The 57,671-nt window shown below is 44.5% G+C and carries 50 protein-coding genes and 1 rRNA gene (1 of these 51 running past the window's edge); 15 read left to right on the plus strand and 36 right to left on the minus strand.

Annotated elements, in window-relative coordinates; all coding sequences use genetic code 11:
* The 5 genes from BLV66_RS12275 to BLV66_RS12295 form a co-directional block, all read right to left on the minus strand.
* Nucleotides 1-96: ribosomal RNA gene (locus BLV66_RS12275) — 16S ribosomal RNA — on the minus strand; the annotation flags it as partial.
* A gap of 677 nt (nt 97-773) precedes the next feature.
* A complete protein-coding gene (locus BLV66_RS12280) occupies nt 774-2,120 on the minus strand; it encodes a glucose-6-phosphate isomerase (RefSeq protein ID WP_086986470.1) in 1,347 nt (448 codons plus the stop codon).
* A 56-nt stretch (nt 2,121-2,176) separates the two neighbouring features.
* Nucleotides 2,177-2,560, minus strand: coding sequence for a hypothetical protein (locus BLV66_RS12285; RefSeq protein ID WP_086986469.1), 384 nt, complete (start codon nt 2,558-2,560; stop codon nt 2,177-2,179).
* Nucleotides 2,557-2,991 carry a CvfD/Ygs/GSP13 family RNA-binding post-transcriptional regulator gene (locus BLV66_RS12290; RefSeq protein WP_245826696.1) on the minus strand — a complete coding sequence of 145 codons (435 nt, stop codon included), beginning with the start codon at nt 2,989-2,991 and terminating at the stop codon, nt 2,557-2,559. Before BLV66_RS12290 ends, BLV66_RS12285 begins: the two co-directional genes overlap by 4 nt.
* 211 nt (nt 2,992-3,202) lie before the next feature.
* Nucleotides 3,203-3,787, minus strand: a complete 585-nt coding sequence (locus tag BLV66_RS12295; protein WP_086986468.1) for a peptidylprolyl isomerase — start codon at nt 3,785-3,787, stop codon at nt 3,203-3,205.
* 166 nt (nt 3,788-3,953) lie between these two features.
* Between BLV66_RS12295 and BLV66_RS12300 the strand changes: the two genes are divergently transcribed.
* From BLV66_RS12300 to BLV66_RS12310, 3 genes are all read left to right on the plus strand, one after another.
* Nucleotides 3,954-4,463, plus strand: coding sequence for a divergent PAP2 family protein (locus BLV66_RS12300; RefSeq protein ID WP_086986467.1), 510 nt, complete (start codon nt 3,954-3,956; stop codon nt 4,461-4,463).
* A gap of 52 nt (nt 4,464-4,515) precedes the next feature.
* Nucleotides 4,516-5,505, plus strand: coding sequence for an NAD(P)/FAD-dependent oxidoreductase (locus BLV66_RS12305; protein ID WP_086986466.1), 990 nt, complete (start codon nt 4,516-4,518; stop codon nt 5,503-5,505).
* Nucleotides 5,506-5,609: 104 nt separating this feature from the next.
* The gene (locus tag BLV66_RS12310) at nt 5,610-6,116 is read left to right on the plus strand and encodes a phosphatidylglycerophosphatase A family protein (RefSeq protein ID WP_086986465.1); all 507 of its coding nucleotides are present in this window, start codon (nt 5,610-5,612) and stop codon (nt 6,114-6,116) included.
* A gap of 230 nt (nt 6,117-6,346) precedes the next feature.
* On the opposite strand, the gene BLV66_RS12315 is transcribed toward BLV66_RS12310, so the two are convergent.
* From BLV66_RS12315 to BLV66_RS12340, 6 genes are all read right to left on the minus strand, one after another.
* Nucleotides 6,347-6,979, minus strand: coding sequence for a TIGR01906 family membrane protein (locus BLV66_RS12315; RefSeq protein WP_086986464.1), 633 nt, complete (start codon nt 6,977-6,979; stop codon nt 6,347-6,349).
* Between the two features lie 2 nt (nt 6,980-6,981).
* Nucleotides 6,982-7,776, minus strand: a complete 795-nt coding sequence (locus BLV66_RS12320; RefSeq protein ID WP_245826695.1) for a TIGR01457 family HAD-type hydrolase — start codon at nt 7,774-7,776, stop codon at nt 6,982-6,984.
* Entirely contained in the window at nt 7,766-8,488 is a 723-nt protein-coding gene (locus BLV66_RS12325; RefSeq protein ID WP_245826694.1) for a YutD family protein, read from the minus strand. Before BLV66_RS12325 ends, BLV66_RS12320 begins: the two co-directional genes overlap by 11 nt.
* 9 nt (nt 8,489-8,497) lie before the next feature.
* Nucleotides 8,498-9,886, minus strand: a complete 1,389-nt coding sequence (locus BLV66_RS12330; protein WP_086986463.1) for a bifunctional metallophosphatase/5'-nucleotidase — start codon at nt 9,884-9,886, stop codon at nt 8,498-8,500.
* A 39-nt stretch (nt 9,887-9,925) separates the two neighbouring features.
* A complete protein-coding gene (ybaK, locus tag BLV66_RS12335) occupies nt 9,926-10,429 on the minus strand; it encodes a Cys-tRNA(Pro) deacylase (RefSeq protein WP_086986940.1) in 504 nt (167 codons plus the stop codon).
* A gap of 150 nt (nt 10,430-10,579) precedes the next feature.
* Nucleotides 10,580-11,023 (minus strand): MarR family winged helix-turn-helix transcriptional regulator, encoded by a 444-nt coding sequence (locus tag BLV66_RS12340; protein WP_086986462.1) that lies wholly within the window; start codon nt 11,021-11,023, stop codon nt 10,580-10,582.
* A 390-nt stretch (nt 11,024-11,413) separates the two neighbouring features.
* On the opposite strand from BLV66_RS12340, the gene BLV66_RS12345 reads away from it, so the two are divergent.
* Nucleotides 11,414-11,776 (plus strand): YbaN family protein, encoded by a 363-nt coding sequence (locus BLV66_RS12345; RefSeq protein ID WP_086986461.1) that lies wholly within the window; start codon nt 11,414-11,416, stop codon nt 11,774-11,776.
* A 29-nt stretch (nt 11,777-11,805) separates the two neighbouring features.
* Here the strand turns inward: BLV66_RS12345 and BLV66_RS12350 are convergent, their stop codons facing one another.
* Nucleotides 11,806-13,500 (minus strand): peptidase M20, encoded by a 1,695-nt coding sequence (locus tag BLV66_RS12350; protein ID WP_086986460.1) that lies wholly within the window; start codon nt 13,498-13,500, stop codon nt 11,806-11,808.
* Between the two features lie 11 nt (nt 13,501-13,511).
* Nucleotides 13,512-14,357: a dimethylarginine dimethylaminohydrolase family protein gene (locus tag BLV66_RS12355; protein ID WP_086986459.1), complete on the minus strand. Its 846-nt coding sequence runs from the start codon at nt 14,355-14,357 to the stop codon at nt 13,512-13,514.
* A gap of 278 nt (nt 14,358-14,635) precedes the next feature.
* Between BLV66_RS12355 and BLV66_RS12360 the strand changes: the two genes are divergently transcribed.
* Nucleotides 14,636-15,514, plus strand: coding sequence for a LysR family transcriptional regulator (locus tag BLV66_RS12360; protein WP_086986458.1), 879 nt, complete (start codon nt 14,636-14,638; stop codon nt 15,512-15,514).
* 69 nt (nt 15,515-15,583) lie between these two features.
* Here the strand turns inward: BLV66_RS12360 and BLV66_RS12365 are convergent, their stop codons facing one another.
* The 3 genes from BLV66_RS12365 to BLV66_RS12375 form a co-directional block, all read right to left on the minus strand.
* A complete protein-coding gene (locus tag BLV66_RS12365; RefSeq protein ID WP_086986457.1) occupies nt 15,584-16,012 on the minus strand; it encodes an HD domain-containing protein in 429 nt (142 codons plus the stop codon).
* Nucleotides 16,013-16,091: 79 nt separating this feature from the next.
* A complete protein-coding gene (locus BLV66_RS12370) occupies nt 16,092-16,331 on the minus strand; it encodes a SemiSWEET family sugar transporter (RefSeq protein WP_086986456.1) in 240 nt (79 codons plus the stop codon).
* Nucleotides 16,332-16,356: 25 nt separating this feature from the next.
* Nucleotides 16,357-16,569, minus strand: coding sequence for a hypothetical protein (locus BLV66_RS12375; protein ID WP_218131851.1), 213 nt, complete (start codon nt 16,567-16,569; stop codon nt 16,357-16,359).
* Nucleotides 16,570-16,697: 128 nt separating this feature from the next.
* On the opposite strand from BLV66_RS12375, the gene BLV66_RS12380 reads away from it, so the two are divergent.
* Complete coding sequence (locus tag BLV66_RS12380; protein ID WP_086986454.1) at nt 16,698-17,603, plus strand: LysR family transcriptional regulator; 906 nt, start codon at nt 16,698-16,700, stop codon at nt 17,601-17,603.
* Between the two features lie 67 nt (nt 17,604-17,670).
* Here the strand turns inward: BLV66_RS12380 and BLV66_RS12385 are convergent, their stop codons facing one another.
* The 4 genes from BLV66_RS12385 to BLV66_RS15465 form a co-directional block, all read right to left on the minus strand.
* Nucleotides 17,671-18,102 (minus strand): hypothetical protein, encoded by a 432-nt coding sequence (locus BLV66_RS12385; protein WP_086986453.1) that lies wholly within the window; start codon nt 18,100-18,102, stop codon nt 17,671-17,673.
* A gap of 45 nt (nt 18,103-18,147) precedes the next feature.
* Nucleotides 18,148-20,697: a magnesium-translocating P-type ATPase gene (gene mgtA / locus BLV66_RS12390; RefSeq protein ID WP_086986452.1), complete on the minus strand. Its 2,550-nt coding sequence runs from the start codon at nt 20,695-20,697 to the stop codon at nt 18,148-18,150.
* A 30-nt stretch (nt 20,698-20,727) separates the two neighbouring features.
* Nucleotides 20,728-29,484: a glycoside hydrolase family 94 protein gene (locus BLV66_RS12395; protein WP_086986451.1), complete on the minus strand. Its 8,757-nt coding sequence runs from the start codon at nt 29,482-29,484 to the stop codon at nt 20,728-20,730.
* A gap of 116 nt (nt 29,485-29,600) precedes the next feature.
* Nucleotides 29,601-29,747, minus strand: a complete 147-nt coding sequence (locus BLV66_RS15465) for a lmo0937 family membrane protein (RefSeq protein WP_143033135.1) — start codon at nt 29,745-29,747, stop codon at nt 29,601-29,603.
* A gap of 409 nt (nt 29,748-30,156) precedes the next feature.
* On the opposite strand from BLV66_RS15465, the gene BLV66_RS12400 reads away from it, so the two are divergent.
* Both BLV66_RS12400 and BLV66_RS12405 read left to right on the plus strand, forming a co-directional pair.
* On the plus strand, nt 30,157-31,116 hold the full coding sequence (locus BLV66_RS12400) for an FAD:protein FMN transferase (RefSeq protein ID WP_086986450.1): 960 nt from the start codon (nt 30,157-30,159) through the stop codon (nt 31,114-31,116).
* 4 nt (nt 31,117-31,120) lie between these two features.
* Nucleotides 31,121-32,761 (plus strand): FMN-binding protein, encoded by a 1,641-nt coding sequence (locus BLV66_RS12405; RefSeq protein ID WP_086986449.1) that lies wholly within the window; start codon nt 31,121-31,123, stop codon nt 32,759-32,761.
* Between the two features lie 90 nt (nt 32,762-32,851).
* Here the strand turns inward: BLV66_RS12405 and BLV66_RS12410 are convergent, their stop codons facing one another.
* Nucleotides 32,852-33,292, minus strand: a complete 441-nt coding sequence (locus BLV66_RS12410; RefSeq protein ID WP_086986448.1) for an OsmC family protein — start codon at nt 33,290-33,292, stop codon at nt 32,852-32,854.
* Between the two features lie 230 nt (nt 33,293-33,522).
* Here BLV66_RS12410 and BLV66_RS12415 point away from each other — a divergent pair, with 230 nt between their 5' ends.
* The gene (locus BLV66_RS12415; protein ID WP_086986447.1) at nt 33,523-34,143 is read left to right on the plus strand and encodes a metal-dependent hydrolase; all 621 of its coding nucleotides are present in this window, start codon (nt 33,523-33,525) and stop codon (nt 34,141-34,143) included.
* Between the two features lie 281 nt (nt 34,144-34,424).
* Here BLV66_RS12415 and folE read toward each other — a convergent pair whose 3' ends face one another.
* The 4 genes from folE to BLV66_RS12435 form a co-directional block, all read right to left on the minus strand.
* Nucleotides 34,425-35,036, minus strand: a complete 612-nt coding sequence (gene folE / locus BLV66_RS12420; RefSeq protein ID WP_086986446.1) for a GTP cyclohydrolase I FolE — start codon at nt 35,034-35,036, stop codon at nt 34,425-34,427.
* A gap of 2 nt (nt 35,037-35,038) precedes the next feature.
* Nucleotides 35,039-35,704 (minus strand): putative 7-carboxy-7-deazaguanine synthase QueE, encoded by a 666-nt coding sequence (gene queE / locus BLV66_RS12425; RefSeq protein WP_086986445.1) that lies wholly within the window; start codon nt 35,702-35,704, stop codon nt 35,039-35,041.
* Complete coding sequence (gene queD, locus BLV66_RS12430; protein ID WP_086986444.1) at nt 35,705-36,136, minus strand: 6-carboxytetrahydropterin synthase QueD; 432 nt, start codon at nt 36,134-36,136, stop codon at nt 35,705-35,707. It abuts the gene before it with no gap.
* Nucleotides 36,137-36,464: 328 nt separating this feature from the next.
* Nucleotides 36,465-36,794: a DUF2500 family protein gene (locus tag BLV66_RS12435; protein WP_176974262.1), complete on the minus strand. Its 330-nt coding sequence runs from the start codon at nt 36,792-36,794 to the stop codon at nt 36,465-36,467.
* Between the two features lie 633 nt (nt 36,795-37,427).
* Here BLV66_RS12435 and BLV66_RS12445 point away from each other — a divergent pair.
* Nucleotides 37,428-37,946, plus strand: coding sequence for a CarD family transcriptional regulator (locus tag BLV66_RS12445; RefSeq protein ID WP_086986441.1), 519 nt, complete (start codon nt 37,428-37,430; stop codon nt 37,944-37,946).
* A gap of 93 nt (nt 37,947-38,039) precedes the next feature.
* Here BLV66_RS12445 and BLV66_RS12450 read toward each other — a convergent pair whose 3' ends face one another.
* From BLV66_RS12450 to BLV66_RS12465, 4 genes are all read right to left on the minus strand, one after another.
* Nucleotides 38,040-38,891, minus strand: a complete 852-nt coding sequence (locus tag BLV66_RS12450; RefSeq protein WP_086986440.1) for an aldo/keto reductase — start codon at nt 38,889-38,891, stop codon at nt 38,040-38,042.
* Nucleotides 38,892-38,945: 54 nt separating this feature from the next.
* On the minus strand, nt 38,946-39,392 hold the full coding sequence (locus BLV66_RS12455) for a MerR family transcriptional regulator (RefSeq protein ID WP_086986439.1): 447 nt from the start codon (nt 39,390-39,392) through the stop codon (nt 38,946-38,948).
* A gap of 239 nt (nt 39,393-39,631) precedes the next feature.
* Nucleotides 39,632-41,017: a PTS transporter subunit EIIC gene (locus tag BLV66_RS12460; protein WP_086986438.1), complete on the minus strand. Its 1,386-nt coding sequence runs from the start codon at nt 41,015-41,017 to the stop codon at nt 39,632-39,634.
* The gene (locus BLV66_RS12465; protein ID WP_256327910.1) at nt 41,014-42,381 is read right to left on the minus strand and encodes a glycoside hydrolase family 32 protein; all 1,368 of its coding nucleotides are present in this window, start codon (nt 42,379-42,381) and stop codon (nt 41,014-41,016) included. The genes BLV66_RS12460 and BLV66_RS12465 overlap by 4 nt, the downstream gene beginning before the upstream one ends.
* Before the next feature lie 149 nt (nt 42,382-42,530).
* Between BLV66_RS12465 and BLV66_RS12470 the strand changes: the two genes are divergently transcribed.
* From BLV66_RS12470 to BLV66_RS12480, 3 genes are all read left to right on the plus strand, one after another.
* On the plus strand, nt 42,531-43,391 hold the full coding sequence (locus BLV66_RS12470) for an AraC family transcriptional regulator (RefSeq protein WP_086986437.1): 861 nt from the start codon (nt 42,531-42,533) through the stop codon (nt 43,389-43,391).
* Entirely contained in the window at nt 43,388-45,580 is a 2,193-nt protein-coding gene (locus tag BLV66_RS12475; RefSeq protein ID WP_093114569.1) for an alpha-galactosidase, read from the plus strand. Before BLV66_RS12470 ends, BLV66_RS12475 begins: the two co-directional genes overlap by 4 nt.
* Nucleotides 45,581-45,702: 122 nt before the next feature.
* Nucleotides 45,703-46,305: a class I SAM-dependent methyltransferase gene (locus BLV66_RS12480; protein ID WP_086986435.1), complete on the plus strand. Its 603-nt coding sequence runs from the start codon at nt 45,703-45,705 to the stop codon at nt 46,303-46,305.
* A gap of 197 nt (nt 46,306-46,502) precedes the next feature.
* Here BLV66_RS12480 and BLV66_RS12485 read toward each other — a convergent pair whose 3' ends face one another.
* The 4 genes from BLV66_RS12485 to BLV66_RS12500 form a co-directional block, all read right to left on the minus strand.
* Nucleotides 46,503-47,423: an ROK family protein gene (locus tag BLV66_RS12485; RefSeq protein ID WP_086986434.1), complete on the minus strand. Its 921-nt coding sequence runs from the start codon at nt 47,421-47,423 to the stop codon at nt 46,503-46,505.
* 93 nt (nt 47,424-47,516) lie between these two features.
* Nucleotides 47,517-48,920 (minus strand): MFS transporter, encoded by a 1,404-nt coding sequence (locus BLV66_RS12490; RefSeq protein WP_086986433.1) that lies wholly within the window; start codon nt 48,918-48,920, stop codon nt 47,517-47,519.
* 27 nt (nt 48,921-48,947) lie between these two features.
* A complete protein-coding gene (locus BLV66_RS12495) occupies nt 48,948-50,969 on the minus strand; it encodes a beta-galactosidase (protein WP_086986432.1) in 2,022 nt (673 codons plus the stop codon).
* 26 nt (nt 50,970-50,995) lie between these two features.
* Nucleotides 50,996-52,441: a family 43 glycosylhydrolase gene (locus tag BLV66_RS12500; RefSeq protein WP_086986431.1), complete on the minus strand. Its 1,446-nt coding sequence runs from the start codon at nt 52,439-52,441 to the stop codon at nt 50,996-50,998.
* 117 nt (nt 52,442-52,558) lie between these two features.
* Between BLV66_RS12500 and BLV66_RS12505 the strand changes: the two genes are divergently transcribed.
* Nucleotides 52,559-53,749 carry a helix-turn-helix domain-containing protein gene (locus BLV66_RS12505; RefSeq protein ID WP_086986430.1) on the plus strand — a complete coding sequence of 397 codons (1,191 nt, stop codon included), beginning with the start codon at nt 52,559-52,561 and terminating at the stop codon, nt 53,747-53,749.
* A gap of 229 nt (nt 53,750-53,978) precedes the next feature.
* On the opposite strand, the gene BLV66_RS12510 is transcribed toward BLV66_RS12505, so the two are convergent.
* Nucleotides 53,979-54,614 carry a Vat family streptogramin A O-acetyltransferase gene (locus tag BLV66_RS12510; RefSeq protein WP_086986429.1) on the minus strand — a complete coding sequence of 212 codons (636 nt, stop codon included), beginning with the start codon at nt 54,612-54,614 and terminating at the stop codon, nt 53,979-53,981.
* 99 nt (nt 54,615-54,713) lie between these two features.
* Nucleotides 54,714-55,421 (minus strand): helix-turn-helix domain-containing protein, encoded by a 708-nt coding sequence (locus BLV66_RS12515; protein ID WP_086986428.1) that lies wholly within the window; start codon nt 55,419-55,421, stop codon nt 54,714-54,716.
* Nucleotides 55,422-55,689: 268 nt separating this feature from the next.
* Between BLV66_RS12515 and BLV66_RS12520 the strand changes: the two genes are divergently transcribed.
* On the plus strand, nt 55,690-56,886 hold the full coding sequence (locus BLV66_RS12520; protein WP_086986427.1) for a MalY/PatB family protein: 1,197 nt from the start codon (nt 55,690-55,692) through the stop codon (nt 56,884-56,886).
* A gap of 144 nt (nt 56,887-57,030) precedes the next feature.
* On the opposite strand, the gene BLV66_RS12525 is transcribed toward BLV66_RS12520, so the two are convergent.
* On the minus strand, nt 57,031-57,671 hold the 3' portion of the coding sequence (locus BLV66_RS12525) for a 3-deoxy-7-phosphoheptulonate synthase (RefSeq protein WP_086986426.1). 388 nt of this gene lie beyond the right edge of the window; 641 of the gene's 1,029 nt are visible here — the last part of the coding sequence; the start codon falls outside the window, past its right edge; it ends in the stop codon at nt 57,031-57,033.

Here is a 57,671-nt window from a genome sequence, read left to right on the forward strand (position 1 = left end):
AGTGGAAGCAAGCTTCCATAGAAAAGACCGTTCGACTTGCATGTATTAGGCACGCCGCCAGCGTTCGTCCTGAGCCAGGATCAAACTCTCATGTAAATGTGGACTCTTGTACAGAAATCCTACACGTTAAGCTGATTGCTCTTAATTTTTTGCTGACTTTATGTTTGCGATACAAAGTATCGTCTTCGTTTGCTTCGACCGAAGTCTAAGCTCCTTGCACATTTGGTTCGTTCATTCTTTATTCAGTTTTCAAAGGTCAATCGTGTATCACGTGTTACGTGATTGCTTATTTATATTATCACGGTCGCCTCACCTTGTCAACAGTTTTTAAAATTAATTTTCAAACTGTCTGTCGGGATGAATCAGCAACTTTCATATGATAACATCGTTTTATTTTGCTGTCAACAATGAATCTTATCTTGCCGTTGCCTTACAAAAGACAACTTCATAATACTATCATCATTTCAAACCTGTGTCAAACAGATTTCAGAATAAAACACATCGGATTACCGAGGAACTAAACTTTACCACAAAAATGTAAGCCTTGTCAACAGCATTGCATCAGCATTATTATGTATGCATCATTTTTATCCGATGCGCTATTTAAAAAAATAAATGCTAGGGATTGCTCAGCTCCTGCAAAGTCATTCCCGTCGGAAATCCCAGTTCAATACACCGTCCTTCCTCTGGAATGCCGCTACGCTTAATGCACTTTATATATTTTGGCACAAAAAAAGCGGACAACGAATCGTCCGCTTCAAGCAATTTGTAGCTTATAGTCTATCGTTTAATTCCTTAGCCAATTCTTCGAATCCAGGTTTGCCAAGAAGCGCAAACATGTTTTTCTTGTAGGCTTCTACACCTGGTTGGTCGAATGGATTCACGCCATTCAGGTAACCAGAGATACCTACTGCGATTTCGAAGAAGTATACAAGATAGCCTAATGAATAAGCATCCATTGCAGGCATAGTAACCAACAAGTTTGGTACGCCGCCGTCTGTATGAGCCAATAATGTTCCTTGGTAAGCTTTTGTATTTACGAAATCAACATCTTTGCCTTCTAAGTAGCCTAAACCGTCCAAGTCTTCTGCGCTTAAAGGAATTTGGATCGTTTTGCGTGGATTCGAAACTTTAACGACTGTCTCAAAGATATTTCTTTGTCCATCTTGGATGGATTGGCCGATTGAGTGCAAATCAGTCGAGAAGTTCGCGCTTGTTGGATAAATACCTTTTTGGTCTTTACCTTCGGATTCGCCGAACAGTTGTTTCCACCATTCTGACAGATATTGCATTCCGGGTTCATAGTTAGCTAGGATTTCAGTCACTTTGCCTTTACGGTAAAGGATGTTGCGGATAGCTGCGTATTGGTAAGCTACGTTAGTTGTCAAATCAGGATTCATGTATGTTTCACGGGCATCAGCAGCACCTTGCATCAACGCATCGATATCAGCTCCGCTGACAGCGATCGGAAGAAGGCCAACTGGTGTCAATACAGTGAAACGTCCACCAACATCATCAGGAATTACGAAAGTTTCGTATCCTTCCATGTCAGCTTCATGCTTCGCTGCGCCTCTTGCTTTGTCTGTGGTAGAGTAAATGCGTTTTACAGCTTCTTCTTTACCATATTTTTTGATCAACAATTCTTTGAAGACGCGGAAAGCAATCGCCGGTTCAGTTGTTGTACCTGATTTTGAAATCATGTTCACTGAGAAATCACGATCCCCGATCACTTCGATCAAGTCAGCTAAATAAGTTGAGCTGATGCTGTTTCCTGCAAAGAAAATTTGTGGCGTTTTGCGGTCTGCAGTTGTCTGAACGTTGTAGAAAGTGTTGTTCAGGAAATCAATTGCAGCACGAGCTCCTAAATAAGAACCTCCGATACCGATAACAACCAAAACTTCTGAATCGGATTGGATTTTTTTCGCTGCCGCTTTGATGCGCGCGAATTCTTCTTTGTCATAATCTTTAGGAAGATCGATCCAGCCAGTGAAGTCGCTCCCTGGGCCTGTACCTTCACGAAGCGCTTTGTCAGCCGCTGTTACTTGGTACTGGATGTAGTCCAATTCGTGTTGCGCAAAAAATTCCAAAGCTTTAGAGTAATCAAATTGAATGTGTGACATTTAATATCCTCCTAATTTGTTTTTATAAAATGATTACTGATATGAAATACGGCACCTTAATGGTAAATAGGTACGCTGTCCAATTCCAAGTCAGTAAGTATTTCCGAGATTTCCGAAGATTTTTTCCATGCGAACTTGCCTGGTTCGTTCAGTAAGCTGTCCAAATCGGAAGGTTTTTCTAATGAATCGAAAACAAATAAAGGCATATTTTTGCCATTTACTCTCATGTTCGTCAAGTCAAGCAATCGCAAAGACTCAGATTCAATGCCAACATGCGCCAGCAAGACTTCCATTATAGATCCTAAAGGGGATTTTCCACCCTCGGATAAGTTAACACTAGGTAGGCTGTAAGATTCGTTTTCTGTATTGACCAGAAAGTAAGTTTCCTCCGCCTCATTAGTAACCATAATAGTACCTGCCACTATGTTCTCTTTTATCATAATGAATGTCCCCTTTCACTGGAAGTCGTAAAGACAGGATTATTCCCTGTCGATTTTCTGACTTTCTCGTCCTCTTTGGCCTCTTCGATCCAGGTAGGCATCATTTCTTTCAAGGTCTCAAAACCAATCTGCGGTAAGTATCTTCTTTTTCTTTTCTTTCTTTTTGCCGGGTAACAAGGTGTCGCCAACTTTTCCATAGCTCTTAGAGACAGGCTGATTTTCCCTGTGTACTCATCGATATCTATGATTTTGGCTTCCACTTCATCGTCGATTTGAATGAATTCGTCAAGATTCGTCACATACCCATGCCTGCATTCGGATATATGGATCAGGCCTTGCGTATTCTTGTCTAATGAAATGAAAACGCCATATGATTGGATACCCGTCACATTTCCTTCAATTATGTCTCCGATTTTGTATTCCATTTTCATTCATAATTCCCCTCACAGTACCATATAATTATACCACGTGCCCAGATGAAAGGATAGAATTTCTGATGCAACTTTGATCAGAAGCAACTCTTAGGCGGCGTCATAGCGATTACTACCTTGAAAACACTCCAGTAGTGTTAGGAGTGGCAGAAACAAGATAATCTTATCCATGAAGAAAAAGGGGCATTTTTTGTGCCCCCCTTCTATACTATTATAAAATCGTGATGCTCTCGATGACAACGTCTTCAACAGGTTTGTCTTGAGCGCCTTTTTTCACGCCTTCGATAGCATAGACTGTGTCCATCCCAGCTTCCACTTGCCCGAATACGGTATGTTTTTGATCCAACCACGGTGTTCCGCCGTTTGCAGCATAAGCATCGATGATTTCTTTAGGCCATCCGCCAGCTTCCAATTGAGCTAGCATTGTCATAGGCACTTCTTTAGCGGTAACGATGAAAAATTGGCTTCCGTTTGTGTTCGGGCCAGCATTCGCCATCGACAACGCACCATTCAAGTTGAAAAGACTCGTCGAGAATTCATCTTCAAAAGAATCCCCCCAAACACTTGATCCGCCCATACCAGTTCCTGTAGGATCGCCGCCTTGGATCATGAAGTCATTAATGACTCGGTGGAAAATGATGCCGTCATAATAGCCACTTTCAGCCAAACCCAAAAAGTTTTCAACTGTTTTTGGCGCCAAATCAGGGAACAAACGGATAGTGATATCCCCTTTATTTGTTTTCATAATGACTTTCTTATCGTTATCTGTTGGTTGTAATTGTGGAAATAAACTCATTATTCATCCTCCTTTTTTTTACATTTTACCACAATATGCAAAAGATTAATCCACCGATTATCCAAAAATGAAAATTCAGGCCATTTTTTCTTTTTCATTAGGATGTAAGTATCGATTCATGTTATCATAATTGAAAAGTAGCTATTTAAGTGAAGGATGAAAAATAATGATGATTTTCGAGAATTTCCCTTTAATTTGTTCCCTGGCAGCTATCATGTTCACCCAAGCTTTAAAATATCCGATTGCAATTTTTTCAAAAGACAAGAAAACTTCCTTGTCGATTGTTACGACTACAGGTGGGATGCCCAGTTCCCACTCGGCTGCCGTCAGTTCGTTGATAACGGCACTCATTCTGCAATACGGCATCGGATCCGGTTATGTAGCTATCGCTACGACTTTCGGTGTCATCGTCATGTTCGACTCGATGGGCGTACGTCGTCAGAGCGGTGAGCAAGGCATCGTCCTCATCGACGCCATCAAAGAACTGACCCGCTTGTCGCTTAAGTTCCCTAAGAACGAACAGGAACTGGTTGCCGAAGAAAAGGATGAGAAGATTTATCCTGAAGAAATGGCCGTCAAAAAATACCTTGGGCACAAGCCTTCGGAAGTATTTGTCGGGCTTTTGACCGGAATTTTTGTGACATTCATCGTCAGAATGTTCTATGAGCAGATCTGATACCTCTCCGGGTGATGCATTCGCCCGGAACAGAAACAACGGAGGAAGAAAATTGACAGATAAAGATTTATACGATATCACCATCATTGGCGGAGGACCTGTCGGTATGTTCACGGCGTTCTACGCTGGACTGAGGCAAGCCAAAGTCAAAATCATAGAAGCGCTACCCCAGCTAGGCGGCCAACCCGGCATGCTTTATGCTGAAAAAAATATATATGACATTGCAGGCTATCCTGCAATTTCCGGTGGCGACCTCGTCACAAACCTGAAAGAGCAGATGGACCGCTTCGACACGAAGTTGGTATTCGGCGAAGAAGCTTTTGAACTCGAAAAAAATGCTGATGGCATCTTCGAAATCCAAACGACCAAAAACCGCCACTATTCGAAAGCAGTGATCATTTCTGCGGGCAATGGCGCATTCCGGCCGAGAAAATTAGAAATAGAACACGCAGATAAGTACGAGAACACCAATCTTCACTATTTCGTGAATAACATCGAGAGTTTCCGCGATAAGACCGTCGCCATCTGCGGTGGTGGCGATTCGGCAGTTGATTGGGCCCTAACGTTGGAACCGATCGCTAAAAAGGTCTACCTGATCCATCGGCGCCCACAATTTCGCGCCCAAGAGCACAGCGTCCACTTATTGCAAGAGTCGTCCGTCGAAATCATGACGCCTTTCGTTCCTGTCAGTGTCAATGGAAACGAGAAGTTCTTGACGAGCGTAACCCTTCAGGAAGCCCGCAAGGAAAGCACTTTTGATTTGGAAGTGGATGACTTTTTGATTAATTACGGCTTTTCATCATCCATTGGTGGCATGAAAAAATGGGGATTCGAAGTCCAAGGAAATGCCATCGTCGTAAACTCGAAAATGGAGACCACCATCCCAGGAGTGTATGCCATTGGAGACATCGGTACCTATTCCGGAAAAGTAAAACTGATTGCCACGGGATTCGGTGAAGCTCCTGTAGCCGTCAACAACGCGATGGTGTACATCAATCCCAACACACGTGCGCAACCTATGCACAGCACGAGCTTGTTTTAGATTTTATGAACGGTCGTCTCAAACCCGAGGCGGCCTCTTCTTTTGTTTTTAATGGCTATTCCTCTATAATAAAAGTATCAAATAAGAATCCAGGAGGACTTAATATGGTCAAATCAGACAGCGAGTTGCATGCAAGGGCTGTGGCTTTAATAAAGGAACGCGGTGTGAGCGTCGAGGATATCGCCGACCTCGTTTTGCATCTCCAAAAATCCTACGTAGAAAATCTGAGTATGGAGGAATGCATTGAGAACGTTAAGGCCGTGTTCCTGAAACGGGAAGTTCAGAACGCAATCATTACTGGTATTGAAATTGATAAGCTCGCCGAATCTGGGCAGCTCTCCCAGCCGTTGGCAGATATCATCCTGAATGACGAAGGGCTCTACGGTATCGATGAGATCCTTGCCCTCTCCATCGTCAACGTATATGGCTCCATCGGCTTCACAAACTACGGATACATCGATAAAGTAAAACCCGGCATTCTGCAGAAACTAAACAACAAATCCGACTCAGAGTGCCACACCTTCCTCGATGATATCGTAGGCGCCATCGCCGCAGCCGCCGCCAGTCGCATCGCCCACGACAACCCAAACAAAAGCGACATAATGAAGTAGAGTGTGATGAATCCCACTCTAGAAATCGAGCACTAAGAGGACTAACACAAAGCGGACGCTTTTTGTCCGCGTGTGGTAGTCAGCTTAGGCAGAGATTTCTGGGATTCAGAACACGTTTGGGAAGAGTGTGATGATTCGCGTTTAGACACCCGTACGTTGGAGCACCCAGTCAAAACAAAAACCAGTTTGAATTGCCGTCAAACAAGATGGCAGCTCAAGCTGGTTTATTTTTATGTTATTTTGACTTTCCTTCGCACCCAGAAATACAGAAGCACAAGCACTAATTCAAGCAGCACAAAAACCAGCACAAAACAGTGCATGAAAAAGTCCTGTGGCAAGGCAAGGATGATCGGATCTGTCCGTGAATCAAAAATCCAGGCATCATTATTGAAGAAGACGCCGTGGAACGCGACAAACAAACGGTTGAAATTCATAAATATCACTGTCAAAACTACTAATGGTGCAGCGATCATCAAGCGCAAAGGATTCAGCATGCGCCAATATCCTTGCTCCTTTTTCACCATCCGTAAAAAAAATATGCTTGCAACGGCTGAAACTCCTAATATGGCATAATCCAGAAAAAACAGCCTTTTCACCTCATGGAAATGGAAAAGCCCGCTCTCGGAAGCCGGAAAATCAGGCATCTTCAATTCAGCGATCCACGGCAAATTCAGATACTGCATCAGGATGCGGTAATTATCCAAAATGACATCTTTCGAAAACCCGGTCATCTGTTCGATATTCAAGTAATCGATATCAAAGCTGTAGAGCGGCGTAAAGTTGATAGTGAAGGCGATGTTCGCACTCAGCACGAGCAATAAAATGACCACATACCCGAGTAAATATTTCAGCTTCTGTATCATCGCTACACTTCCCACTCAGACAGATCATTAAGGATGTAGGTTGGTTGCTCATCCTTGCCTTCAATGTCCACCAGTTGGGAGAATCCCGTCAGGACCATCAACGTGTCCACACCATAATGGACGCCAGCCAGGATATCCGTATTATAATTATCCCCGACCATGATGACATCTTCCTTATCCAGTTGCATCCGTTTAATGGCGCCGGCCATGATAGTTGGATATGGTTTACCGATGATCAGCGGTTCTTTCTGGGTACAAGCCTTCAAAAAGGCAGTCAAAGCACCAGCTCCCGGAATAAAACCTTTTTCTGTCGGCAAATTAGTGTCTGGATTCGTCGCAACAAATGTGGCGCCTTTTTGGATTGCCAAACAAGCAGCCTCCAATTGTTGATACGTAACACCGCGGTCCAACGCCTGCAGGACAAAGTCAGGATCTTTATCGACCATTTCGAAGCCAGCAGATTGCACTTCCTGTTTCAAAGAGGCTTCACCCACGACCAAAACCTTTTTGCCAATGTTCAATTCTTTCAAGTGATCCAATGCTGCCATGGCGCTGGTGTAGATATGGTCTTCAGTCACATCAATCTGAAAGTTGTGCAGCAGATTCTCTTTGACTTCTGTAGCGGTCTTGGTTGCATTGTTCGTGACAAACAGGAACGGAATGTTTTTATCCTGAAGTTCTTTGACAAAAATTTCCGCCGTCGGGATGCGCTCGGCGCCTTTGTATACGGTCCCGTCCAAATCGATTAAATAACCTTTATACTTTTTGATGATGTTCTCCTCCTGATCACTGCTCAATCTTTTTGATTTGGAAACTTTTTTTCTCGCCTTTAGCAGATCTGGTTGTTGTCGTTTTTGGTTTATCGATTGGCTGGGAGTCCTTTTCGTTCACATCTTTGATCACGAATCCTTTTTTCTTCCCTTGGCTTCTCGGTCTTTCGACAATTTTCGTTACTTTATTTTTGTTTGTTTGAGCCGGTGCGGGAGTTGGAGTCTGGGCAGCTGTTTGGACAGTTGCATCAGCAGGCAATTCCTCTCTGTTCGCTTCGCGGTTTTTGCGTTTGCGGTTGCGCTTTGTTTTTGTGATTTTTTCTTTCTCGGCGCGCGTTTTTTCGATTACGAAATAGGCACAGCCAAAATTGCAGTATTCATAGAGATAATCCTCCAGAAAACTGATTTTTTTGTCTTGGGAGACTTTGCTGTTGTTGTTCCTGTAAAAGCCTTTCAGGCGCAGTTGATCATAACCCCAATCCCCGACGATATAATCATACTTGCTCAAAATGGACGTATACCTTCCGGCTAACGCTTCAGGATCAAAACCTTCACGGTGATTGATGCTCAATTCGTATTCTTGGGTACCTACCAAAAGACGCTTATCGTCCAATAACTTTACAATTTCTTCCTCTTCATTACGGTCGCTTGTTTCCGTCTCACTATCATCCGCAATAGTTTCCAGCAACGAGTCCACTTGTGTTTTCAACGATTCATCCAATAGTTCCTTTTTATCCACGATAGCACCTCACTTTTCTCTTATAATGGGAAATTTATCTTCTAAATGCAGACCGAACACGTCCCGCAGAAAATACGGGAACAATAGACGGCTGCGGCCTTCGTTTTCGATTGTCGGGAAATAGGTGATGTAACGGAAATGGTCCACCGTCACAAAGGTGATGTCCTCCTCATCGGATAGCTCCCTGCCTTCCACCGTCACTCTGTTCGTGACAGGATCGACCTCGAAACCGCGGTAGCAGAGCTCCCCGAAAATCCTTCCCCGGAAACCCATGCCGGTGATTTCTTTAGTCATCAGTTCTTCGCGCTGCGCTTCCATTTCATCGATCATGGCTTTGAAATCCCGCCCAGTCAGCGTGCATTCCAGCAAGCGCATCGGATGCGGTAGGATTTGATGCAGATGATTTTTGGTGATGATTCCTTTCGGCAAATCTTCCAGGAACAGTCCGGAGTTCAGAATGCCGAATGGCGTACCGGCATATTCGGTCACAGCGTCCAATCCCAACAACAGCAAATCATTGATGTGGCCTTCATCCGCTTTGAGCCGAGACGGGCTGTCAGCAATAGGAATGGAAGACAACAGTTCCTCCCCACGTTGCTGCAGTTCCTCGACTTCCGCTGAATCGCCATTTTTTTCCGGAAGATCTCCTGCTTCGATCAATTCTGCTTTACGATCCCAAATCCTGTCGGAATCATAGCTGACCGTCACATGACCAATATACTTCCCGAACTTGCCCGCTCCCAACAACAGGGACTCGTCCACATGTTTGCCTTCAGGCAGCACATGATGGGTATGCGCTCCGATGATGATCGGAATGGAACGGTACATTTCGCCGATATGGATATCCTCGATGATGCCGACGTGCGACAAAAGGATGATCAAATCGACAGACGGCGCTACTTTCAACAAAATTTTCGGTAGGACTTCATCGGATTCCTTAGGGTCCCAGCCGTTCGGGACATAGCTGAGATAGAGCGGTGCCGTCAAGCCGATGATCCCAACCTTCAGGCCGCTGGACAAAGTCTTGATCAGATACGGCTGCGCCCAAGTCGGCAAGGCATCCGTTTCCGGATCGTAGAGATTAGCCAGCACAACCGGGAATTCGGCATCATCATAGAGTTCGTCCAATTGCCGCTTGTCATTGCCGATTCCTTCATTGTTGCCGATCGTCACAGCATCGAAAGGAACTTGGTTCAACAATTCGATGTTCGCTTTGCCGTTGGTGGCTTCCGTCAAAGGGTGCACCCTGTCGCAGGCATCGCCGATGTCGAAGAGCAGAACCTCTTCCCCGTTCTTTTCATGAAAGGCTTTCTTCTCCAACAAGAACCGCCGGATCTTCGGCCAATTGTCAAAATGCGAATGCAGATCGTTGATATGGTAGATGTGCAATTTCTTCATGATACGTTCTCCTTTTTCGTTGACAAAGAGGAACGTGCTTCATTCATCTTTCTCTTGAGTAATCTCTTCAATTTTAGCGTGTGTTGCAGCCATCAAATCGGCAGGACTGAGCTCGATCTGCGTTCCGCGTTTACCACCGGACACTAGCACACTCTTTTCATCAAGGATATGATGGGACAAATAGGTAGGGAATGCTTTTTTCATCCCGATCGGCGAACAGCCGCCCCTGATATACCCGGTGGTAGCTTCCAGATCCTTCAAAGGCAGCATTTCAATCCGTTTATTGCCGCTGACTTTCGCAAAAGCTTTCAGGTCCAGTTCATTCTGCGCTGGGATGACCCCAACGACAACGCCGGTCTTATCGCCGACTGCTACAATGGTTTTGTAGACCGCACCGGCATCCTGACTCATTTTTTCTAGGACGGTCAGCGCATCGAGGTGGTCCTCCGACCAAGCGTATTCGTGGACTGCGTAAGCGCACTTCTGTTTATCCAACATGCGCATCGCGTTTGTTTTGGTTATTTTCTTATTTTTCACTGTCATCTTTCCTTTTTGTCTGATACTGCCTATTTTACCATATGTATAGGGATTGCATCCGGAAAAAGTGACGGTTCTTGCATAAAAAAGCGCAAAAAAAGAGACTTCCCAGCTCAATGCTGCGGCAGTCCCTGATGTTTTGACGTTGGATTCTGATCAATGCTCCAAGTTTTCGGCATGGAGCCCTACTCGTTTGGCCAAGTCGATGAACGTTTCTACTTCTTTATCTGAAAGGACAGAAAATATTTCTTCGATATACGCCGCATGCAATGGGAAAATGCGGTCCATCAATTTGCGTCCTTCTTCGGTAATGGCTGTAAAAATAACGCGGCGATCAGTTGCACATGGGATGCGTTGCACTAGCCCTTTGCTCTCTAATTTATCGACAACGTACGTCAAACTGCTACTGGCAAGCAAGACTTTCTTTCCGATGTTTTGGATCGGTTGCTCCCCTTTATGATACAACAATTCCATCACGGCGAATTCGGAGAAATTCAAACCCTGCTTCATCATATCTTTCTTCAGTTTGTCCTGTACATGTTGAGATGACTTAAATAACACAGTAAGGGCCTTCAAAGTATCGCGATCTGTTGTAGACATCGTAACACCTCCCTTTTTTATTTCGATTTCGAAGTAATAATAGCACGAAAGAAAAAGTTTGTCAAAATATACAAACGCTTGCATGATGGTAATAATAGCAATCAGCTCAAAATTAAAAAACCGTACGGAAGGAGATCGAATAGTCGTCCCATACGGTTTTGAAGACTGATTCCAAAAACGACAAACAGCAAACCCAAAATTACAAGAGATGTATTTTTCATAATAGCTCCTTCTCGATGATAACTCAGGACTTCCCTAATACACACGCTCCGGCAAATGTAATATACTATCTGAATAGTAGATCACAAACAATTTTCATTACGAAGATATTGTTAACTATAAGCAACAAAAATTATCTGGTTTTTTCCAGATTTGAAGGAGACTATCCATTTGAAAAAATACCTATACATTGGCATGGGTTTCTTGACGTTCGGTCTCGGGACTTTCGGCATGTTCCTCCCGTTCCTGCCTACAACTGTCTTCTATCTTCTGACTGGCTTTTTCTGGGTCCGCAGTTCGGACCGTTTGCATCAGCAATTCATCGAATCGGAAAAATACAAGCAATATATCGAAGATCCGTTAGTAAAGAAAAACATCACGAACCCAGGAATGATCCGGATGTTCGTGATGATGCTCTTTGTCTTTGCAATCCCTTTTTTGCTGACCGACAGTGCATTATTGCGCATCGTACTGATAATTATATACTTGGCCCACCTGATCGGATTGATCTGGCATTTGCGGTTCAGAAAATAACGGCAAGCACACCAATCTCCAAAGTCAGATCACGGCCTCCCAACAGTTTCGGATAATCGCTTATCACTATCGGAACGGTCTTTCTCCTCATGTGATAGATTCGAAATGACTTCACGGATCAGTTTGGGCAGGACTTCATAGGAATAGGGCTTGTGGATCCTTTCCTTCCAAGTGTGTGCCCCTTTTCCGAACACACCCAGATTAACGGCCGGAATTGAAAGCTCCTGGGTATCTTCAGTAGGGAAGGGATAAATGCTTTCCATGCCTGGAAAATTTTGGATCAATGTCAGGAGTTCCTCTTTTGTTTCGCTCATGGACAGGTAGCTGCTGTCGGAAAGGAACGGAAAGAAGCGTCGTTTTTTGAATGTTTGGCCGTGCTCTTCACCGATTTTTTCCATCGCAGCTGAAATGGCATGGTCAACTGAAGAGTCCGGTTCGATACCATTATGCGGACAAAACGGCGGTGCCAAGAACAGGATCACTTTGGCGTTGTCATCCCCTGTCGCATGCTCCAAAGCGTCGATCAGCCGAAATCCGAAAGCGCGTTTGTCCTCGCTGCCGTATTTGTTTAACGTGTCTGCGATTATCGCAGTCGTATCGACGCCCTTTTGCGAACATTCCCGCAAGTAATCCTCGAAAAACAGGACTTTCACCTTATGCTCAATTGTACCGATCGGGACACCGACTCTGGCGCGGTATTCGGCAAGGCGGGCGTCCAGTTTTTCCGACACTTCCCGGACGGCTTCCTCGGCTGCACCGCGCAATACCGTCAGCACTTCCGTAACGGAGCGTTCGTAGAGAAAAGTATTGAAATACAGATGCGCCACTTTCGCTGTTTGGACATTGTAGAAGTCTTTGCAATCCCGTTGCTGGAGAGCGGATGATGGCAGGACTTCTTCGTCATCGATCAGCTCGCACAAGTCGGGGTTCGTGTTGATCGCCAAGTTGATGGCACTGGACAACAGCGTCGGGTCGATTCCCTGCAACGTGTTGCCCACATGCGTTTCCCGGCCTTTGATATAAAAACAAGGGAGGATTTTCCCAGCAGCACCTGTATACAGATAGCGCGTGCTGTCCCCCTCGTACAGGGGCGAAACAAAATCGGTGTTGACCGCAATGACGAATTCGTAACCCTTCCGCTTGAACGCCAGCAGTTCCGGTAAAGAAGCAATGACGCCGGTATGATCGTTCTCCTCCACGGGATTCCCCATCAACAACAAGTTAAATGGGAGCTGTTCCGGATGTATTGAATAATACAGCAGGTTCGCCAAATGCACAGCCATCCCGCTCTTCATGTCCAGCATACCGCGCCCGAATGCCCACTCTCCGGATGATGCATCCCTTTGAAGCTCGGCATCAGCTTCGTAATTCTCAAAAAAACGCAACAAACAATCTGGCGAAAAAGCATCTGCTTTCTGCTTTCCGAAGTCCTCGACGCCGACCGTATCGATATGGGCGTGAAGCAGGACGATCTTCTTCGAATCAGCTTTGGGGAAATAAGCGAACACATTGCTCCGTTGCAATGAATCATTGAGCAGCGGTGCCTCCCAGACCAGGTTGGGGTGCTCCTGATAATAAGGGAAACTCGACAGGATTTCAAACACCCTTTTGCTGATGTCCGCTTCGCCATGCGCCGAACTGTTCACGCTCGGGATTTGAACGAGCTCTTTTGCCAATGCTTCTATTTGTTGCGGTTGCGGCAGATTTTTGATTTTTTCATACATATCGATTCCCCCTATGCGTTTAATCTTCTCAACGGAAAGGTCATGCAATGGATGCCTCCCCCTAATTTCAGCAGCTCCGTCAACTCGACTTCATGTACGGTAAGCCCTTTCTTGCGCATTTTTTCATTGATGCCCCGATTCTGGGCCAGGGAAATCACTTCGTCACGTCCAATTGCCTGGACATTGTAGCCATGCTGGAAAATTGCAGGTTCGTCATCGGTGATCAATTCGATTTCCATTTTCTTCAACAACGCGACGAAAGATTCAGGCAAATCTGCATAGCCGATCGCCACCTTGGGAGCAACCAGGTTAAAGCACATATCCAAATGGAGGAAGCGCGGATCCATCTCAACGGAATGCACTTCATAACCCAACGGCTTCAGGATATCCGCAATCTGGACGAATCCCTCCGCATTCGTCCGATCCAGCATTCCGATGGCAACCGTCCGTTCATCCAGGAAGGCAAAGTCCCCGCCCTCAAAGACGCCCACCCCTAACACTTCCCCCAATAATGGAACGCCCAACTCGGCCATCTTCTCTTCGTAGGCGGCTGTTTCCGGCAAGCGAATGTCATTTTTGAATTTCCCGAGGATGTAGCCTTCGTTCACGCAGCCTCCAAAGTCCCGGGCAAATACGGCATGCGGAAGTATTTCATCCTTTTCCATCAACTCGACGGAGATGCCCAAGCTTTCATATAACGCATGAAGAGCTTGGAACTCCTTTTGAATGCGCCCTTCATCTATCTTCTGCAGGTTCCAATTCCTCGAAATTTCATTGATTTGTTCTGCCTGATGGACATGATTGGGTTTTGAAAGCAAAACCTTCTCAAGCCTGCCTGTTCCGTTTGCGACGTACATAAGCTCCCTCCGTTCACTTGATGCATTTGCCACCCTTGCTTTGCTCTTATCTGATTCAAAGTATAAGAAACATTTTCAGTGTCGACCACTTGATGTAAAGTGCTGAAAACGATATCTTCCTATTCCCATAAGCATCGGAAATGACATTTGAATAGTTGCAGCTTTTCCTAAAGGTGTGATGTTTCCTGACAGGATTCACGACCTTCTTACATACCTAACCTTTTTTCATAACTTCAGGTTATACTGGATGGTAAACAACCTGACACGGAGGGATTGCGATGGGGTTATCACATCTACGAACGTTTCATTATTGTGCGACATACTTGAGTTTTTCCAAAACCGCCCAGCATTTCGAACTGAGCCAACCGGCGATCACCAAACAAATCAAAAAGTTGGAATCAGATTTGGGGCAGGCATTGTTCATCCGAGCCGGCAGGAAACTGTTCTTGACAGCAGCTGGGGAAGCCTTGTTCGAGTATTCCTCCCAAATATTCAGGCTGTATGAAGATGCACTGGATACGATGCAGGATCTGTCCGAAAAAAAGCGGAAGTTGCGGATCGTAGGGGATCTGAATTACATGAAGATGAACCTGTCGGAGTTTTTCGCAAAGGCCTACGAGCGGTTTCCTGACATCGAAATCGAAATCAACACCGCCGAAAACGCCAAGCTGATATTTTCAGGCGTGCGCGATAAGCAATACGATATCGGAATACTGAGCGCAAATTACACGACGATCGGCGTACGCGGCCGGTTGCTCCGGGAAGACAACATTTACTTGGTCTCTTCAACCGGTTTGGCCAGTCGCATGCGACGAGAACCCGATCTGCAGCCGCCCTTGCTGTTCTATAAATCGGAATCCTCCTACAGCAGCTTTCTGCAGGAGTTCATGCACAGAAATGGCCTGTCCGACCAAAACCGGATGACCTTCAACAGTCTCGAGATGATTCGCCAAGCCTTGCTGAAAGACGCGGGTATCGCCATCCTGTCCGAAGACGTCATCAAAGAAGATATCCTGGCCGGGCGCGTCACCATCCTGTCAACGCCTGTCGAATCGTTGAAGATAAAGACGAGAGTGATCTACCGGACGGACAACCCGATACTGCATAACATCGAAGAATGTATCAAGTTGATTGTCGCTGAAACGAGCAAATTCTAGCGATCAAGCGCTCATATAAAGCAAAATGGACCAGCAAATCCTCCATTCGAGGAATTACTGGTCCATTTATTATTGTTCTTTTACATCCGATAAGTATTCAATTGCCTTACGATATTTTTCTGCCCGCTCCCTATCCTTTTGGGTAATCTTTTCCAAACGGCTCAAATCCGAATTATGCTTCAGGTCCGCCAGCTTTACGGCAGTGGCCAACCGGTTCTTTTTAACACCAACCAAATATGCGGCGTAGTTTTGGTTATCCTTTTTGGTCAATGCCTTAACAGCTTCGACAACATTGTCCGGCAAGCCCTTAGCCAACAATTCAATGGCCGTCACGTCAGTATCCTCAATGATGTCATGCAACAGCGCGACTGCCTTCTCCTCATCCGTCGTCACCATCGCAGCCACTTGCTGCGGATGCAGAATATAATCAAGCCCGGCTTTATCCGTCTGTCCGGCATGCGCCTCTTTCGCAATTTCAAACGCCAATTCTTCCAACATGATTGCACCGCCTCTCTCATCCATTATAATCGACTTTGTTAAAAAACAAAAAAGGATCAGCGTGAACTGATCCAAATATTTATTTATATTTCAATTTGGCGATCAAAATGACCAAGGCCAAGCAGAAAGTGATGAGGTTGGCGATCAACAGTGCCATGTCCCCCATTACGTATCCATGCACCATCCATAAGAAGATACCTATCACTGACATGAGGTACATCCCCAGCGAAATGGCCTTCGTGTCCTTTGTCTGCAAAACTTTGATAACCTGCGGTACGAATGACAATGTCGTCAATATTCCTGCGATTGTTCCGATCATATTCTTTTCCCCCTGATTTTTATTGTTATTTTAGTTTATAAAGCAAGTAGTCCAAGCAGTCGATTGCTTTCTGATCCTCATGGATTTTATCCAATAAGCTGTTCCTGTGTTTCTTCAGCAGATCCATCTGTTTTGCCTGTTCGTTCATTTGGCGGAATTGCAGAAAAGCAGCGATTGTTTTGTCACAGCAGCCGGCATCCTTCAGATTTGTGATCAGCATTTCTTCAATTATTTCCACTCGCCTCACTCCTCTTGAGAATAGAATACATCGGATCAGCAGGAACATCAAATACCTATATCAGATGACTTGTCATACTTGAAAGGCATAGCAAGAAGCGCTAAAATAGTGCTGAAGGAGTTGATCACATGGAACTCAGAGTGTTGCAGTATTTTTTGACGATTGCTAGGGAACAGAGCATTTCGGGAGCTGCAGAATTTTTACATATTACGCAGCCTACCCTTTCCAGACAAATGAAGGAACTGGAGGAAGAGTTCGGCAAGCAACTGTTCATCAGAGGCAACCGCAAGATCATTTTGACGGATGAAGGTATGCTCCTCAGAAAAAGGGCTGAGGAAATCATCCAACTAGTGGAGAAAACTGAGTCGGAAATGCGCGCGGATGACACTGAATTGAGTGGGGATATCTACATCGGCGGCGGCGAATCCGAAGGCATGCGGATCATAGCGCGCGCAATCAGCAGAGCCCAATCGGATCACCCGCTTCTCAAATTCCACCTGTTCAGCGGCAATGCTGAGGATGTCACGGACCGGTTGGACAAAGGGTTGCTCGATTTCGGTGTACTCGTGGAGCCGACAAACATGACAAAATATGATTTTATCAAGCTGCCAACAAAGGACAGATGGGGTATCCTGCTGAGGAAAGACAGTACGCTGGCTGCTTTGGAAAGCATCACTCCGAAGGATTTGAGGGGTAAACCGGTCATCTGTTCGAACCAGATGATGGTCAAAAATGAACTCGCCGGCTGGCTAGGCGGGAATGAGCGCAGTCTGAACATCGTCACAACCTACAATCTTCTGTACAATGCCTCCCTACTGGTGGAAGAAAACAGCCATTATGCGTTGTGTTTGGATGGCATCATCCATACCGGCGAGGGCAGCGATTTGTGCTTCCGCCCCTTGGAACCCCGGCTTGAGGTCGGGCTTCATTTCGTATGGAAGAAATACCAGGTGTTTACAAAAGCCTCTGACTATTTTCTGGGACTCGTGCAGGAAGAAGCCAAATCCCGAAGTAATCACGAAAAAGAAGCATAACACCCTCACTTTGGGCATTATGCTTCTTTTGCTTACAGACATTCATTTTGCATTTCTGCACCGCTCATCACTTCGTGTTCTTCGTGTGCGAGCGGATATTTGCGATGATCTGGATAACGAACAAACCCAACAGAATTCCGCCTTGCAATGCCGAATGTTTCCACGTCATTACGATGAAACCGTAATTCATCGACCAATACAGCAACAGATAAGGCGTCAATAACTTCCAATTATCACGGAAAGATACCTTCAGAACGAAGTCATAGATGCCTTCCAACATAAGGAAAGCCAGGAAAATGCCCAGGAATATCGTGTACTGAACCGGCTTCTGCTGCTGTTGCGCCAAGGCGATTCCGATGACTGCGGGGACCGCCAACGCCAAGTAGACTTTCCCCGCAACCGCTACTTGCGTTGCTTTGGCATAGCTGACAAGCAAAAAAATGGTGATCAAAAGTAAACTGTTTACTATCCCGAGCAAAAAATACAAATTTTCGAACATGCTCATCCCGCCTCCCTGATTACATCGCGTTGGAAATTACTCTACTTATTTGATGGTTTTCTTGGATTCCAGCTTCGCCTTTGCTTTATAAAAATAATGTTTTGCGACTTCTGTGACGATCACGTACAGGCCTAGGATAAGGAACAAAGACAGCAACAGCAGTGGCTGGATCGGTTCAATGCCTAGGTATTGATGGAATGGCAGGTACGGGATCAGCAAAGTGATGATGCCCACAACGATCGATGAATACAGCAAGATTGGGGCGGGTTTGCTCCTATAGAACCGCTTATGCGTGCGCATAACCAACAACACAAGCAATTCCGTGAGTACTGAAAAAGTGAACCAACTGCTCTGGAACAGGCCGTGCTTGGCATCAAATCCAATGAACAGCAGGGCAAACGTCAAGTAATCAAAAACCGAACTGACCAGCCCGAAAACAAACATAAAATCACGGATGAAATGGATATCCCATCTGAGCGGCTTTTCCACTGTTTCCTTATCCACACTATCATTGGCGATGGTTATCGCAGGGAAATCGCTCAAAAAATTGATCAGGAGAATTTGTTTGGGAAGCAGCGGCAGGAACGGTAAGAATAAGGATGCCCCCGCCATGCTGAACATATTGCCGAAATTGGCGCTGGTGGTGACTTGGATGTATTTAAGAGTATTGGCAAAGGTCGTCCTTCCCAACACAATACCGCGGCTCAGCACTTCCAAGTTTTTTTCCATTAATACGAAATCAGCGGATTCCTTGGCCACATCAACGGCGTTGTCCACTGATAGGCTGACGTCTGCGGCGTGCAGTGCCGGCACATCGTTGATGCCATCACCCATATAGCCCACGACATGATTTTTCTTTTTCAGGGCTAGGATGATCCGTTCCTTCTGGTTGGGATCCACTTCAGCAAATACCGTAGTGGTTTCGATTTTAGCCCACAAGGCTTCGTCGCTCAGCCTCATCAGTTCCGATCCGGTCAGTACGCCCGTAACTTTCAGGCCTACCGCCTCGGCAGTGTGCAAAGCGATCAGCTTATTATCCCCGGTAATTATTCGCAGACTGACCCCTTTACGCGTCAATTCTACAATGGTCTGCGAAACATCCGCTTTCGGATGGTCAAACAGGAGCAAAAAGCCCATCAGTACCATTTCCTTCTCATCTTCAACTGTATACTTTCCCTTCGAGGCCACTGTCTTTTTGGCGACCGCGATGATACGTATCCCTTGGCTGCTCCACTCTTCGTAAAGCTGTTGGATGCCGGATTGAATCTGTCCATCCATTGACTTTTCGGAACTAGCGATTTCTACCCGCGTGCAGATGGTTAGCACACTGTTCAAGGCCCCTTTCACGATCAGTGTGCACTGGCCGTCCTCCTGAACAATGACGCTCAGGCGTTCACGGTTGAAATCAAAAGGGATTTCCCCCTGCTTTTTGACGGTGCTGATATCCACATTTTTGGATGCGCTGATGGCCTCGTCCAGCGTATTTGCCATACCGGTCTGTAAGCTTGCGTTCAAATAGGCCAGGCGGAACACTTCATCGGAAGGCTGCCCGGAAACATCCGCCGCACCATCAAGGCGGATGTTCCCCTCCGTCAAGGTGCCGGTTTTATCGGTGCAGAGGATATCCATGCTACCGAAGTTTTCAATTGCAGTCAAACGGCGGACGATGACTCCCTCCTTCGCCATGATGCGGGATCCTTTCGAAAGGGTGATGCTGATGATTGCCGGCAAAAGCTGCGGCGTGATCCCAACTGCAAGGGCAACCGAGAAAAGCAGGGCTTCAATGGCTGGCCTGTTCATGATGACGTTGATCGCGAAAACGACAAGGGTAAGGACAAGCATGATTTCAGTCAATAAATAACCGAATCGTCGCACGCCACGTTCAAATTCTGTTTCCGGAGGGCGCAAAGAAAGCTTATCGGCGATTTGCCCGAATTCGGTACTTGCTCCCGTTTCCACAACCAACATCTTAGCATTTCCGCTCTGTACACTTGTGCCCGTGTAGACACAGTTGGTGCGTTCCTCCAGACTGGCGTCTTCACTGACCTTGTCCGGCTTCTTTTCGGAAGGTTGGGACTCTCCGGTGAGGATGGACTGGTTGACGAATAAATTCGTGCTTTCCAGAATCAAGCCGTCTGCGACAATGAGGCTGCCGGTTGAAAGTTTGATGATATCGCCCGGAACTACCTCTTTTGATGCAATCTCGATTGGCTTGCCATCGCGAAGGACGACTGATTTTGCCTGCACTTTCGCCCGGAGCTCCGCAATGACATTTCCCGCGGTATATTCCTGATAAAAACTGAGAGTCGCACTCGCCAAAATGATGGCTAGGATTATCATCGCATCGATCCATTCCCCTGTTGCAGCCGATATTCCTGTTGCAACAAGCAGAATGAGGATGATTGGATTTTTGAACTGGCTGAGGAGGGCCTTAAGCTGCGTATTTTTTTTCTGTTCTTTTAGCGTATTTTGACCGTGCTGTTTCAACCTTACTGCTGCTTCCTCAGCAGCCAGACCGTTTGTGTTGGATTGTACAGCTTGAAGCACCTCTTCAGGAGTCTCACTCCAAAATTTTATTCCCTCTTTTTCTTGCATAAAACGCCCTTCTTTCACGAACCGTTTTACCTATTTCCCCATCAACACTTCAATATCGTGCACTTTTCCATCATTGACCAATTCTAAAATGTTTCCTTCACGCGTTTCGCTTCCTTCGCTTATCGTCTTCACGCCCTTGTTGATGCCTTCAGGATTTTTGACTTTTATGTTATAGATGGACTCAAAATATTTGTACCTTATCGTGTATTCTGGCCATTTTTGAGGGATGCATGGATCGATTACCAGCTTATTCCCGAGTTTTTGGAACCCCAATATAGATTCTAACCCAGCCTTGTACATCCATCCTCCCGATCCTGTATACCACGTCCACCCGCCTCGCCCAGAATGAGGGTGGACAGCATAAACATCAGCAGCCATCACATACGGCTCAACTTTATATGTAGAACATTCCCTCTGGTTTCTTGCATTATTAATGGGATTAATGAGCTCATACAGCTCATGAGCCTTGTCTCCGTCGCCAAGTTTGGCGAATGCAATGATGACCCATGCGGCTGCATGCGTGTATTGCCCGCCATTTTCCCGGACACCTGGACTGTACCCCTTAATATACCCGGGCTCCATTTCGCTTGTGTCAAAGGGTGGAGTAAGAAGTTTAATCACCCCATCTTCTCTGGTGATGAGGTAATCTTCAACCGATTTCATCGCCTGTCTGACTCTTTCCGGATTCCCCGCTTCAGAAAGGATCGCCCAAGTTTGAGCAATTGAATCAATCTTACATTCGCTATTTTCTGCCGAACCCAGAGGCATGCCATTGTCAAAATAGGCTCTGATATACCAGTTGCCATCCCAAGCGGACCTCTCAATAGATTCAGTAATCTGATTCATTATATTGAAGTATTTTTCTGAAATTTCTGATTCTCCCATCTCAATGCATACTGGAATGATTTTTTTAAGCACACTCACCAAAAACCAGCCCAGCCATACACTCTCCCCTGCCCCTTTATTCCCAACCATATTCATACCGTCATTCCAATCACCTGAGCCCATCAACGGCAGTCCGTGATTTCCAAATTTCAAACTTTTCTCTATGGCTGCGATACAATGTCCAAATAATGTAGCAGACCTATTCGAAATGGAAGGATTTCCATATTTCTCCTGTTCCCCATTTTCAAGCAAGTCGCTTTCCAGATACGGCAATTCCGATTTTAATATTCCTTTATCCCCCGTTATGTCCACATATTCCATGGTCACATAAGGAAGCCAAAGAAGATCATCACTGAATCGGGTACGAACGCCTTTCCCGCTAGGCTCATGCCACCAGTGTTGTACATCCCCTTCCACAAACTGATGCGCTGCATGAAGAAGAATCTGTTTTCTCGCAATTTCAGGGCTCATGTGAACGACAGCCAAAGAATCTTGAAGCTGATCTCTGAACCCATACGCACCGCTGGACTGATAAAATGCCGAACGCGCCCAAAGTCGGCAGGAAAGGGTTTGGTATTGAAGCCACCCATTCAGCATAAGATCCATTGACATATCAGGGGTCGTAACCTGAATCCCTTCAAGTTTTTCTTTCCAGGATTCTTTTACAACTGTCAGCGCCCGATACGATTCTTGTACATTCCTGTATTTATCCGCAAGTTGATCCACCTCATCAATTGTTTCAGCCGCACCAAAAGTGAGTACGATATCCTTTTCCTCCATTTGATTCAGTGACACATTGACTTGCATAGCCGCACACGGATCATAACCAATTCCAACCGTTCCCGTAAGCTTTTCTTTTCTCAAGCATTCAGGATTGGCTAGACTCCCTGAGCCCATAAACTCTACCCGGTTTCCTGTAACACTTCTGTTTTCCAACGAAATGTCCATGAAACCAATTTTTTCTTTATATTCATCATGGTAAGGATTTTCCATCAACAGGACCCCGGCAGCATTTGAGCTTGTTTTTATGTGCATCGCGGTAACTTGGTCTGTTACACCCATAACCTGTCTCACATAGTAGATCAGAGACAGGTTTCTCTGTTCGTTGGATGAATTCGAAAGTGTTAAAATGCTGATTTTAATGCTTTCATCTTCAGGAACAAATTGGACCAATTTCTGTTCAATTCCGTGGCTGGCATGCCTAAATTCTGTATAACCAAACCCATGTCTTATTTCATATGCTTCTTTTCCTCTGATAGGTGAAGGTGTTACTGTCCATGATTCTCCAGTATCATCATCTCTGAGATACAAAATCTCACCTGGATCGTCACTGACTGGATCATTGGACCATGTGGACAGTTTGTTTTCGCGGCTGTTTCCGTACCAAGTATACCCTGCTCCAGATTCAGAGACGGTAAAACCAAACTTGGGATTTGAGATCACATTAATCCAAGGAGCCGGGGTAGTTTGGTCTTTTTCAATTCGAATAACATACTCCCTACCATCTTCAGTGAATCCGCCGAGTCCATTTGGATACAGGAGATCAGGTTTTTCAGAAGCATGACTGATATATTCGCTGCTTGATTTGGAATATGCAATTTCTCTTTGCTTTTCCGAGTCTCTTCCACGTGTTTCTTCTGTTTGCTCACTCAAGTTTCCGCCATCACCTCTTATTATCATTCTCGCCACGGCATATAGAAGGTAGATTTCCTCTGGACTCGTTTTGCTTTTGTCAATTATGTACACACCCCCTGATTTCCCTACCAATTGATGGATATGGCTTGAATTTAACGTCTCGATGATAGATGCATGCAGCGGGAGATCATAACTGTTAACTTCCTCACACAGTATGATCAGATCTACTTTTAACTTTTTGTACATCCAATACTCGTGGGCTTCTAAAAGTTGATCGAGCAGCCTAATCCCATCGGTACTGTTTATGACCAACAATACAACCGGATCGTCTCCGGAAATGCCGAAGCGCCATAGTGAAGACTGCCCCAATGTGTTCTTTTCGATCAATCCCTGGAATTTCCTTCTGGAAGGGCTATTGAACAAGATGCTAGAAGTCATATTTTGGTAAATTTCCAGTTGAGAAGGTTCTATGTCCAGGTATGCTGCTTCAAGGTGCCCGCTTGTGTGTGCTAGAGTGAACCCCCGGTCGATGAATTCATTCTGGGAATATTTCTCTATTAAGAGCAACAACTCTTCTCTGGTTGCGCTGAATGCAGTGACATAGGATATCTGCAAAGACTTTCCTGGAAGTATTCTTCCTTTCAGTCTCAGACTCATGACTGGATCGAGTACAGTTCCCTCTGTTCCTGAAAGAAGTATGTCATCATCCATGGCTGCCGGGGATGCTAAATCACGGTTTCGTCCGATAAACTGCATCCTGTCGGTTTCGAATTGCATGTCCCCTATGGTTTCCCCTTCAATCACGGCAAAATTAGCAGTCCATAGTTTTTTATCAGTGGAAGACCTTGGCCGATTGGTGGCAATGATGCCATTCAGGTCTTTAAGAATCTCTGTTTCCTTGAAAAGTTTATGAAATGCAGGGTGCGCAATATCTTCATTTTGTGTGGTCATCACGACCTCAAAGTAACTTGTGACTTCTATATCACACGTACTGTCTCCGGCATTTCCCAAAGTCATTTTTCTGATTTCAACATTTTCCTTTGGAACAACGATAACCTCAGTTTGCGTATGGATATCTCCATCTCTTCGTTTGAAAACGGCTTTGTCGTTTGTAAAAACCACTTCATATTTTTCAGGGATTTTGTACAGCGGTGCATAAGCGGGAGACCACACTTTATTTGTGGCTACATTTTTGATGTAGAAGAACATTCCGTACTTGTCCGCTGCATTGTCCTCTCTCCATCTCGTGATCGCTATGTCGTTGCAGCTACTGTATCCGGTCCCTCTATCCGTGATCATAACGGAATAATTACCATTTGAGAGAAGATGGACTTTCGGCAAAACAGGATCGGCAGTCCTAAAGGTCCTTGTAAGTCTGCTGTCTTTATACACCTTACTTTTGTCAATTTTAATTTTCTTAGGTTTCGTTTTCAAATTAAAGTTATAAACAGCCGATGGAATCGGCTCTTGAAGTAAAAACCGGGAAGCATACATGGCAGGGTTTTCGAAAAAACGTTTTTGCATGATAAAATCATGCAAAAAATTGTTTATAGCCATGAAACCCATACCTTGGTGGTGGGCCATGAATTCTCGGATGATGCTTCGCTCATCATCAATCAGTAGCCTGTCAGGTGTGTAGTCAGCTGCTTCATAAAAACCATAAGCTCCTTCCAACCCCTCCTCCTTAAGGTATGCGATGTTTTGGGCTGCACTTTCGGGGTCTATCTGGAGGGCTAACAATGTTGAGTAGGGTGATACCACCGTATCTTCCATCAGGCCTCTTTTCAACCCAAGCCAGGGCACTCCGAAAGCCTTATACTGATAACTTAAATTCACATCTGTGTCATTAAAACCGGATTCGGATATTCCCCAAGGTATATTATTCTGTTTGCCGTATTTTTTCTGGCTCCGAATGACAAAATTATAGGTTTCGTCCAACATCGTATTTTTGTAGCTCTTCATGATCAAAACCGGCATAAGGTATTCGAACATTGTCCCGGACCAGGATGCTAGCCCCTTGTAACCGTCATCCACTGTTAAGGACCTGCTCAATTTGAGCCAATGTTCAGAAGGTATTTCATCTCTTGCTATGCTTATATAGCTTGCTTGGCGAGCCTCAGAAGCAAGAAGGTCATAATAGGAGTCCGTCAATTCCCCTACATCCAAATCAAAGCCAATAGAGAATAATTGTTTTTTCTCGTCATACAATGGTAAAAATTTCGTGTTTTCTGAGAGGACAACTACTCTGCCAATCAATTCTTCATAATCCGATAAAAAGCTACTTACAGCATCAAGGGATGCAGAGAAACTCTGTCGTAATTCAGAAAGGAAACCCAGGTCTTCAGGGCATTCTTTTTCAAACTGCTCCATGTCTAACATAATTTTCCCGATGATAGCTTCCGAATTAGCATAAACATCCGGCAAATCCTCTAAACTCGGATTGTTCTTCAAAAGAGCAGTAATCTCTTCAAAGTCATTTTGGTAATGTGAGAAGCAACCAACAGACAGACTGTCCGGAAGTTTTTCAATCAAATCAATAGTTGGCATAAACTGTAGCCGCTCATCATTGATCATCACTAACATTTCTTTGATTTTAAATTTCCAGGATTCATTTGTCATGCCATCAAATTTTTCTCCCGTAGAAAAATCCCTCACAATCCTGTTCCATGAGAAAATGTCGATTGATTGAATTTGTTCAAATCCAAGTGATTGATAAATAGCCATTCCATCTTCCCCACCATTGTACAGGGTATCCCTGATTCCCTGTAGCAATTGCAGGTCAGTTAGCGGCATCTTAAGATACCCCTTTAAACCTTCAGACAAAGTTATCAAGTAGCCTACTAAATTACCGCTGTCGGCAGTGGAAATATATTTGGGCAGCAAGGGTCGCAATGATTGCGTATCATACCAGTTATACAAATGTCCATTCCATTTTTCCATTTTTTCAATCGATGTGATCGTATTTGAGACTTTCTCTATCATTTCTTTTGTTCCGATGTATCCAAAATCCCGGGCTGTAAGGATAGCCATCAATCCCAGGCTGATGTTGGTTGGTGAGGTTCTATGAGCAATGCCGTTAGGGGAATCTTCTTGATAGTTGTCCGGGGCAAGATAGTTGTTCTCAGCATTTGCAAATTCCTCAAAATAGCGCCAGGTTTTCCTTGCAATCCTGCTGATTTCGAAAAGCTGGTCTTTGGTGAGGGTGCATGGCTTTTCTGACTTGTTCTGACTGATCGCATAAGCTATATAAGGCGCACTCAACGACAGAACAAAAAACAGGAAGCTAAAAATAATTGCTTCCGATTGAAAGGATAACGCCAAAAGAAAAACGGCCAGTCCTATCCAGATTGAAGACTGCATTTCCCATATATAGCTTTTTAATGAATTGTTGTTTTTCCTTTCCTCAGCTGCCGAAGTTACCCATTCAAGCAAGTCTTTTTTGGTTATCAAAACGCGCCAAAGTGTAACCAGTACTGCACGTATGATCAAATAGGCCTGATACGGTAAAAAAATGAGTTTTAGGGCTGCCTGGTAAAAGGTTGCTTTGATTCCTACAATTGTCGGCAAGTACTTTTTTGTCCTTATTCGCTGGCTTTGTCGGTTCGACCTCAAATATCTTGTTGAACTTCCCACTACATTGGAAATAAGGTACACCGCCAAGGTCAGCACATACAAACCTATCCAATACATTTTGCTGCCTGGCAGTACGGTCAGTGCTAGGGTAAGCAAAGCAATCAAGCTTGGCGCTACCAAACTTCTTCTCAGATTGTCCATCATTTTCCATCTTGATAATGCTGAAAGCTGGTTTTTACCGAAGATAAACGGAAGCAACTGCCAGTCGCCTCTGACCCAACGGTACTCCCTCTTAACAAAGGAATTGTATGTTGCGGGAAATGAATCCACTAACCTCACATCTGAAACAAGTGCCGCCCTCAAATAAGATCCTTCCAGAAGGTCGTGGCTCAAGATGGCATTTTCAGGGAAAGTGTCTTTCAAAAGGGTTTGGAACACCTCCAAATCATATATTCCTTTTCCTGTAAATATCCCTTCACCAAAAATATCCTGGTAGATGTCGAATTCAGCTTCAGCATAAGGATCTGCATATTTTTGCCCAGTAAATATTCTCGAGAAGAAAGTGGCGTTGGTGCTTTCCATTTCAACATCAATTTTAGGCTGCAGAATGCCGTATCCTTCCGTTACAATCCCTTTCTCTTTATCAATTACAGGTCTATTCAAAGGATGTGCCATTATGCCGATCATTTTTTTGGCAGCATCCATGGGCAGTATGGTATCACTATCCAGCGTTATCACATATTTAATGTTTTTAGAGGTTGGGAAAGCTGGCGAAGCATAAACAATCGACGTTTCTTTCGAACCAAGGATCATATCGTTAAACTCAAGCAATGCGCCCCTTTTTCTTTCCCAACCAATCCATTTATTATTCTCTTTACTGAAGTATCTGTTTCTATGGAAAAAATAAAACCTTTCAGTTATAGGATCGCTATATTTTAGATTTAGCTCCTTTATGCCATTTATTGCCTTTTCAATTATTTTCAAATCATCTGCTTCAACTGGAGAGTCCCCATCTCTAAAACACCCTAATAACGCAAAATATAAATGGTTTTCCTTATTTAACAGATAATGTCTTTCCAGATTTCCCAGGAGTTCTTCAACCCTTTTCTCATCAGGAAGAATTGCCGGCACAACAATAATCGTCCCCATATCTTCAGGTATTCCATTCTTCAATTCCAGTTTTGGGAAAAATGCAGGCCCTAACCGGCTGCCGAAAAAATGATTTGCTGCACCTAACGCTATTTCTGAAGAAGGTATCAAAACTGCCAAGCCAGCAATGACTGCAATCAGAATTGTGTTTTGTGATGCATTTGAAACTGTATACCGAACCGTTGCCCAAATAATTGTCACCAATATTAAACTCGTTGTGGCGAAGTACAGCAGCCCTAGATTTTTCTTGAATATTTTCCCTATTTTTGGAATTATTTTGCTGCTTCCACCCAGCTTTTCGCCTAAAATTTCTGTCCCCTTGCCGATCAGATAGTAGCCCACATGATTGGTTCTCTGAAATTCGCTACTTTCAGCATCTGAATCTTTCAATTCTGGATAAGCCTTTTTAGTCAGTTCAATCGCTTCTTTCGCTAGATATGTTTCTGAAACACCATAAATGGCTGAAAGTTCCTCCACTTTTCTTTTATAATAATTTCTTGTGGCTATATCCATCAATGGATATATTTCTGCAGGATCCTCTTTCAGTATTTTCCCGACAAAGCTGATTTCCTCAAAAATAGTTGCCCATTCCAAGGTTGAAAAATATTTAAGACTGGTTATATAATTCCCCATTGAGACTGTATTTGATGATTGAAACTCATTTTCCTTGCGGATGGATTTCTCAATGGTTGTTCCCTGCTTTTCAAGGGTTTCTTCAATGACATTTAAACAATCGGTGTAATTTTTCCCCGATTTTCTGAGATAATATAACAAATGTGCTATAAATAAAAAATTGGTTTCATCAAATTCTTTTATGCTTATTCTGACTGAATCACATATTCCAACCATGTTCTCGCCATTGTTCCATCTTTCAAATATCTCTTCGGCTCTGTGTCGCTGGTTCTGCGTTTCTTGGATTTCCTCACAGATATGCCGTATATTCTCAATCAGCGCAATTTTCATCACGACAGGCATTGCCCATATCTCTCTGTCAAAAAGAATGTTCTCTTGCTGATATACCTTCATATATTTCAATAAATTTTCTTCATTTATTTTACCGTCCGTATGGGTCACCAGTTCCATAATCAGCGCAAATATTCTTGGATAATTTTTGAAATCTCCACCCCTTAAATCCGGCAGTTTTGAAAATGATTTTTTTGATAAACTTCTCCGTAATTCTTCCACCAGTTCTTCAATAAAATAAAAATTGTCAAGCAGCCATTCCGAGACTGGAGAAAACTGCTCATTTAGCTGTACATCTGAACTCAAATCGTTATAAACGGAAAGAATAAAATTATAGTTTTCAGCTAATCTTGGCACAGGCCAATTGGGAATATTGTTCGTCATGAAATTCGAATGCTCATCAGCCAAATCCTTTACATGCCTCTCAATTTCTTGCTCATTGAGAGGTACTTTCTTCATCCGAAAGCTGTAAATATTCCTTAGTTTTTTCAGTTCAAGTTGGAACACAATAATTGTAATCATCGCAATTATAAAGACAGCAACAATTGTAACTGTAGCGTAAGCATTTAGATGTATTTCCATTGATTGGCACCTCCCTTAAAAAATATAAAATAAAAAAGCGCAATGACCAGAAAAACAAACCTATTGTCTTTTCCGGTCATCACTCTTTCTGAATTTTGCATTGAAACTGTGAAATATTACAATTTTTTGCCGCTAACCAACTGCATTACTACCAGAATGACCGCAATCACCAACAGAATGTGTATCAGCGAACCAGCCGCCGGTAGCAAGGTGAAACCAAGCAACCATAAAACCAATATTACAACCGCGATTGTCCATAACATCTGTCTCACTCCCTCTCGTTAATTTGCTTTGAATATGTCAATTCTCTGCCACGCCTTTCATATGCTTAAGTTATGGTGAGCTGAGAAGTTGTTCCTTATAGGTATTCCTCGCCATACATAAAGTAAGCGTTTTCATTTATTCCAAAAGGAAATTTCGTCACCCTTTTTTACTACGTCCTTTTTATAGCCTATGGTCATTTTACCACTACTTATTAATTTTGCATAAAAATAGAGTTTTGCCAGAATATGTCAATAATTTCTCGGCAACGCCCTTAAAGCAACACCAAAACTATGTTGGTTCCGATATTCATTTTTTGTATGGATTTCTATCCCTATGAAATACCCTGCTCCATTTTTCCCGCAACTTTACGTCTTTTTTTCGGAGAATCGTCATACTTAGAGGCATACAATGAATGCATGCGAAAGAAAATACAAAAGAAATGGTGATTCCATGCAGATTTCGTTCCAAGCTTTCGGTACCTACAACCAGATTATGATAGAGGAGAATTGCCTGCCGCTGTTGGAGGATTGCCGGGCCTTGTGCGAAGCAATCGAAGCTAAATTTTCTGCCTTCCGGCCCTCAAGCGCGATTTCCGAAATTTCAGCGCAAGCAGGAATCCGGCCTGTCGCGATCGATGAAGAGACTTTTTTCATGTTAAAAAGGGCACAAGATTTTTCAAATCTTTCCCGAGGAGCGTTTGACATCACCATCCGCCCCGCCACCGCGCTTTGGGGAATCGGCAAAAAGGGAGATTTCGTGCCTGACGACGGGAACCTCCATCAGCTCCAGGAGCTCGTCAACTACAAAGGCCTCATCCTGGACCAAAAAAACGGCACGGCGATGCTGCAGAAAGCCGGCCAACAGATCGACCTGGGCGGCATCGCGAAAGGATATGCCGCAGATCGAGCCAGGGACTACCTCATTCAGAACAGATGCAGCTCAGCCCTGATCAATTTCGGCGGCAACATCGCAACGATCGGGAAAAAACAAAACGGTGACCGTTGGCAGATTGGCGTCCAGAATCCATTGGCGAAGCGCGGCTTGTTCATCGGAACAGTCGGACTGGCCAACCAAACGATGGTCACGTCAGGAGTGAACGAACGCTTCTTCATCCGCGATGGGAAAAGGTACCATCATATTTTGGACCCGCGTACTTGTCGTCCGGCTGATTCTTCCTTGTTGAGCGTGACGGTCATAGGCAACCGCTCCACCGATATGGATGCCCTGTCGACAGCCCTGTTCGTGCTCGGCCCCGATGAAGGCGCCAAATTGGCTAACCAAACGGGTTGCCACGCCCTGTTCATCTTGTCGAACCGGGAAATTTTTGCCACGGAAGGTTTCACTCAAATGCTGAAAAGAGAGGTATGATACCATGGATCCGAAAAGAAAAAACAAACTGAAACGAAAAATGCGCCAGTTCAAAAAAATCAATTTTGTCAGGAGGATTGTTCAGTTCGTCTGCTTCCTATTATTACCCGGATTCTTCATCCAGATCTATTCGAGCACAAAAGCCTTGGTTATGGCGCTTCTCGCCGGCAGCTTTTCTCTGCAGGCGAACAGCTTCGACCTCGTTGTCGTCCTGTCCGTCTATCCCCTCACGCTCCTGTTCGGCCGCTTCTTTTGCGGATGGATCTGCGCGATGGGCAGTCTCGAAGACTTGCTGACATCCATCCGCAACGGCTTGAAAATCAAGGCGCATCAGATCGGGGAGTCAACTGACAGCAAACTGAAGCTGTTCAAATACATTCTCCTGCTGTTCTCCATCCTATTCGTTTGGGTTCTCCAGATCGTCGCCATTCCGCAAGGTCTCAATCCCTTGGATGCTTTCGGGATTTTGGTCTCCTTGGAAAACCTGGATCTGCTGTTCACCACTTTCCTGATTGCGACAGTCCTTTTGATCGGCATCTTGGTTGCGTCCTTCTTTGTGCCGCGCTTCTTCTGCCGCTACTTGTGCCCGACCGGCGCCATCCTCAGCCTGATATCCCTGCCGCGCATGCTGACGATCAAGAAGCCGAGAGAGAATTGCCGCAACTGCAGCCTTTGCACGCAAAACTGCCCGATGTCCATTCCGCTTTACATAACGGATAAATCCCGCTCCGGCGAATGCATCGAGTGCGGCCAATGCGTAACCGGCTGCCCGATGAAAAACTGCAATATGCAATTTCTGGGAATGGAATTGAACAGCAAGACTCTGGGAGCCGTAGCCGCGACAAGCATCGTCGGCTTGAATTATCTCGGAACGATTACCGTGAGCGCGATGGACTTCGAATCCGCTCAAGCGACAACGACGATTGCCGAAGCTACCACACAGCCCTCCACAGTAGCAAGCACCGGCCAGTATCAGGACGGCACTTACGAAGGCAGCGCGCGCGGGTTCAAAGGGCTGGTCACGGTTTCGGTCACTGTTGAAAATGGCCTTATAACCGATATCGAGGACGTCTCCAACACTGATACCCATTCCTTCTTCGAGAGATGTTGGAGCGTGGTCACGGACGACATCATCGAAGCGCAAAATACCGATGTCGATGCCGTTACCGGCGCTACTTACAGCAGCGTGGGGATCATGGATGCGGTCGCCGATGCACTTTCCGGACAAACGGCCACAGCCTCCACAACAAGCGAATCGATTGAAGCTGATACCAGCCAGCAGGAATCGGCTGCAGCCAGTTCAGAGGAGAGCGCATCAAGCAGCGTTGCCGCAGGACAGTATGCGGATGGCGTATATACAGGCAGTGGCACCGGCTTCCGCGGCGAAACGGTTGTTGAGGTGACCGTGCAGAACGGACTGATAACCGACATCACCGAAACCTCAAAACAAGACGATGACCAATTTTTCTACCGCGCTTGGACCACCGTTATCGAGGAAATAATCACCGCCCAAGCAGTCGAAGTCGATGCCGTATCGGGCGCGACCTTCAGCAGCAACAGCATCATGGAAGCCGTCTCCGATGCACTCGGGTTGGCTTTCGAAAATCCGAACAGCTCGCTGTCAAGCGGACACGGCGGACACTAAGGACTTGCATTATCGCTTGAAAGTAAAAAAACAAGTGCCCCGAACGATGCTTATTGCGCATCGATTGGGGCACTTTTCCGTTTAATTTGTTCAAATGATGGTGGTATCAAAGCTGATGCTGGCCGGGTTGATCAAGGTGTCGCCGACCGGGCAATGTGATTCCACAAACTCCACGAAATGGCTGATTTCCGCTTCGGTATTATCGGCTTTGACGCGGTAGGTCGCATGAATGTCAGTGAAACCGATTTTGACATTCTCGTCGCCCAAAAATCCGTCCGTGTTCAGGTTCCCGCTCACCTCAACTTCAAGTTCATGAAGTTTGATGCCTAGCTTTTCCGCAAACATTCTTCCGGCGATGGCTTTACAACTGCCCAATCCGGCAAGCAATGCCTCCACTGGACTCAGGCCGATGTCTGTACCTCCGAATGCTTCCGGTTCATCCAGCACGATGGACTTGCCCCTGGCTTTGTTGATCACCTGGTAATTTTCGTGCAAACTGGTCGATGTTACTTTGAATAGTTGATTTGGCATTTCTGTTCCCCCTGTTTATTAAAATTTGTTAAGAAAAGAGTACCATCTTACTTACTTTTTGGATAACATACAAAACCGAACAGGCTTGATAGACAAAACAGAACATCAGCAGGCGGAAAGTGAATCATCTCAGCTCGCAAGGTTTTTGTTTCTTTTTGACCCTTAATCAGATATGATAACAACGGCAGGAACAAACGTTCTTACTTATTTTATTTTTGAAAGGATTCAACATGACTGGAAAAACACATGTAGCGATAGGTACTGCTGCCAGCTTGCTGGTTACGCAACCCTCCACGCTGAAAGAACTATTTATCTGTCTGGGCGTTGCGATTGTCGGGTCTGTCATCAGCGACATCGATGTCAGCACCTCGGAATCCCATCAGACACTGGACTGGATTCTTGGTTTGATCCTGGCGGTATCAGTGCTGTTGGCATTTGCGGAGTCCAGATGGTCGCTCGGGATATTCTCCGCGATTTTAAGCAACAGCTCCTACTCCCGGATCTTTTTCGGAACCGTCATTTTCTTAGGTATCTGCATCTTCGGAAAGGAACAACCGCATCGGTCGTTCCTTCACTCCATACTCGGACTGGCCTTGCTGAGCATGGCGGTCTATATTCTGTCTCCGCTGTTGGTACCTTATTTTGCGGTTGCGATGGCTTCACATATCGCGATTGACATGCTGAACCACAAGCGCGTGAAGCTATTTTATCCGCTTCCCGGCGGCATACGCTTTGGCTTGTGCAGCGCGGATGGCATCGTGAACGCTTGGCTGTTCAAAATCGGCAGTCTGGTGGTCATCATCGAAATGGTACAACTGATCGGCAGAATGGGATTGGCCTTTTTTTCATAGAGGGTAAAACAAAAAACACAAGTATTCCGGCTCACACATTGAGGCGGGATGCTTGTGTTTTTTGCTCATGATTGACTAAGTTACTCTGTCCTCCGGCGAACGCTGCCTTGGACGGAGATGCGATCTTGATTATCTCGTCTTTCTCCTGTTAACCGGTCTTCGCAGGAGTTGGAGCCGTCTATCGTTGCTGTCCTCCGGTGACAGAACCCTCACCGGAGATCAGGACCCGTTCAGCCGTCCGCCCCTCTATCCTCCGCTCAACCACCCATCACCGGCTAACATTACCCAAACTGATTCGAACTATCTTTCGTATAGAGCATCATCAGCTTATTGTTCAGCATCGGATCGGTATTGAAGCGTCCGCGCAGCGTGGTCGTGATGGTTTTTGCGCCCGGTTTCTGGATGCCGCGCGTGGTCATGCAGCCGTGCTCGCCTTGGATGATGACTGCCACATCTTCCGATTCGGTGATGTTCTCCAGAATCTCCGCGATGTCGCTGCCGATCCTTTCCTGCAGCTGCAGCCTGCGACCCGCCATATCGGCGATCCTGGCTATTTTGCTCAAGCCGATGACTTTTTGTTTGGGAACATAGGCAACCGCAACCTTCATATTGTACATCAACGCCAGATGATGCTCGCAGTGGCTGAATATTTCTATATCCTTCATGAAAACCAAGTCATTTTCGGCATTTCCCAAGGCCAAGTCATCCTCAAAAGTGGTGTTCAGCATTTCAGCGATTTCGTCGTTCGTGTAGCACATCCCTTTGTAGACGTCCTCGTACATTTTGGCCACACGTTTCGGCGTATCCTTGAGGCCCTCTCTCTCGGGATTGTCGCCTAAAGCAATCAAAATACCCTTAATATGCTCTTCAATCGCTTGTACATCAATTGCCATGGTTAAACTCCTCTCTCGTTCGGATCCCAAATGATTTTGTGGAGCTGCACCTGCATGTTTACCCCATTCATCTGGTTGTCCTTCATGAAATCGACGATGCTTTCCAGCTCGATGTCCCCGAACACCGGACTGATAAAGATGTTGGTTTTTTCGGTAAGGTTATATTTATTGATGAGTTCACGAGCTTTCTCCAAGTCCGTCATGCTCCCCGATACAAATTTGACCGTATCCTTCTCAGTCAGATGATCGAAATTTTCCAATGCCATCATGCGCTCCATCCCGCTGGAAGGAAGCTTGTAGTCCATCGTGAAGCTCGGTGGGTTATCCAGATCCGAAAATTTACTCAATAACACGCTACCGTTCGTCTCGATTTCGACATAGAGGTCCGGATCCTGCGACAGCAACTCCAAAAGTTCTCCCATGTCTTGCTGCAGCAATGGTTCTCCCCCAGTAAGGGTGACATTGGTGACCTGAGTGTCCTTGATGTAGGCATAGACTTCCTCTGCCGTCATCGGATCAAACGCGACTTTTCTGTCGTTGGCCCATGCAGTATCGCAATAGCCGCAATTCAGATTGCAGCCCGCAAATCGGATGAAGGTCGCTAATTGTCCGCACCTGCGGCCTTCGCCATTGATGCTGACGAATTTTTCAACTACCTGCAATACCATTTATCTTACCCCGCTTTCTTCATAAGCCGCGCTGTTTGTGGGTGTTTCATAAACGGTCGCCCGCTTCACATCATAACCCAAGTCAGCCATCGTTCTGTAGAAATGTGCGGCGAAATTTTCGGCTGTCGGACGGAACGGGAATTCGAGGACGGCAAAACCGTCTTCCTTGATGCATTGCAGCGTCTGTTCCCGCATGGTCCCCTGCTCGATGATCAGCGCGTGGTCCAAGTGATCCACGGCGGCCTTGAGATCCTTTTTCAAATCCCCGAAATCCACTACCATTCCGTCCAGTTGGCCGGATGTAACCAATTCTTCAGCTTGCACCTGGATTTCGACCCGCCATCTGTGGCCATGTATGTTTGCGCATTTGCCTTCATAACCCGCAAGAAAATGAGCACTGTCGAAGCTGTGTTCTGTTTTTAAAATATACATTTTTTTATTTCTCCCCTTAAAGTTGTTCTGCAGCAGGTGTCGCCACTACGTGGGCACACTTGCCGTTCTGCCGATCCGTCTTTCCAGAACTTTCCTTGTCTTTGATGGCTTCGAAATATGCATATCATTTATATTTTTTGGCACAAAAAAAGGGCACACTATGCCCATCAACAAACGACCGCTTCAAATACGCAGCAGTCAGGTCCTAGTTTTATTTTGAGACAGGATGGTTTCGAACTGTCTTATTCTGTTTTTTGATACCCATACAGACTACTACAGGAAAAATGGATAGTCAAGTTGCCCCGGAACAAAAGCAGACAAAGTTATCTCAAATCCGTTCAAATTGTCTGAACCATTTTCTTTTGTACGTCAGCCTACCGTAATCGCCGATGAAATATTTCCGGTATACTCCTCTGCCGACACGGAAAGTGATGCGTTCGCCCCCGTCTGCTTCAAAGGTCAACACATAGGTTATTGTCATCATCAATGAATCGCCGTTCATGTGACTCGCATTCTCCGTATCTTTCCCGATCAATTTGGCTTTTTCGGTAACCTCTACGGCAGTCAGATTCAAGACCCAATTAACAACCAGATACCCAAACGCAACGATAATTCCGATGCTAGCCAAAATCATAACCAACTCAAGATCCTCACCCATGTCCATCACACTCCTTGTAAAAATAATATCACTCTTTGGTGGAATATTATAACAAATCAGCAACGTAAACTTATTATTCAGGAATTCTTGGTATGTGCCCCCTCCATCTGCTCAGCTGGCTGAACGGGCAGCTATTGGGCCCGGTTGGGGATTCTTTGCGGTTTTTGATGTTTGGAGTTTTTGCCCGTCCGCGGAAATACCCCGCCGAAACCGGTTTTGGCAGGCTAACTGAAGCCTGATATCCAAAAATAAACCGCCAAAATGACTTTGAAGGGTTATTCGGTGCGATCGCCTCGCAAAATAAACCGCCAAACTGTATTTGGCGGGGAAACTCTGCCCTTCTGAAGACAAAATAACTCGCCGGCTGCTCTTTTTCGATTGAACGGTAACATTCCGTGCACTCTCATTCCAGCTGTCTCTCCACTTCCCGCAGCAGCAAGCAATAAAAACACCATATCCGCTCCATTTACAGTGCATCCCATATAATAGAAACTTTATTTGAAATCGCCTCTTACAAAAACAGTCAAAATTTGGTATAATATCTATACAACGTGTAGTTATGACAAACGTAAGTCCTGTTGTCATATATCTGCGCGCTTTTTTGTTGCTTTTGGAAAAGATATGGAGGATTAAATGTACAAAGTTAATGATTTGATAGTGTATGGAAACGAAGGGGTCTGCCGAGTCGAAGCGATCGAAGTTATGAATGTCACCGCTGTCGCAAATGATCGTCTATATTATGTTCTGAAGCCCCTGTATCGGAACGGAACAGTATTCACACCCGTTGATACGAAAGTATTTATGCGTCCCGTTATTTCTGCTGATGACGCACAAGAAATAATCGAACAGATTCCGTCAATCGAAACGGATATCCTATACAGCAGCGCGAATCTTCTTTCCGATCATTATGATAAAGCCATGGAACGGCATGATTGCAAGTACCTGATCCAAGTGATCAAAACGGTTTACCTCAAGAACCAAATCGCAGCCACAAAAAATAAAAAGGTCTCCGAAACCGACAGACGCTACATGAAAAAAGCCGAAGATATGCTTTACGGCGAATTTGCTGTCGTGTTGGATATGCCCAAAAATGAAGTTAAGACTTACGTCGAAGAAAAAGTTGCTGCAATTGAATTAAGTTTAAGCAAGTAAAACACTTTAAATGAAAAACAGAAATCCACTGATTCGGATTTCTGTTTTTTTGTGTTTGCTCATTCATCATTCAGTTCAGACGGTTTTACACCCTTAGACGCCCATTTTTCTTTCTGCCATCCATTTGATCATATTAGGATCGGCATGCGAGAAGAATTGGCTTTCACCGTCATCTAAAGTCGCAATCTGCGCCTTGTCTTCATCCGTCAAGGCGAAGTCGAATACATCCAGGTTTTCAGCCATGCGTTCCGGTTTGGTCGATTTTGCCAGGACAACGATATCCTGCTCCACCAACCAGCGGGTAATGACTTGCGCCACTGATTTGTTGTATTTTTTCCCGATGGACACCAGCACTTCATTGTTGAAGATGTCATTTTTGCCTTCAGCAAAAGGCGCCCAAGCTTCCGGCATGATGCCTTCCTCTTTCAACGCTGCGATAGCCTTTATTTGTTGATGGAAAGGGTTGATTTCGATCTGGTCCATTTGCGGAACGACTTTGTTAAAGGTCGCCAAATCCACTGCACGATCGACGGCGAAGTTGGAAACGCCGATTGCGCGAATTTTCCCTTCCTCCTGCAATTCCTCCATGGCTCTCCAAGCTCCATGGACATCACTGTAAGGCTGGTGGATCAAAAGCATATCAACGTAATCCAATCCCAAACGTTTGAGCGAGCGCTCGAATGAAGCTTTCACGCCTTCATAGGAAACATTTTCCACCCATACTTTGGTTGTCACAAAAAGCTCTTCGCGCGGTACGCCAGAGTTCGCGATTCCGCGTCCGACAGCTTCTTCGTTCATGTAAGACTGAGCCGTATCGATATGACGGTAGCCCGCTTTGACTGCTTCAATGACGGCTTGTTCTGCTTCAACGGGATCGGTAATCTGGAACGTACCGAAGCCTAAAACTGGAATCTCTACACCGTTATTTAATTTTACTGTTTGCATATAATAACCTCCAATTGGAATTTTTACTACAATGCTAACTCTATACTATGGAGTTCACTCTACAGCAAGCGGTATTTCCTGTTTTTTAAAATGTTTCATTGTCCAGAGTTCTTCGACCTCATCATCACTCAGTTCACCGGCATTGATTTTAGCGACATGATCATCAAACGTCTCGATTTTGTACTCCAGTAAATCCCTTGCCTGCATCATCTCTTCCAACTTTACGTTAATCTCCGTCAGCTGATCCTGCAGAATCTGTTTTTGTGCATCCCGCACATTATCCTTTGATTGCGCCAACGTTGCGAACTCTACCAACGACTCGATCGATAAACCGGCTTTCCGCAAACTCTTTGCCAGAAAAATCCAATTGAGATCCCTTTTCGCGTAGACGCGGTAGCCATTCTTGTCGCGCGTTATCGGCGGAATCACGCCGACCCGTTCGTAATATCTGATAGTATCGATCGGCATATCAAATAGCTGCGATACTTCTTTGCTGTTCATCTTCTTCACTTCTCTCTCGTGCTTAGTCTATGTTTATATTATAAACCATGGAGTGGACTTCATAGCAAACCTGGTGAGTAAATGAACGGAGGATATCTTTATCAATCCAACTGCAAGCTATTCCCCAAAAATAAAATTGACTTGCAAACAAAATAATTCCCGCCTCAAATTGCACACGCATAAAGCGTACAATCAGAAGCAGGAATTATTTTCACTCGTCAGCCATCAATAAGCTGTTTTTAGAACGTGTCATCTTTCTTGTAGCCAAAAAACCAGGTTAATGCAAATGAGACACTGAACGCTACAAGGTTGACAAGTATATAGAATGGCAGTTGTTCATTTAAGTATAACAATGTCCCAGGGATTCCCGTCAATGCCATTCCGGTTGCGCGCAAATTCAATAGTGAAGCCAGGAATCCACCCACACCACCGCCTATCATCGACATCACAAACGGTCTTACCAGTCGCAAGGTCACTCCGAAAACAGCCGGCTCAGTAATACCTAACGCTGCCGAAAAAGCTGATGGATAAGCAATTTGCTTGATTTTTGGTGACGTCGTCTTGATCGCAACAGCCAAGACCGCACCAGCCTGTGCTATGTTCCCGCAAGTTCCGATAGGATTGAGCATGTTCCAGCCAGTTTGACTCAACATACTGATTTCCAGGAAATTCAGAATATGATGGATACCGAAAATACCAAGCAGTTGCCCAAAGCTTCCGTATATCAATCCGCCAATTCCAAACGGCAGTGTCAATAAGGATTCCACTACATGCAATACACCCAATTCAACTTCATGGAATATCGGTCCAATGAAGAACAGAGCAACAATCAGTCCAAGAAGCAACGTCAAAAATGGAGTAAGGATCAAGTCCAAAGAATCCGGAATTTTCCGTTTCAATGCACGTTCAATTTTTGAACCGATGATGCCCGTGACAAAAGCTGGCAATACGGATCCCTGATAGCCGACAACTTTAATGAAACCGAAAAACACCAGAGGCTCAGCTGCTTGTTGTCCTACCGCATAAGCATTCGGCAATACAGAGCTGACTAACATCAATCCAAGAACGATTCCCAATATGGGCGTTCCACCGAAAATTCTGAACGTCGACCAGGCCACCAAAGCAGGCAGAAAAGCGAAGGCTGTATCCGTCAAAATTTGTGTGAACAAGAGAAATTGCTGCGGAATATCGCTTGGGGTTAAGCCAATAAGTCCCAGGATTGCTTCCTGTGTAACTAATCCTCTGAGACCCATAAACAAGCCTGTCGCTACCAGTACAGGGATGATCGGGACAAAGACATCGCCAAAAATCCGAATAGCGCCTTGAAGAGTCATTTTTTGATCTTCTTGCGAATCAGTAGACGCCTGACTTCCAGTGTTTTCCACCATAGGCGCAAATTCATCGTAAACCTTATTCACAAGTCCAGTCCCTAGGATGATCTGGTATTGCCCTGAATTATAGAAACTACCTTTGACTTTTTCGAGGGACTCAATCCCTTCTACATTTATTGCCTCTTTATCGTTTGTTATGATGCGAAGTCTCGTTGCACAATGCGCAACCGATTTCACATTTTTTCTTCCCCCAACAAGTGCCAATATTTTTTCTGCAAGTTCTTTGTTATTCATTCGACTTCCTCCTTATACGAATAATAATCCACTGAGCCATTTTCTTGTAGACCCCTATATAAAATTTCGCGCTGCTCTTCTTCACAAAAGTAACGCATGGAGAATACTTTTTCACCTTTATTCATAAAAATTTCCATAGCTGACGAATCGTTGAATATTTGAATTTCAAATAGTTGCGGAATATGCAACTCCTTTAGTTCACGTTGGCCTGAAACCCAATTTATCCGACTTATAACCAATTTTGATCTGCCATCAAAGTGGATGACAGTATTTCCATTATTCATGGATATTTCTAATGGTGTCGTTTGATTGACGAGTTGTACATGCAATTCATAAGCACTGCTTTCGGAAAGAATAAAAGCATTGGCTTTGGTTAACGTATTTTCCTGCTTCCTCAGCATTTTCAACTCTTCCAACGGCCGTTGATAAAGACGATCGTTTTCCCAAAATAATTCTCTTGGGATCGTAAGACAATGCAAGTAATTGAAAGCAGCTGTTGGACAATCCTTTTCTTCTGCATCATTCATACGGGACATCCATCCAACCAGAATTCTTCTGTTTTTTTCATCAACGAAAGACTGCGGAGCGTAAAAATCAAAGCCTTCATCAATCAAAATAATATCGCTTTCTGGACGAAAACGCTTGTTATTTTTCTCAAAAGCTCCAACAATATAGCCTGCATAGCTGGAAATATTCTCGTCCCCGTTTACTATCGAAGTTCTTTTCTGGGGACAAACCACCAGAATTTCAGCAGCGTCCAATTGGAAGTAATCCGGACATTCGCACATCTGATCCAGCGTTTGCGCTGAATAGAAAACCCCTTCATATTTCCATTCTGATAAATCAGTTGAACTGAATAAATTGATGGCACCTACTTGATTATTTGTTTGCGCCCCAACAATCATCCACCAATTTCCGTTCGACTGCCACACTTTTGGGTCTCTGTGATGCTCTGTAAAACCATCAGGAGTCTCAATTACCTTTTCGCTCTTGATGAATGTACAGCCATTCGAGGAATAAGCCATTCTTTGATAGGTTTTACGCGTTCCGCTGTTCTTAGTGTTGCCAGTATAGAAAACATACAGCTTATTGTCATGTTCAATGGCGCTTCCGGAATAGACGCCATCGCTGTCTTCCTTGCTGTCGGGTAGCAGTGCTGAACCCAGATGATCCCAATTGTTCAAGTCCGATGAAGTAAATGCTCCCCATTCCTTGTAGCCATGATCCAAACCAAACCGATTCCATTGATGGAAAAAATAATATCTGCCCTGAAATTGAATAAGCCCATTCGGATCGTTCAAGAGTCCTCGATCAGGTTCCAGATGAAAAAAATTCCGATATGGATTTTCCTTAATGATAATCACTCCTCAAATCAAATTAACAAATCGAATTAATGCGCTTTCATCCGCTCTTGTTAGATACATAATACCAGAGCTTGTCTCAAATAGAATATGGAAAAAATACAGAGGTATATGGAAATTTCTAATATCAAGATAGCCATTGAGAGGGATGCATGTATAATGAAACCATGGATAAAAATAATAGAGAGTACACTGATAAGTTCACAGATTTTTCAAAAAAGAGCATCTCGGATTTCATTCTTTACAACAGTGGGATTGAATATTGTGAAGCTGGTTACAGCTACGGGCCAAAGCGCAGAGATTATCACTTTATTCATTTTGTTAAGGAGGGCAACGGCTCACTGGAAATTAATGATAAAAAGTTTGAGGTTCATGAGAATCAACTCTTTATTGTCCCTGCAGGCGAAATTTCTACTTATACTGCCTCAGTGGATTCACCGTGGAAATATTCCTGGATCGGTTTTCTGGGTATCCAATCGCATAATTATGTCCAAATGCTTATGCAGTCAAGCGAAGAACATTTTGTTCTGGACTGTGCGGATGCAGAATTGTATGAAACCAAAATAATGAAGATTATCGACATGTCCAACGATGACAGCACGGCTTCTTTCTTAAAGATCAACGGGGTTATGTATGACATCATCGGAACACTGCTTGAAGAGTGCATCAAACATTCGAACACAACCTACTCCTCATCGGTTTCATCGAAAGCGGTGAGATATATGGATTTGCATTACCATGACGATATACACATCTCAGATATCGCTGACTTTGCTGGCATTCATCCCAGCTATTTAGCGGGAATCTTCAAGTCCGAAATGGGAATAAGTCCAAAAAAATATTTAACAAATCTAAAAATCAACAAAGCAAAAGAGTTACTGATAGCTACGGATGATCCGATCAATATCATCGGAAGCTCCGTAGGTTTCAGCGATGCCCTTTCATTCTCAAAGTTTTTCAGAAAAGAAACCAGCCTATCACCATCTCAATATCGAAAGGATTACAAAAAATGAACAAACAGATGATTGTATACGATGATCAAAGGCAAGTCTTCCATCTTAGGAACGACAACATAAGCTATGTCTTTGAAATCGTTGAGGATACTTATTTGGCGCATCGCCACTGGGGAAAACGGATTGAATCCTATTCTTTTTCGAATAAACCGACATTAAAAAAACGGACATTTGCAGCCATGAATATTCCCGAGCGTCCTGAATTCTCCCTTGAGTATGTGCCTCAGGAAGTCAGCTTCCCCAACCAAGGAGATTATCGTGAACCTTCCGTGCAGATAAGAATGCGCAATGGATATACCGTCAGCCGTTTTTCCTATGAGAAATTTGAAATTTCTGATGAGGCACCTACATTCACCGCCTTCCCTCATGCAAGGGACATGCCCGAATCAGCTTCTCAGACACTGATTGTTCATTTGGTCGATGCTATTTCAAACATCCGATTGTTGCTGTTTTATACGATTTTTGAAGACGCAGACGTAATCATACGTTCAAGCAAAATCATCAACGAGAGCAGTACCAGTGTGATGATTGAAAAGCTGTACAGCGCCTCAATTGATATGCGTTACGAGGGTCAGTTGAGTACCACTTTTTATGGAACACACCAAAAAGAATATCAATTGAACCGTCAGTCCATCAGCCATGGGAAGTTTTCAGTCGGCAGCAACCGCGGCGCAAGTGGCCCTCAATACCCGCCCTATTTCTCGATTTCTAAGGATGCCACAGAATTTTCCGGTGACGTACACGCAATGACATTGATCTATAGCGGCAACCATCTAAGCAATCTTGAAAGGGATCAGTATAATCATTTGCGTTTGCAGATTGGTTTGAACCCAGATACATTTACCTGGCAACTTGATCCGGGCGAATCCTTTCAGAGCCCTCAAGCTGTGCTGAGTTATAGCGACAACGGCTACAATGGAAATTCCAATGTGTTCCATCGGTTTTTCAATAAGCATTTGATTCCCCAAAACTGGGTCAACAAATCGCGTCCAATTCTGGTGAACAGCTGGGAAATGAGTTACTTCAACGTTTCCGAAAATATAATGAAAGACCTTATCGATTCTGCAAAGGAAATGGGCTTTGAGGCTGTTGTACTCGATGACGGGTGGTTCGGTGCGCGGAACAGCAGCCAGACTTCTCTTGGCGACTGGCAAGTAGATGAAAATAAATTCCCGAACGGCATCAAGCCCCTCGTTGATTATGCAAGGGAGCAGGGCCTGCAATTCGGTATTTGGTTTGAACCGGAAATGATCTCTCCTAACAGCAATCTGATGCAGAACCATCCAGATTGGGTCATGCGCACTGCGGAATACGAACCCATTCTTGGAAGGAGTCAATACATTCTGGACCTAACCAAGGAAGAAGTCCAGACGTTCATTATCGACCTCCTCACTCGAAGCATCACAGACTTCGGTGTCAGCTATATCAAATGGGACATGAACCGCCATATAACGGAACCAGCTGCGAACTTGATGAACAAATCTCAGGCGAACGAGTACTCGCATCGTTACATGATGGGACTTTACAGCATACTCGATACGATCACGACGCTTTTCCCTGAAGTACTTTTTGAGAATTGCTCAAGCGGCGGTGGGAGATTGGATCCGGGGATGTTGTGCTTCATGCCCCAAACATGGGCCAGCGATAACACCGATGGGTTGGACAGACAAAGGATTCAATACGGCGCTTCCTATCTTTTTTCACCTTATTCTTTGACTGGTCATGTTTCATCCATACCAAATCATCAAACGGGACGCATGACAGATTTTGAGACGAGAAAGCACCTCGCTTCCTCCACGAATATGGGATATGAGATGGATATCATGCAGCTTAGCGACCACGAAAAATCTGTCATCAAAACCCATGTTGAACAGTATAAGGAGGATAGGGATTTCTTGCTGGCAAGCGAATTTTATCGATTGGAATCCCCCTTTGACACCAACCGCTGCACCTGGATGTTCACTGATCAAGCGAGAAAAAAAATCATTGTTTATGTCTTCCGCAATACTTATGATTTATCAGAGTTATCTTTACTGATTAAGATTCCCTATATTGACTTGAAAGCAAGCTACGTTGAAATCAACAGCCAGAAGCAATATTCCGGCTCAGAACTTTCTAATTGCGGTATTGCATTGGAGAACCAAAGCGGAGATTACGTAGCTGTTAGATTAGATTTTGAAAAGTGTTAAACTTAATAAAATGACATCTATCATAGCCACCAAAAAAAGATAATTGTATAATGAGTGCGTAAACTTTTGCTCTACTCGTTTTTTCGCTATATGGACAGCTGTCAAAAGAGGGGAATCGCAAAATGAAGACGTTCGAGGAAAAGTCCAGAAAATATTATAACCGCATCGCTGACAACTATGACCATTCGTTTGACAGCCTGGTCACCAATAAATTCAAAAATTTCTTGCTGGAGGATATCGTCATCCATCCAAATGATGCTGTCCTGGATATTGCTTGCGGTAATGGTACCCTTCTGAAGATGCTTTCTGAAAGATGGAAGATCCGAGGTTATGGTCTCGATATAGCTGATAAAATGATCAGGAACGCAAAAATAAAATGCCCAAATATGACCTTCGAAGTGAGTTCCTGTGATCATTCATCGTTGCCTAGTCAATCTATTGACATAATCATCGTCTGCGCAGCTTACCATCATTTTCCGGACGTGAAAGCCTTCGCCCAGGAAGCGAACCGCCTTTTGAAGACTTCAGGCAGACTCTACATCGCGGATATGTATTTTCCTTTCATCCGTTTCCTGACAAACCCGCTGCTCCGTCATTGGAAAGCGGGGGATGTGAAATGTTACTCACCGAAAGAAATCAGCGCAAATTTCGAAGCAGTTGGTTTTGAACAGATTGGCTTCAAAAAAAGAGGATTCATGCAAATCGTGAAAATGCGGAAGCGATAAATAATAAAAAAGTCCAATACAAAACCGTAGTGCTCAGAGCTTACGGTTTTGTATTGGACTTTTCCATTTGAGGATGATTTCAGATGGCGTGATAAAATTTGAATTTATTCGGGTGAATCTGCCAACTCTATAGTTTCAATCCATCTGGATCTACGCAAAGTTGAATCAAAATACACAACTCTTACAGAGAATATTCTTTACCTGTTCAAGACCATCTCTTCATCCGCATTCAGCAAAAGCTGATACAAGGCCCCCAACAAGTTCGCATCATTCAGGAAGCGGCAGCTGTCGATTTCAACTTCCGTCAATGTGTTCTCCAAGAAAGGCAGACCTGCGCGGATGGCGCGGTATTGTTTGCGGATTTCTTCGGTAACGATCGGTTGAGCGCTGATCCCACCGCCGATGACGATCTTCTCGAGGTCAAGGATGGCTTGGACGTTGCAAATCATGTAGGCGATTTCCCTGGCGAAGGCTTCGAAAATCTGATAGACGCTCGGGTCCTTTTGGTTGATTGCTTCGAAAGCAGCTGCGCCGTCCTTTGTGTCCTCGGTCCCCAGTTCCAGGTTCACCTTCTTGACCAGCCCGACAGCCGAACCGGTCTTGCCGTACATATCATCAAACGATGGCTTGCCGGATTGCTTCATCATGAAACTCAATTCACCTGCTTGGAAATTTTTACCTTGGTAGAGCTTCCCATCAAGGATCAGCCCGCCGCCGATGCCGGTCCCGAGCACGAGTGCCAGGCCGTTCTCGATGCCAGTAAGGTTGCCGAGCCACAGCTCCGACAAAGCTGCAGCTTTGCCATCATTGATGACAGAAACCGGTACATCAAATTTCGGTTGGAATTCTTGGATGAAGGAAATCCCATCCAGGAATGGCAAGGCTCCGCCGAAGGAAATCAGGCCCGTTTCCGTATCGACTTTCCCCGGACAGCTGAAGGCGATCCCGCGAATTTCATCTTTCACCATTTCGATTTCATTTTCCAATGTGGCGATGAATGCACCGTATTCATGCGGTGTCCCCACCTGCTTCTTGGACTGGATCTGCCCTGAATGGTCAATCAAGGCCAATTTGATGTTCGTGCCGCCGATATCGATGCTTAAATAGTTTTTCTTCATGTCAGTCCCGCCTTCGTTTATTTATTGAATGCATCCGCTCTTCAATACAAAAAATCAGGGCTCGGCGAGTAGTCCGCCTCACCCTGAACACGATTATTGTTTCAATTTTCGTTCATCTAAGTCTTTGATAATATTATCATATTCTTTGTCCAATTTATACATGTAGATGAAAATTAACGAAACCGCTGTCAGTGCCAGCGGAACATAAATGTAGACAGCATTGACTGCACTGATTGCACTGCTTGTTTGCACTGCCGCTTCTCCGTCGTATCCGCCGGCTGAGATGATCCAACCCAAGACGGCACCACCCAAACCGGAACCTACTTTGCTGCCGAATGAAGAAGCTGAGTTTGCCAAACCGGCTGTTCGGATGCCGGTTTTCCATTCACCGTATTCGATTGTATCAGAAAGCATTCCCCACAGACAAGAAGCTGCAAATCCTCCGCCGATACCCTTGATAATATTTCCGGCCAAAATCATGGAATAAGTCGTACCTGCCATGATCATCACGATGTAACCCAATGTTGTCACCAACATACCGACCAAAATTACGTTTCGTTTACCCATCCGTTTGATGAAAGGAGCAGTGAAGAACATTGTCGAAATCTGCGCAATCGTCGTCGCATTTCCTAGAGGAACAACAAAGGAAGGATCATTCAAAACTGTTTTAGCATAATAGACCGCACTTCCGCCATTAACCGTCAGGGACAAGTACAGCAGGAAAATGACCGCAGCCATCATCAGCCAATATTTGTTCTTGAGCAATGCTTTGAACTCTTCTTTGACACTAGTCTTATTTTCTTCTGTGCGTTCCACTTCGATTACACGTTCATGCGTGAACATGAAAGTGAACAACAGGATTGCAACCGTCATGAGTCCAAATACAGCAAACGTCAAAGTCCAAGCACGTGGATCGCCACCGAAGTAATCGACGAATTTCAGCGTGAAAGTGTTGATGAACAAAGTTCCTGCAGTCGCCAAAAGCATCCGGAAAGTTCCAAGCAAGGCGCGTTCATACTGATTCTGGGTCATCATCGCATTCATCGTTGCATAAGGGACATTGATTGCCGTAAAGATGATTGTAGTAACTAAATTATAGCTCAAAAAAACATAAACGATTTTGAACATATCACTTGCGTTCGCCGGCACAGAGAACAGCAGGATGGCGGAGAGCGCGTAAGGAATCGCCATGCGCATGACCCAAACCCTGGCTTTCCCGAACTTCGAAGATGTCCGGTCTACTATGATGCCCATGACGATGTCGCTAAATCCGTCGAAAATCCTGGAAATCAGCATAATGCTCCCTACGGCAGCCGCATTGACATGCACAACGTCCGTATAATAATACACCAGGAAAATGGAAATCGCCGAATAGACGATATTGCTTGCAAAATCCCCTGACCCGTACGCAAACCGCTCCAAAAATGACAGCGATGCTTTCGGATCCGAATTGTATTTTACACCTAATTGATTCTTTACTTCAGTTTGTGTTGCCATATTTTTAATACCCCTTCCACTGCTCTATTATTGTTGTTCATTTTCCAGAATCACAAGATCCCACGGCTTGATGATAAGGCTTTCATTCTTAGCAATATTTCTTTTCTCTCTTAACGACATTCCTTCAGTTGGGGAAGCGACCGCCAGTTCTTTCTCGGAATAATTAAAGAGATACGTCAGTTCATTTCCAAATTGATTGGTGCCTTTTTTGACGATGATCGGAAATGCATATTCACTCATTTGATAAGCAAACAGTTCTTCGAAAATTTTCCTGATTACCTGGCTGAAACTCTGGTCGTCCATCATGCAGCCAACATAGACAGCTTTGCCTTTTCCGTACTCGTTTGCAGTGATTGCGACATCCCGGTCTCCTGGCGCATGGTCGTAGCTTGCCAACACAGTTGCTTCATCTGGTTCCAACATTTCCATGAATCCTTGCACTTCTGCATCCTTTTCGAATGAAAAGAATTCGCTTGTCAAACGAGTCTTGCTTGGAATCGCGAATTGGTTGTACTGCATGCCAAAGGTTTCCTGCAGCCCTTTCGGCGTGCCTTCATACGAAATCTTCAAGTGTTCATTCGCGACTGCCGTTTTGAAAGTGGACAGTAGATTCCCGCCCTTCTCGACAAAGGCTGCCAATTCCCGATAGGTTTCATCTGATGCGCTGTACAGAGCCGGAACAACCAAAATCTCATAGTCCGTCCAACCCACCATATCTGGCGTCACGATATCGCACTCGATGTTCAGATTGTATAGTTGGGTGTAATACGCCAAAACGATATCATTGTAGCTGATGCTCGATTGGAAAGCCGCATTCAGGTCCACAGGGAACCATTTCAACGCTGTCAAAGCTTCATTGCTGACCACAAGTGCCACTTTATTGTGCTTCTTCAGATTGACCAGTTTCGGCGACAAGTCTTTCCATTCGCTGCCGATCGTCACCGCCTCCCGGTAGGTAGCATTTTCCTTGAAGTCATGGCTCAACAGCCCTCTCCAATAAGACTCGCAGGCATTATGGATCGAATGCCAGTGCCAATACATCACCATGTTTGCTCCCGATGCAAGATGGCTATAAGCTTGCAACAGCAACTGGGTACGGAATGGCGTCCATTGCGGAAAACCTTGTGCTTCCGTTTCCAACACCAAATAATTGTCCTTTTTCAGGCTGCGCGTGCTGTCCCCACAGAAGGCGATTTCCTTGCCTGTCAGCAGATCCTGCGTCGGATGGTAGATGTCGCAGCCTGCGATTGTGATGGCTTGGCTAGCTTTGTAGTGATTCACTTCCGGCTGGACCCCATAGGAGTACCCTCGCCACTCGAAGTCAAAGTTCTGTGTTAGGAACTGGTCCTCCCGTCTGTACTCATTGACGATGTCCGCTTGCCATTGCAGAAATTCATCGACCAGAAGCCGTTGGTATTCTTCAAATGCTGCGCCTAGACTACCATTGATTGTGCCGTTCACGTCAGGGAAGTTCTCCCAGGAATCGATCCGGTTACTCCAATAATCCAACCCATAGGCGGCGTTCAGCTTGTCCAAATCGCCGTCGAATAACCTTTTCAGATGCTCTACGAATGCTATTTGGACATTTTTCCCGGAAGTCCCGTAGGCTTTCGTTTCATTGTCCAGTTGGAAGCCGATAACATTCGCTCTATTGGCGGTCCGCTCGATCAGTTTGCGGATGACCCGTTCCGAATGGTAAAGATAAGTCTTGTTCGTGATGTCCATTATTTGGCGTTGGCCGTAGATGGCCCGTCCGCTGCCTTTTCGAGTCACCATCACCTCCGCATCCATATCGACAAGCCAGCTCGGGACTGCATAAGTAGGCGTGCCGATGATCACTTTGATGCCAGCCTTCTCCATTTCATCTATAACCAGATCCACAGAAGAGAAGTCGAATTCTCCTGGGCTCTTTTCATAAGTGGACCAAGTGGATTCCGCAATCCTGACGACATTGATGCCCGCCTTCTTCATCATCTCGATGTCTTCCTTCAAACGATCATAAGGCAGATATTCATAGTAGTAAGCTACTCCGTACAAAATTTCTTCCATGTGTCCTCCTCCAAAAAAATGATTGATTACCCTAACGCAAAAGCCTTGAAATCGATGGTTCCCATACCTTCATAGCGGAAGAACAATGGCTTTTCACCCACGACACTGTCGGATACATTCGCTTCAAATGTTTGCCATTCCGGTGAAGGGCTTACATGAATTTTCGCGATCGGTGCTTTTTCCAATTCCGTATAAACACCCAACAGACCTTTTCCGGGCCCGCGCGTCGTGACTGAAAGAGAGTCCAAATCATCGAAATGGAAATACTTGAATCCGGCGACCGATCCGTCCTTCAGGTTGTGTATGTACTGGCTTGGATTATTTTGGCTATCATCCTTTTCCTGCGTGAAGCAAGGATGCTCTTCTTTTTCCGATACTTCCGTGCTCTTCAATGCGCCGCTGCCGCTGTACAGTTGGCAAGCGATCGCAGCCGGATAGCTGCCGGTTCCTCTAAGCGGTCCTTGATTCAAACCGCAACTGGTCATTTCGGCCATTTCAAATCGGCCGTCTGCCGTCATCAGTAATTTTTCGGCCACCCCTTGTCGCGAAAACTCGGTGTAATTCGTTTGACGATGCCCGAAAATGTAGTATTCACCATTGATGCAGGCCACAGAACCGTGATTGTTTCCCCAATAGTTCACTTCCTCTGTGTTCCCTTGGAAACCGATATCCCCGTTGGAATGAAGGCTTCCGCCGTAGATAAAACCCTTGTCAGGATAATCACTGATCGCGTATGCCAATTCATGGCTTAACTCCGAGGAATAGATGAAGTAGTACTTGCCGTGGAACTTGCGGATCGAACTTGCCTCATAGAAAGCGTGCCCTTCGAAATCCGTGCCTTCGCTGTCCCAGGTATTCGGGATCAGCTGGACCGGGGCCGTTTTGACCGTCAGCATATCCGCTTCCAGTTCGGTCACATAGTTTCCGCATTCACCGAGTGTTTGACCGAAGTGCTCCGCGAACATCTCCCGGAACGCTTCGTTAGGACCGAATCCCGTATACAGCCAAACCCGGTTATCTTCATCAACCAAAACACCTGGATCGAACTGGAAAGCATCCGTGGATTTTTCGCCCAACAAGGTCCCTTCAGGATGATGGACTGCACCGTAATATTCAAAAGGCCCTTCAGGTTGGTCCGCTACCGCTACGGAAATCTGATTGATAAAATCCATCCCGTAATACATATAGAATCTACCGTCCTGCCCTTGGACGACATCAGGCGCGAACATATTGAATTTTCCTTCCGGATTCAAAGGATCCTGGTCCTTTTTGTAGATGACCCCTTCAAACCACCAGTCGCTAAGATCGTCCACCGGAGCGGAGTAGCCGACATAATCATTGACGCAATAAAAATCACCGTTGAACCGGTCATGGCTCCCGTACACATACACCCGGTCCCCGAAGACTTTTGGCTCCCCGTCCGGGATGTATTCATCATTCGGCAAATAAGGATTAAAGACTTGTTTTTTCATTCGCAACACATCCTTTTTCTTTATACCCGTATAATAAAGCGTTTCCAGCTAACCGTATATAAATTATCTATGCTCATTGGTAATTTTCTATTATAATTGTCGCAAGAGGTGAATTTCATGAATCTGAACTATCTGATGGCTTATGCATCCAGAAAACTGCACACAAAAATCAGTCTTTATAAGAATGGAACGGAAGCGCAATCCGTCTGCAAAAATCTGGAACTGGCGGAACAATTTGAGTTGAATGAAGAATGCTCACAAAAATTATTGCGGTATTCCAACAAAGCCGTGCCCACGATCGTCAGTCTGAACGACCACTATGTTTTTGGTTTGGTGGAACACGAAGCCAACACTTTCATTGTTGGGCCGCTCGAACTGAGCGATGATTACAAAATCACGCGGAATATTTGCCTGGAGGAATGGGGACATATCAGCACCTATCGCGTACCTACGATGGTCGTCAGCGAACTCGTTGAGGTGCTGCTGTTGATCCATAATCTGGCGCACGAGTATGAACTGATTATTGAAGAATTGTCGACGTATAACTTCGAAGATCATCTGCAATCCGCCAAGAAAAATTACGTCGACAAGTTTTTTCAGGATAGGGAATCTGATGTTTGGCATAACTCCTATCAGCAGGAGATCCGCGAATTCGACAGCATCATGAACGGGGATATGCTCAAATTGAAGGAAAGCTGGGCCGAGGACTATGGCGGGGAAATGGGCAGGCTCGCCACCGACGATCTCCGAAACATGAAAAACTTGGGGATAGTCGTTATCACTTTGGCGAGTCGCGCAGCGATGCGTGGCGGCTTGCATCCGGAAATCAGCTACTCATTGAGTGATGCCTTCTCGCTTGAAATCGAGCGTTTGAAAACTGTTGAGGACATCACGAGATTGATTCGCAATGCGGAAATGGAGTACACTTTATTGGTCCATGAATTAGCAAAAAAATCCAGAATCCAAGCTTCCGCTGTATACACGCATCCTTACGTGAACAAAATCCAGGAATTCATCCTGAAGAACCTTCACAAAGATCTTCAGATCGGCGAAATCGCGGAAATCCTTTCCGTCACGCCGAACTATCTTTCCGCTCTGTTCAGAAAGAACACCGGCAAGACGATCCAAGCCTACATGACCGAAGAAAAGATGAAGTACGCGGAGCAATTGTTGCTGTATTCCGAAAGACCCATCAGCGAAATCTCCTCAAGTATCGGCTACAGCTCCCAAAGCTACTTTGGAAAAGTGTTCAAGAACTTTTCCGGGTACGCACCAAGCGAGTACAAAATGCGCTTTGGAAAGAGCTGAACTGATAAATTCCTAGCTAATATAAACAAAAATGCCTCTCAAAAATAAGAGAAGCCATTGTAATTTCCGAATAACGACTTCCATAATCCAACCTCACACATTGGACTATGCAAAATAAATCGCGCAATCGGCCGGGATTCCCCACTGGCTAACTGCGCGACTTTTTTCACATACATTCAAAAGAGCGGATGTTAAAGATATTCAACAATTTTAAATGTTGAATAATATATTATTTAGCAATCGATTTTATTTTTGATAAATCTCCACTACACAATATCTCGAGATTATTGAATATTTTTTCTGAATCCCAATTCCACCACTCCAAATAAAGAAGATACTCAATTAAGTCATCATCAAACCGTTTTTTGATGAGTCTACAAGGGTTTCCTCCTGCCACTGAGTAAGGAGGAATATCACCTGTTACTGTAGAATTCGCTGCAATTATAGAGCCATCACCAATATGAACACCTGGCATGACAGTTACGTTTTGCCCAAACCATACATCGTTTCCAATGATAGTATCTCCTTTGAATGGCAAGTCATCGAGGTTAGGAGTAGCTTTTTCCCAACCATTTCCGAATATGTTGAAAGGGTATGTCGTTACACTATTCATTCGATGGTTTGCACCATTCATAATAAATTCAATACCACTACCCAAAGCGCAGAATTTGCCTATAATTAAATCATCTCCAATGAAATCATAGTGATGCGTTACATGTTTTTCAAAATCTGCAGGGCTTTCATTATCATCATAATAAGTATAATCACCCACTTTAATGGTTGGACGAGTAATTACATTTTTAATGAAACAAACACTTGGGATAGCTGGATTAGGGTAGATTGCATCCGGATCTGGACCAAACATAGTATAACCTCCTCTTCTAATTATTAACTTTTACGAGTAAATCTCCTAAAAGTGGAATTAACTTTTCTATTTTTTTATATTCCCTTTTTATGCCTAAAATCACATAATATTAAACATATTAAATAATTTCATCATACGTATATCATTTTGATTAATTTTTAAACGTTTAATAAGCTCTTCATCCTCTTTAAGAGGAGTTTTAGAAAAAAGCATCTTAAATGACACTGGCATGAAGGGACGAAACGAGATTCCACTCATCATTCCCAAACGTTCCGTTGTTTCTTGAAATGTGGACAAAATGGTTATCGATACGTTCTCGACTTCAGTTGAACTGTGTGTAAGGAACATTGATGTGAAAGTATCGTGATGCTGAGAATAACCAAAGTAAGTATTCTCAGCAAACATGTATTTATCAAATGTTGGTATATTCATATAGAAAGCAGTTGGAAACCTTCCATGTTCCGGGTGGTTAGAGATTATAAACAGAGAACGAAGCAACTTATTAATTCGTCCATCATACATATATGAATATAAAGTCGTTGACTCCTTAAATAACGTTTTTGGATTGGAAGAGTTTGTTTCCATTAACAGGTTGGATTTGCTATACAAAAGTTGTTCAGGATGTACCTTTAGGGCATAAGCAATTTCATAAAAAGTTTCAATATCAATTACAATTTTTCCTGCTTCATACTTTTGCATCGTAGATTTACTTCTATTTATCTGCTCACCTAACTCTTCCAACGTTATTCCTTTGCTTTTCCGAAAGTGTCTGATGGTTCTTCCCAATTCTGACGATATTTCTGACATATTTCATCCTCCCAAAGTTTGTATTTTATAATGTGGTTATATGAAAAAGTATTATAAATATTCTTTTTGATGAAATTAGGTGAAAAGATGAGTAGATTCTCAATCCCCTGATAATGAAATCGTTTTCAGTGTATCCAGAATACTTTTAATTTAAAAAAGTTTATTTTAACGATTCTTGTGTCTATTGGATTTCTTTTTGATACACCTATATTATTACATATATGGTAGATGATATAAAAGTAATTCACCTAAGGAGAGAGGATATATAATGGATTTTAATCAATCAGTTAACAGAATAGATACAGGTAGTGTTAAATGGGATATGGTGGAAACAGTATTTGGGAGTAAAGATTTATTGCCACTTTGGATTGCTGATATGGACTTTACCACATCGCAAAAAATTATTGATGCTATAGAAAATGAGGTCTCTAATGGGATCTTTGGGTACAAAACGCCATCGGATTCCCTCATGCAGGCAATTATAAATTGGCAGTCCACTCAACATAATTATCAATTGACTAAATCATCTATCGTATTCTCGCCAGCAGTAGTTTCCTCTATTTGCACTGCGATTCAAGCTTTTTCCCGGGAAGAAGATGCTATCTTAATTCATGATCCAGTGTATTCTCCATTCGCAAACGCGGTCTTGCTCAATAATAGAGAGTTAGTAACAAGTAAATTAATCAGCAATGATGGAGCATACAGCATCGACTTCAACGACGTTGAGGCTAAAATGAAGACCCGACAAGTAAAAATGTATATTTTCTGTAACCCTCACAATCCTGGAGGCCGTGTTTGGAAACACGCCGAACTTAAAAAGGTCGTAGATTTATGTAAAAAGTACGAGGTTATCCTCATTAGCGATGAAATACACCAAGACATCGTTTTTAAACCTAACAAATTCACTAGTATGTTGGCACTGGATGGTTCAGACGCGTTTACCATTGCTTTAACTGCACCAACAAAAACATTTAATTTGGCAGGATTGAAATGCTCTTATGCGTTTATCCCTAATCAGTCATTACGGGAACGATTTGTTCTCTCTCAAGCAAGAAATAGTGGCCCTAATTTACATTTGGAAATGAATTCAATTGGTTTGACTGCAACAGAAGTTGCCTTAAATGAGGGAGAAGTATGGCTACAACAACTGATTCAGCATTTTGAGGAACAATTTGATTTTATCGAGGAATTTATTAAAAATGAAGTTCCTAACGTGAAATTTAAAAAACCTGAAGGGACCTATTTAGCTTGGTTGGATTTTTCAGATTTGGGACTTGATGACAATCAATTGATGCATCTGCTAGTGAATAAAGGAAAGGTAGCTCTAAATGCAGGGTGTGACTATGGTGAAGAGGGAAAAATGTTTATGCGTCTGAATATTGCAACTTCTCACGAAAGATTATTTGAAGGTCTTCATCGAATTAAAGAATCGGTTAACTATATTGAAAATAAAATTATTGTTTAAGAAGTGTATTTAGCCCAAGAAGCAGTTTCCAGCACTTAGTACGAACGCTTCTTGTTCCTGTAATTCTCTACACGCACCCCTGCGCCTCGCATCATACAGCAACACAAAAAGGCCAGGAGAAATCCTGGCCACTTTGTGTTGCTCTTATGCGTTTTCTGCGATGTATTTAACCAATTCTTCTGTATCTTCCCAGCCTAGGCATGGGTCGGTGATGGATTGGCCGAAGACTGTTCCGTCGTCTTCTTGACGTCCGCCTTCAAGGAAGCTCTCGATCATGAAGCCGCGCGCCAATTTCTTGATGTCATCGTTCCAAGAACGGTTGAACATCGTTTCTTTAACGATACGGATTTGCTCCATATGTTTTTTACCTGAGTTGTCGTGGTTCGTGTCAATCATGATGAACGGATTTTTGTAATCCCCTTCACCGTAGGCTTTCACGACTTTGACAAGGTCTTCGTAGTGGTAGTTCGGGATGTTATCGCCGTACTCGTTCGTTCCACCGCGCAGGACAACGTGGGCCAACGGGTTTGAGCTGGACTGCACTTCAACGCCGTTATGGATGAATTTTTGTACTTGTTGAGCAGCGTACACGGAATTGAACAACACTTTCAGGTTGCCGCTTGTCGGGTTCTTCATCCCAGCTGGGTGATCGATTCCGCTGGCAACGAAACGGTGCTGTTGGTCTTCTACGGAACGCGCGCCGATTGCATGGTAGCTGACAAGATCATCAACAAAATCCAGGTTTTCCGGGTACAGCATTTCGTCAGCCGTCGTCAAGCCGGTTT

The organism is Trichococcus collinsii (assembly GCF_900107505.1).
In the GTDB taxonomy this organism is placed as follows: Bacteria; Bacillota; Bacilli; order Lactobacillales; family Aerococcaceae; genus Trichococcus; species Trichococcus collinsii.

What these genes read in the sequence shown, in the direction of transcription:
- BLV66_RS12280 (WP_086986470.1), bottom strand. Translation starts at nt 2,120, where the DNA reads ATGTCACACATTCAATTTGATTACTCTAAAGCTTTGGAATTTTTTGCG.
- BLV66_RS12285 (WP_086986469.1), bottom strand. Translation starts at nt 2,560, where the DNA reads ATGATAAAAGAGAACATAGTGGCAGGTACTATTATGGTTACTAATGAG.
- BLV66_RS12290 (WP_245826696.1), bottom strand. Translation starts at nt 2,991, where the DNA reads ATGAAAATGGAATACAAAATCGGAGACATAATTGAAGGAAATGTGACG.
- BLV66_RS12295 (WP_086986468.1), bottom strand. Translation starts at nt 3,787, where the DNA reads ATGAGTTTATTTCCACAATTACAACCAACAGATAACGATAAGAAAGTC.
- BLV66_RS12300 (WP_086986467.1), top strand. Translation starts at nt 3,954, where the DNA reads ATGATGATTTTCGAGAATTTCCCTTTAATTTGTTCCCTGGCAGCTATC.
- BLV66_RS12310 (WP_086986465.1), top strand. Translation starts at nt 5,610, where the DNA reads ATGGTCAAATCAGACAGCGAGTTGCATGCAAGGGCTGTGGCTTTAATA.
- BLV66_RS12315 (WP_086986464.1), bottom strand. Translation starts at nt 6,979, where the DNA reads ATGATACAGAAGCTGAAATATTTACTCGGGTATGTGGTCATTTTATTG.
- BLV66_RS12330 (WP_086986463.1), bottom strand. Translation starts at nt 9,886, where the DNA reads ATGAAGAAATTGCACATCTACCATATCAACGATCTGCATTCGCATTTT.
- ybaK (WP_086986940.1), bottom strand. Translation starts at nt 10,429, where the DNA reads ATGACAGTGAAAAATAAGAAAATAACCAAAACAAACGCGATGCGCATG.
- BLV66_RS12340 (WP_086986462.1), bottom strand. Translation starts at nt 11,023, where the DNA reads ATGTCTACAACAGATCGCGATACTTTGAAGGCCCTTACTGTGTTATTT.
- BLV66_RS12350 (WP_086986460.1), bottom strand. Translation starts at nt 13,500, where the DNA reads ATGTATGAAAAAATCAAAAATCTGCCGCAACCGCAACAAATAGAAGCA.
- BLV66_RS12355 (WP_086986459.1), bottom strand. Translation starts at nt 14,357, where the DNA reads ATGTACGTCGCAAACGGAACAGGCAGGCTTGAGAAGGTTTTGCTTTCA.
- BLV66_RS12360 (WP_086986458.1), top strand. Translation starts at nt 14,636, where the DNA reads ATGGGGTTATCACATCTACGAACGTTTCATTATTGTGCGACATACTTG.
- BLV66_RS12365 (WP_086986457.1), bottom strand. Translation starts at nt 16,012, where the DNA reads ATGTTGGAAGAATTGGCGTTTGAAATTGCGAAAGAGGCGCATGCCGGA.
- BLV66_RS12370 (WP_086986456.1), bottom strand. Translation starts at nt 16,331, where the DNA reads ATGATCGGAACAATCGCAGGAATATTGACGACATTGTCATTCGTACCG.
- BLV66_RS12380 (WP_086986454.1), top strand. Translation starts at nt 16,698, where the DNA reads ATGGAACTCAGAGTGTTGCAGTATTTTTTGACGATTGCTAGGGAACAG.
- BLV66_RS12385 (WP_086986453.1), bottom strand. Translation starts at nt 18,102, where the DNA reads ATGTTCGAAAATTTGTATTTTTTGCTCGGGATAGTAAACAGTTTACTT.
- mgtA (WP_086986452.1), bottom strand. Translation starts at nt 20,697, where the DNA reads ATGCAAGAAAAAGAGGGAATAAAATTTTGGAGTGAGACTCCTGAAGAG.
- BLV66_RS12395 (WP_086986451.1), bottom strand. Translation starts at nt 29,484, where the DNA reads ATGGAAATACATCTAAATGCTTACGCTACAGTTACAATTGTTGCTGTC.
- BLV66_RS15465 (WP_143033135.1), bottom strand. Translation starts at nt 29,747, where the DNA reads ATGTTATGGACAATCGCGGTTGTAATATTGGTTTTATGGTTGCTTGGT.
- BLV66_RS12400 (WP_086986450.1), top strand. Translation starts at nt 30,157, where the DNA reads ATGAATGCATGCGAAAGAAAATACAAAAGAAATGGTGATTCCATGCAG.
- BLV66_RS12405 (WP_086986449.1), top strand. Translation starts at nt 31,121, where the DNA reads ATGGATCCGAAAAGAAAAAACAAACTGAAACGAAAAATGCGCCAGTTC.
- BLV66_RS12410 (WP_086986448.1), bottom strand. Translation starts at nt 33,292, where the DNA reads ATGCCAAATCAACTATTCAAAGTAACATCGACCAGTTTGCACGAAAAT.
- BLV66_RS12415 (WP_086986447.1), top strand. Translation starts at nt 33,523, where the DNA reads ATGACTGGAAAAACACATGTAGCGATAGGTACTGCTGCCAGCTTGCTG.
- folE (WP_086986446.1), bottom strand. Translation starts at nt 35,036, where the DNA reads ATGGCAATTGATGTACAAGCGATTGAAGAGCATATTAAGGGTATTTTG.
- queE (WP_086986445.1), bottom strand. Translation starts at nt 35,704, where the DNA reads ATGGTATTGCAGGTAGTTGAAAAATTCGTCAGCATCAATGGCGAAGGC.
- queD (WP_086986444.1), bottom strand. Translation starts at nt 36,136, where the DNA reads ATGTATATTTTAAAAACAGAACACAGCTTCGACAGTGCTCATTTTCTT.
- BLV66_RS12435 (WP_176974262.1), bottom strand. Translation starts at nt 36,794, where the DNA reads ATGGGTGAGGATCTTGAGTTGGTTATGATTTTGGCTAGCATCGGAATT.
- BLV66_RS12445 (WP_086986441.1), top strand. Translation starts at nt 37,428, where the DNA reads ATGTACAAAGTTAATGATTTGATAGTGTATGGAAACGAAGGGGTCTGC.
- BLV66_RS12450 (WP_086986440.1), bottom strand. Translation starts at nt 38,891, where the DNA reads ATGCAAACAGTAAAATTAAATAACGGTGTAGAGATTCCAGTTTTAGGC.
- BLV66_RS12455 (WP_086986439.1), bottom strand. Translation starts at nt 39,392, where the DNA reads ATGAACAGCAAAGAAGTATCGCAGCTATTTGATATGCCGATCGATACT.
- BLV66_RS12460 (WP_086986438.1), bottom strand. Translation starts at nt 41,017, where the DNA reads ATGAATAACAAAGAACTTGCAGAAAAAATATTGGCACTTGTTGGGGGA.
- BLV66_RS12470 (WP_086986437.1), top strand. Translation starts at nt 42,531, where the DNA reads ATGTATAATGAAACCATGGATAAAAATAATAGAGAGTACACTGATAAG.
- BLV66_RS12475 (WP_093114569.1), top strand. Translation starts at nt 43,388, where the DNA reads ATGAACAAACAGATGATTGTATACGATGATCAAAGGCAAGTCTTCCAT.
- BLV66_RS12480 (WP_086986435.1), top strand. Translation starts at nt 45,703, where the DNA reads ATGAAGACGTTCGAGGAAAAGTCCAGAAAATATTATAACCGCATCGCT.
- BLV66_RS12485 (WP_086986434.1), bottom strand. Translation starts at nt 47,423, where the DNA reads ATGAAGAAAAACTATTTAAGCATCGATATCGGCGGCACGAACATCAAA.
- BLV66_RS12490 (WP_086986433.1), bottom strand. Translation starts at nt 48,920, where the DNA reads ATGGCAACACAAACTGAAGTAAAGAATCAATTAGGTGTAAAATACAAT.
- BLV66_RS12495 (WP_086986432.1), bottom strand. Translation starts at nt 50,969, where the DNA reads ATGGAAGAAATTTTGTACGGAGTAGCTTACTACTATGAATATCTGCCT.
- BLV66_RS12500 (WP_086986431.1), bottom strand. Translation starts at nt 52,441, where the DNA reads ATGAAAAAACAAGTCTTTAATCCTTATTTGCCGAATGATGAATACATC.
- BLV66_RS12505 (WP_086986430.1), top strand. Translation starts at nt 52,559, where the DNA reads ATGAATCTGAACTATCTGATGGCTTATGCATCCAGAAAACTGCACACA.
- BLV66_RS12510 (WP_086986429.1), bottom strand. Translation starts at nt 54,614, where the DNA reads ATGTTTGGTCCAGATCCGGATGCAATCTACCCTAATCCAGCTATCCCA.
- BLV66_RS12515 (WP_086986428.1), bottom strand. Translation starts at nt 55,421, where the DNA reads ATGTCAGAAATATCGTCAGAATTGGGAAGAACCATCAGACACTTTCGG.
- BLV66_RS12520 (WP_086986427.1), top strand. Translation starts at nt 55,690, where the DNA reads ATGGATTTTAATCAATCAGTTAACAGAATAGATACAGGTAGTGTTAAA.